We start from the raw sequence: 48,177 nt of genomic DNA, 5'->3' as shown, positions 1-48,177 counted from the left end.
TTTTCATACATTCAGAATGTGGGCTATGGTATGAGGGCTTTCGATGGCCATGAGTTTGAGGCGATTCCTAACTTGGCTATCGGGCCGTTGCCACTGCTGATATACCTGCAAAATGGTTTGCGGCTGCCCGTCATAGGGCTTGATTTCGGTAGCGACAAACGGCAAGATGTCAATGCGCTTGGCTTTCATTTCTTCGCCAAAATACAACTCAAACACACAGCCGTCTATGACCTGCCGCAGGTATTGAGCCACGGCACCATTGCCAATGCTCGGGTGAACCTGAGGGTGTGCCGTATCGGTGAGGTAGATGACGTATTTTACCAAGTGCGCAATGGCTTCTTGGTAGTGCGTACTGACGGCCAAGGGGATGGGAAATGGGTTGAGATAATTGGTTTTAAGTGTTCTTGCATCGCCTTGAAGGGTATCGCCCGTGTTTTTCAAAAACCACCATAGTACAGCACTGTTGGCAATGGCCAAAAGGTATTCGTAACTCGCTGAAATATTTTCTTTTTTGACCCAACTATACACTTTTGTATTATGATAAAAATTACCTTCATTGAACGTCACGTTGGGGTGGGTGGTGCAGATTTCCATGCTGGAAAGCTTAGGCTGCTCAAACTTGACAAGGTTTTTGGGATAAATATACTCGTACCAATGGGACATTTTGGCCGCTTTCCCGCTTTCTCGCGCTTTAAAAATGGCTTCTTGCTCCATGATGTATTGGAACGTATAGGGATAATTGTCCTCAAAGGTTTTGAGGGGTACTACCGCAGCTTTTTTGTTTTGTACCTGATACGGAAAAAAGACGTAATTATCGGTGTGTAAAGGGGCGTAGCGTTGTACATCGCGCCCGCGCAGCATGGGCTTAAAAAACGCCTTTTCTACTTGCCACACTCGGTCACTGAGTTTGTTTTTGCCGTATAAATATCCCTCATCTTCTCGTTCCACCTCAATCAAAAATAGATTGTCGTTGCTGGTGGCAATTCCTTGAAATATATCTTCAAATACTTCCTCTATTTTACTCGAATGTTGATATATCTTTTCAAAGATTTGGTATTCTTCGGCGGTTCTGAAAAATATCCACTGGTTGCCTCCGTAGGCTTTGGCGGCGCGGTCGAGGGTTTCGTAGCTGATAAATTCGTAGCGAGATTCGTCGTTGAGGTGTGGGATAAAATTGGTTCGGTGGGCAAATTTTTGGAGTTTAAAACCTGCATTGGCTTTTTTGGAAAAAAAAGCAATGCAAACGTAGGTATCGGCATCGTTAAAGACCCGATTGGCTCCAAAATGGGCAATTTTGTCAATGTACATGCCTTTCCGTAAAAAACTACGGAAGGGAGCAGAACTATCAGAATTGAAGAATTTGTGGGGAAAAATAAAGCAATTGCTGCCGTTTTCTTTGGACAGTTTCTTGACGGTCATCACAAAAAACAGGTTGGCAAATTCATACGCCCCCGTCGTAATCTCGCGGTAATCTTTTTCGGTTTCGATGTATTTTTTCTCGTCGGTCAAGTTGGCCTGTATGCCCTGCACCCGCATATAAGGCGGATTGGCAATGACAATATCGAAGCCTTTTTCGTCGGTCACTTGTTCGTTGAGGATTTCGGCAAAGGTGAGTTTCCAATCAAAGAATCGCAAAGGCATTTCTGGGTTTTGCTTCAATGCTCGCAATTTAACAATCAACTCTTCATAGCCTGCGGTACGTTGGCGGAGGTCTTCTTCGGCTTTTTGCTCGGCTTTCGATTTGGGCAAAGCAAATAATCCCCCTTGCGATACATTGGTAGCACTGGCCTCTAATTGGCTCAATGCCAGTTGATTAATCAGCAAATCAATCTTTATGTCTCTAATCTCTTGTTGCAGCGCTTCTTTGGTGGGGTGCGGCTGGGTGTCGTCGTCGTTGAGGCTAAAAAACGCACGCTGTTTCTCTACCACTTTTCTGAGTGAGTCCCGAATGCCCTCCAAGAGAAATTGATTACTGGTGGTATGTGATTTGTTCCATTCAATTTCTACAATCTGGTTTTCAAACTTGGGCACAAGCGAGTCGCCTTCTACGATTTTGTAGTCGAGGTTGGGCAAGGCGCGGGGTTTTTCTTCGTCCACAATCAACGACAACCAAAAGCGCAAGCGGGCAATGTCCACGGCACCTGCGTCCAAATCCACGCCATAAATAGATTTCTGGATGATATTTTCTTTGACCTTGGCCGACGAGTAGCTTTTGAAGCCTCGGGCAAAATAAATAATTTCTTTGATGGCAAAAATCTCCTGCAGCAGTCCCATCGGAAATGCGCCCGAGCCAATGGCAGGGTCGCAGATTTTGATTTTTTCGAGCCTATTGTCAATGTCAATTAGTAAATCTTCTGGAATATTGTTGATATTTTTCTGCACCACTACTTGCCTGATTTGGCTTTCAATGGTAGGGTTGTTCTTGGGATTGAGGTGTACATTTAGGTAATGAATCAGGCTTTGCTGACACATGAAATGTACGTTGTCTTTTGGGGTGTAAATCGCACCTTTTTCACGGTTTTCTTCGAGCAAGTTTTCAAAGATGTGTCCGAGCATTTCAGGGTCAACGGCCACAGTCTGGTCTTCGGGACTGTCTTCATAAATCGTAAAGTTGAAGCTATTCATAAAGTCGAAAAGCCCTCTTTCGTTGGGTTTATCGGCTTTTTTATCATCATTTTGATGGAAAAAGTGGGCAGGAAACGAGATGAGGGACGCCTCAGGCTCTTTTTTACCATAAAAAAGCCCCCCGTTGAGATACGGCACTTTCACTTGCTTGCCCGTTGGCATCCTGAATAAATCCCCTTCTCGTTTGGTATTGAGCGTCTCAAAAAACAGCTTTGAAAGCCAATGCGAATAAAACGCGGATGTTTGGTCTTGTGCCTGTACTTCCTTGAAAAGCGAGAGCAAAAAATTGGTATCGCCCTCCCAGTGGTCTTGGCCAACGGTAGCCCCCAACCAGCGTTTTTTCTGAACAAAATACAGGAACACAATACGCCCAAGCAAGCGTTTGCAAAAGTCTCTCACGGCTTTGTCGTTGCCCTCGAAAACGGTGTTTTTGAGCGGCATAAGGTGAGCCAAAAACTTTTTTTCGTAGTTGTACTTGTATTCGGCAAAAAAGTCATTGGAGAGTTTCTCAACCGAGAATGCCTCAATGACATCTTTCAATGCCGCCCGATTGTTGTCGCCTAAGTATTTGGTGAGTCGTTGGGCAGCGGTGGTACAGGACTCATTTTGGCCTAAAATATAGGTATAACGCTTTGGGTAGGTTTGTTTGGTTACAAACTCACCCTCCTCATTAAACGAGCTACTTTTGGCAATGAAAGTGAGTCGGTAATCTTGTTGGGTGGTATCAGCAGAATGAAATAAAGCCAAAATGCCCTGAAACTTGCCTCCATCTACATACTTGGCGATAAGTTCACGAAGCTGAACCCTATTTTTTGAGATGACTTTGTTGCTGCTTAGTTTGACATCAATCAGGGCTAATTGTCGGTCGTCGTGCAGTGATACTGTACCAAACTGAAAAGCTTTTTGCACATACTCCACATTTTCAAACAATGGCAAAGCCGCCTCGGTGGTAAAGAGGGTTGGGTTTTTGAATATATGACGAACGATCTCCTGCCAAGTGTGGAGGCGATATGGCTCGTGAAGTTTTTCTTTGAGTTCTTTTTCGGTCATGGGTATTTCTGTCAATTCGTTAATCGTTGTCTTGTAATTGTGCAACAGGCTGTTGCATAATTAGATTTTCTCTGAAAGTAGCGGTTGTGCGGGTATTGTCAAGCAAGCTCGTGTTATATCCATGCGTCAAAACTTTCAGAGATGGTTATTTTAGACTATTTTCTTTTCATTTTTTTATGTTACAAAAAAGAAATAAAAATAATTAACTATTTAAAAATCAACTATTTGAATCTTTTTCTTTTTCATTTATTTTTTATTTCTTTTTTTTTTTGCCAGTTCGTATTTACGATACGTTTTACCTCCTGAATATTCTAATTCGCCCTCTTCTACTAATTTATACACGGCTTTTTGAATATCCTTGCGGTCAATTTCTTCAAAGCGTTGATGAATATCTTCGATGCTGCTTTGGGGCCTGAGGCGTAATTCTTCAATGATCAGGGCTTTGAGGCGGTGCGGTTCTATGACTTTCAGGCTGGCTTTGACATTGAGTCGGGCATTGGCCACCAATTGTGGGTTGATGAGGTATTCAGTACCTTTTTTAAGGCCACGGCTGATGAGCAAACCTTGTTCGGTTAAGCGACTTACGTAACTTCTAAGGCGTTCTTCTTCTGGCAATTGTAGCTGCTTGTAGAGTTGAGTAGTCAAGACTTTTTGCCATCTCGACACGATACCCAATGCGATAAACTCACGTTGCGATAGTTGATAGTGATTCGATACGTATTCGAGTAGCGCAATGCTTGATTCGTCCAGGATTTTAGATTCCTGCACCACGTTGACACTGTCAAAGTCGGCTTCAACGATAGGAAAGGGTTTGGCATTACGGCTGCTGATTTCATACAGTAAATCAAAGCCTGAGCCTTCTCCTTCCATCAGGTTGAGGTCGTGAAAGATTTTGATGAGATGAGGATTCCGTCGGGCGGTTTTGTGCAGAATGTTATCTTTGGAAATACCCATCAATAGCCCGCCTGGGTTTTTAATTTCCAGTCTATCCACATAAACACTGATAAAAATATCGCCTGATATGGTGTAGCTTTTGTGCGCAAAGGCATTGATGAGTAGCTCTCTGATGACCCGTTCGTCATAAAATCGAATGGGTTTGCGCTGGAAAAGTCCGTCTTGGAACTCATGGTAATAGGTAAGTTCGATGGCTTCTTTTTCGATTTCTTGTAATAGTTCTTTGGGGTTGAGGGCGTAATCGTGCCAATCTAATTTACGGACTTTCTCCTCTAAGTCATTGTAAACCAAATACTGTATCGTGAGTGGATACGCCAATCGGCTGCGTTGGGAAGCATTGCCAAGCCACAAAATGCCCAAGTTTGTTAGTTGCTCGCTGTTGATGAGGTTATAATGCTCGGCAATTTCGACATCACTTCTTTGTTTTATGCTCTCCTTTACCCTTGGCGACTGTCTAATCTCGTTGGCAAATTTTGTCAGATGTTGGGCAGGAATGTCATTTAACCAAACGTTTCGCAATTGCAATTCCCACTGAAAAGCATCTTTTTCGGCGGCTATCCTTACGAGGTCTTCGCTACGGGCCGCGTGGCATTGGTCACCTACTCGCAGGTAAATTTTGCCATCGTTGGTGGTGGCAATGGTTTTAGAAGACGGTAAAATAGTAAGTTCAAAATACTGCCCTCCGTTGGGATGTGTCAACACATCGCTGGCGGTTAAACCCACATTAAAAGAAAGAGAGCGAATTCGGGTAAGGGTTTTGTTGATGTCTTCTACGTTGATGGTTTGTTCACTCGGTGGCATCTTATTCACATCTTCAATGCCAATAACGAGTTTGCCGCCTTGCGCATTGGCAAAACAAACAGCCGCTTGTGCCAAGTCTTTGAAACCGCTCTCGCCTTTCTGTATGATACGAATGCTTTTGTAATCAATATGTTGTGATTCGGGGGTCATGCGTTGAAACTTTCAGAAATGATGATTTTGGGGATAAGGTCTTTGGGGGTGGCTTTGGTTTTGGCTACGGGGTTTTGGCGGGTCTGTAAGTTATAACTATTCAAGATTTTGAGCAACTCGTCCAGCAAAACCGACAGTTTCAATTTGGCTGTTTTCTGGTTTTTTTGCAATTTATTGATGTCGCGTTGTAGGTTTTGGTACCAGCCTTTTTGCAGGGCTTCTTTGGCCAAAAGGAGCAAGGTTTTTTCGTCTGGGCCCAAGTGCGGGACGTTCAAAAAGCCGTTGAGGTAGTCTTGGGCCTTCTTTTCGTTGGGGCCAGGGGTAATGTCTATTTTGTGTTCGGGGCTTGCTTCCCGCTCAATATCCGCCTGAAACTGCCCGATGGCAGTTTGTACCTGTTCGTGGTGGGTGGGGTGCAATGGGATAGCTTTTTCAGACTCGGTGGCTTGAAATTTCTTGACGGCTTCCAAAAAAGAGAGGGGTAGCACTTCTCCGTTGGTCTTCACATAAAAAAAGGCATCGCGCTTGTGGTTTCTGATGAAGCTGATGGTTTCATTGCGTTGGGTTTTGTCTTTGCGGCCTACCCTTGCCCGCAGCGGCATTTGTTGAATCTTACGGAAATAGTCGGGGTCTTTTTCTTTCAATTCTCTGATTTTCATCAAGTATTCCAACTTCTCATCTTTTTCTTCGTCGGGGTCTTTGTCAAAAAGCCCGAAAGTTTCGGGGGTTTCGTCGGGGCTGTAAATTTGACTATCTTCACCCAAGGCTGCGTGGAAGGCTTGCAATTTCATCAGGGCTTTTTTCTGTAGCTCAATGTCGTTGTCCACCTGCGCCGTTGGGAAAAAGTTAAAGACGTGTACTTCTTTGGCCACCGACCCAATGCGATTGACCCGCCCGATGCGCTGCATGAGTCGGGTGGAATTCCAGGGCGTATCATAATTGACGATGACGTTGGCACGGTGTAGGTTTACCCCCTCTGCCAGTACTTCGGTAGATATAACCATCTGGTAATCATTGCGTTTGATACCCGAGAAATTGGCGTCGAAATTTTCCCGAATAATGGGCATACGGTCTTTGCGGGTGTGGCTGTCCACGGTCAAGATTTTTTCTTCAATAAATTGGGGCAATTTCTTGGCCAAATAGTCGGTGGTCTCTTTGCTTTCAGAGAATACGACCAACTTTTTTTCGTGGTTGATGTCGGTAAACAAGCGATTTTTGAGGTACTCAACAAAGGTGTCGAGCTTGGGGTCTTTGTCGCCAATTCCCTCCCAAAGCATGACCAATTGGGTTAATATTTCTTGGTCTTGTTGGAGGCCGCTTTCAAAACCTACTTCAAAATCATCGGGGGCGCAAATTTCGATGGTGGGGTCGTCGAGTTGCCGTTCCAATACCAAATCTAATAGTTCGTCTTCTTTGCCGTCGTTGATGTACTCGCTCACGGGGAGGTTGGGGGCAATAAAAATACGGCCTTGCTCAAACATGGTAATCATGGCTTGATTGGCCTGCAAAAACCGTCCCAATGACGCCTTGAAAGCATGAAAGCTACTGTCAATGCGTTTGACGAGCATGGTTTTCATGATTTTGGCCAACTGCGTGGCAATCATGTCGGCCTTTTTATACTTCTGCTTTTTGGCTGGTTTTAGAAAACCAATGGCCCGATAGCGGTTGTAGGTAAGTCCCAAAGTGGGGTGAGTCAACAGCCAAATGGTTTTGTCGTAGAGGCTTTCAAGCTGCGGGTCTAACTGATAAAAAATCTTCTCTGGCCCTTTGACATCAGGGAAGCGAATGCCTTGTGCTGCTAAATCTAATGAATACTGGTCGTGAATCTGCAAGTCGGTACGCGTCCGTCGAACGGTCAGGGGTTCGATGACTTTGTTACGGATTTCGGTATAAATGCGTTTTACTTCGGCCAGCGTTTTGGTCAAATCAGTCTCGTTTTTAGCCTTGCGATAAGCGTCAATTTGTTGGCGGAAGAAGTGCTGCAAGTTTCCCACTTCGAGGGTAGAATCTTTGCTATCTTGAAACAAATACACCAAACTCGCTACGTCTTCTGGGCGATTGTTGAGTGGCGTAGCTGAAACGAGCATTACTTTCTTTTGGGTTTTTGAGCCATCAGGCAATACCCTGCGGGCAGGCGATTTACAAATCTTTTGCAGGTCGTTGTAGGCCGTAGAAGCATCCGACCGAAACTTGTGGGCCTCGTCCACAATCACCAAATCATATTTTTCGGGATTGCGTACTTTGTGCAGGCTGCCGTTGGTTACGATTTCGTAACTTTCAAAACCAAATTTTTCGAGGGTTTCTTCCCAGTTGCCTTTGAGGGCGGGTGGTACCACAATCAACGTACGAGAGCGGTGGTCGGGGAAGCCATTTTTGAAGTAAAACTTTTTGGCAATGAGGGTAGCGACGACCGTTTTACCTAATCCGACCACATCCGAAAGGAAAAAACCTCCGTGTTTATCCATTTTATTGAAGCCATCGTTGACCGCATCAATCTGGTAAGAAAGGCGCTTAAAGCCCTTGGGCAAATCGCTGATGGAATTGGGGTCAAAGTCAATGCTTTTGCCGAAATATTCAATCAAAAATTTCAGGTAAACCTCGTAAGGGGTGAAGGTATCGTTGAGGTAGGTTTGTTGTTTGAGTTTATCCACAAACGCTTCGCTGACGGGTACACCTTCAACCCAGAGTTTTTCAAAGGTGTCGGTGGCAAAGGCAATATCAGTATCGTCGCGTAGTTCGACATTAAATTCAAAGTTGCGTTGGAGGCCTGAATCGGTAAGGTTGCTCGACCCCGTAATGACTGACCCGTAGCCGTGGCTGTGCTTGGTTTGTTCTCTGAAAATGTAGATTTTGGCGTGGATATTTTGCTTGGGGTGTACCCTAATTTGCAGTTTACCCGTGGCCAAATCGCTGATAAACTGCAGCATTCCCTCCTCAATGGTTTTGGAGTAGGTGGCCTGTTGGATGTTTTCTTTTAAAGACTCAAAAAACTGTTCTTGCGACAGGTGGGCGTCTGCCTCAAAAATGACTCCGTTTTTCTGGGCTTCGAGCACCAAAACATCAATATTGATACCTACTAAAATGCGGATTTCTTGGGCTTTCTCAATGAAAGGGCGTATTCTGAAATAGCCCGAAGCCCGAAAGTAACCTACGAGGGCATCAAAAAAGTGAACGTTTTTGTATTGAAAAACCCCTTCAATTTTTTGCAGGAGGGTATTATCGGTTTCGTTGGTAAAAAATTTGGTGGACATAACCGTACTTTAGAATGTCCACAAATTAAGATAAAAAAATAGGGTAGTTGGTAACAAAGCCCTAAAATTGTCTGAACCTGTTAGCAAGTGAGCAAACAGGTTGTAATTGTAGGAAATGGGGTACTTAGATTGGTAGTACCTGAGCGTCTCCTAACACTATTTTGGGAGAGTCTACCTTAGCCGTGATTAGATAGGCATCTACCGGGCTGCCGTCGGCGTCGAAGTACTCGACTGTCCAAGTCTGTGCGGAACGCCGCCCGGTAGCATGCCCAAGGCGACAAAAAAAGTGCCGGACATGGTCGCCCGACACTTTCAAACACTGGAAACCTGTTGTTATTTTAACTGAAATTTGACACCAAAACGGCAACCAAATCCGTCAACAAACGTTCGGAGGGGCAAATTTTGAACCATGCTGGTAATTCCAGCTTGATAGTAAGGCTCTCCAAACACCTGCCAATGCCGGCCATAACGTATTTCTGCGCCTACCCCTGCGTTGAATCCAAAATACGGTTTTGTGTTTTGAAAATGGGTGAGAGTGCTGTAAAAATCGTGACCGTCGGGCTCGTAAATCTCTGCTTTCATTTGCTGTTTGGTGGGGATAGCCCAATAGCCGCCCACAAGGGTGTAGAGTTTTAAACCCATGTTTTTTTGTTGGAGCCGCCATGGCAGTTTTCGGCTGTAAAAATCATACTGAAGCGCCATGGGAATTCGCAAATGCTGCACGAAATTATCTTCGTCTCCTTCAATAACAACACGGCTGCCTACCATCGGATTGGACGTGTAAAAATCTCCAGGGATTTGCGCCATACCAAACACCGTTTTTTTTAAGAATGTGGGTTTACCGTTTACGTCTTGCGCAATCAGGGTTTCCTTACTGAGTCCCGCATGTTCAAAGCGGATTGTTTGGTATTCCATACCCGTTAACAAACTCAGTTTGCCCGATAGTTTTATCCCAACCCGAAAACCCGCCACTTGGGTCTCTGTAATTTTTTCATGACCATACTCAAAGGCGTCAATTTCATCCCGTCTAAGACGCAGGCTATTTAACTCGGGAGAAAAATACACAGACACTGAAAGTCTCTTGCTGAAAGGCTGATGAGTTTTTTTAAGTTTTGCAGCTGACTGATTTTTAAGTATACCGTGAATCTTTGGAATGTTCAGATGCGGCACAATTGAGTAATTCAACGGCTCTAAAAAAGCAAGATTCAGTAAGTTATTTTCTGCGCCCATCAACGCCTCGGGCGTATGTTTTAGGTCGGCTGTCGGTGGCACGATGTTTTCAGCCAGAGCTTGGTTTTTAGCCATATTTTGACTGTTGGATTCAACATTACCGGTCTGTTTTCGGCGATTTGAATTTTGACCGAAGGATTGATTAGTGGTAATGCTGCGCTTACGGTTGCCGGACCGATTATTTTCAACAATATCTTTTGAATCGTATGGAGTATTTTTAGAAATTCCGCTTTTGGGGTTTGCGGTACTTCGATAACTTTCACTTAAAGTAATTGTTTCTTCATTCGGGGAGGTTTTATTGTTTTTAGATTGACTATCAATGGCTTTCGTATTGTCCTGAGCAAAATCAGACCCGTCGTTGATGGATTCAGGAATAGGTACTCGAATATAAACCCGCTCCGTTCGGGTAATATAAACGGTGTCGGTTTCTTTGACTTTTATGATCTGCTGAGCTACCGATTCCTGCCGTGGGGGGGCCTCCCCTTTCAGCAATACATACCCGCTACCTCCCAACAGTAGCATGGCTATGCCCAGAGCCGCTTTAAGCCAGCCATTTTCTGCTCGCAGTCTACCAAGGTGTAATTGGAGCGCATTGGCTCTCATTCCATCCAAATTGGCCGGGGGTGGCTCGAACGACATCCGTTCAATCATCGAACGAAAAGTCTCGTCTATTTTGTGTGGTTTTTGCTCGCTCATATCGAACGGGTTTTAGCTTCTTTGTTCATGATCAATATCTTCTTTTGTAGTAGCCGACGCGCATCCTGTAGGTTGGACTTGGAAGTCCCTTCGCCAATACCCAGCTGCTTAGCGATTTCGTGGTGTTTGAATCCTTCAAAAACATACAGGTTGAACACCATGCGATATGCTGGTGGTAGGGTTTGTACTAAAAGTAACAATTCCTCTGCTGAAAGGTGGCTTTCGATATCTTGGTCAGCAATGGGTTGAAAATGGTCGGTCAGCAGCGAAATGTCGTCCAACTGATGGCCAGGTTTGACAACTTTTTTGTAATGCTCTAATGACACATTGACCATGATTCGTCGTACCCAACCCTCAAACGAACCTTCATTGCGAAAGCGGTGCAGCTCCTGAAAAACTTTCATAAACCCTTCCTGTAAAAGGTCTTTGGCATCTTCATAATCATTCACATACCGCTTACATACCACCATCATTTTGGGGGCATATTGTTGATAAAGGCGTTCATACGCTAACGCTTCTCCTCGCAAACAGGCTTTTATGAGCTGACTTTCCGGCAAAATACTGTGAGGTTTAGTGGTAAATCATGGTAGCATATCATCTATTTGGAGCGTCTTTTTTTTAGTGTAAACATTAGGGTTTTGGAATTAATATGGTTCATAATCCTTCCATCCAGTACAAGATGAAAAAAGCCCCAAAAGGGTGGGGTGATCAATAAAATTTAGTTGGAGTTTGCTCAATTAGGCGTAAACCCCAACTAAATGATGACGGATTCCACTACTCCTCCGACTTGTTTTTAAGACTCATCAACAACGCATACGCCCCTTTTACCACAAAGTTTTGAGTGGTCTTGTCAGGATTAAGAATTTCAGTAAAACCGTTTTCGGTGTTGCCAATTTGCACTTCTTTCATCTCAAATTCATTGGCGGCTTTCTTGATAAAAGCATAGTGTTTGCCTTCGTAGCGCACAATGGCGTCTTCGGGCAATACATACGCGCTGCTGTTTTTGACTTCTACTTCGGCGTTCATGTACGTGCCTGGAATAAGGGCTTTGTCGTAATTTTTGAAATGGCACTGCACTTCGCTCACACGGTCGGCAGTGAGGTCTTTGCCAATCATAATCACTTCCGAAACATATTTCTTATCGGGACGATTATTGGTAAAAGTCAATATCTTTTGCCCGATAAACAGCTTATCCACGTCTTTTTCAAACACCTTTAACGCCAGGTGAATATCGGTCGGATTGATGAGTTCAAACATCACTTCGGTGGGTGAGACGTACTTGCCGATGTTGCTGTTGATTTTGGACACGTAACCGCTGATGGGTGAATAAATACTAACAGTGCGAGAAATATTGTCTTCGGTCAATTTCGTTGGATTGATGCCTGCCAATTTTAGTTTTTCGGCCAACGCACTCAACAATACCCGCTGCCCTCTAAATTCCGCTTCTGATTGTTGATAGACCTTGTCGCTACTGGCTTTGCTTTGGTTGAGGTCTTTTTGGCGCAGGTACTCGTTTTCTAAGAAATTGATTTTTGATTTGGCCGTCAAATAATCCTGCTGCAACTGAATGTACTGCTGGTCTTCAATCACGGCCAACAATTGCCCTTTACGTACGTTCATGCCTACCAACAAGCCCGTATTTTTCAAATAACCGCCCATCGGCACACTGATGGAAACCACGTTTTGGGGTGGTACTTCTATTTTCCCATTGACTTTCAGCACCGACGAGATTTGTTTTTGCTCTAAACTTCCCGTCACGATTCCCGCGTTTTTGATTTGAATTTCGGTGAGTTTTACAGCGTTTTTGTTGGATGGCGCAGTCGCCGTTTGTTCTTCGGTCGTTTTGCTTCCGCAGGCGGTCAATAGTCCAAGAATTGTGATGAATATGAATGTATTTTTCATGGTGATTGTCTATTTATTGTTGAAATAATTGAGTTGAATAACGGCCTCATTCAGGTTCCGAACGGCTTCTACGTAGTCGTTTCTCACAGTGGTGGCTTGGTTTACCAATTGCACCCATTCGAGGTAATTGATATTTCCCGCAAACAACTGTTGGTTGGCCGTGGTCGTAATCAAACGGGCGTTGGCCAGGGCCGTATTTTCAAAATAAGCGACCGTTTGGGCGAATTTATCGTACTGATTTTGAGCCGTTTTATACTCAATATCCAATGATTGTAAACCCACCGAATAATTGCTTTCGGCCACGAGTTGAAGCACTTTGGCGCTGTTGATTTGGGCTTTTTGAGCGGCCGTAAAAATAGGAATCCCAACGCCCAACTGCACCGACTGGAATCGGTGGGTTCCCGAATAGGTTTTATTGTCCGCACCCACGCCCCGAATACTGCCGTTGTTGTACATCACAGAAAGATTGGGAAGCAATCGTGCTTTTTCAACCTCAACAGAGGCCGCCGCAATGAACTGCTGTTGTTTTAGCAATTGCATAAACGGGTGCTCGTTTAACGACATCTCAGTGGCCGTTCTTGCGAGTTTGAAGTTGTTGGCAGAAGGGCTAAAGGTGGTGGACGAATTGAGCAACAACTGAAACTGCAACTGCATCATGTCAATATCCTGCAAAAGCTGATTCAATTGCGTCGTAATTTGTCCCAACTGGGTTTCGGCAGTGGCTTTTTCCAGCACATTGCTTTCACCTTTCGACAAACGCAATTCGGCCCTTTTGAAAAAATCGGTGTAAAGCGTGTCGGCAAATTGCAGTAATTGCCGCTTTTGTTGTAGATATAGCAAGCCGTAAAAAACCTGCGTTACTTGTTTTTTCAATAAAACTTCCCGTACGTTCACCGCCAAAAGGCTTCGTTTCCATTCTTCGTTCAACAGATTTTTTTGGGTGCTATAAACTTTCGGAAAACTGAACGCCTGCCCAATACCGATTTTTGAGTCCACGTACGCGCTGTTGATTTGCCCAATCTCGGCGGTGGCATTGGCCTGCGGCAAATTCTTTGCCGTTTTTATCAACTCCTGTTGGTAAGTCGAAATCAGTTTTTCATTTTTCACCAACAGGTTGTTTTTCAGGGCTGTATCAATGGCGGCCTGCAAGGTAATGGGCATTTGGGCTTGGGCATGATTGCCCCAAAAACCTAAAAGTAAAACAATACTTGCGGCTGTTTTTTTAATAGGTTTAATGCTTACTTTTTCAAAAACCATGTACAAAACGGGCAGTACAAACAAGGTCAGAAAAGTAGCAATTAACAGCCCGCCAATGACGACCGTGGCTAACGGACGCTGCACTTCGGCCCCTGCGCCGTTGCTGATGGCCATGGGTAAAAAGCCGAGGGATGCTACAAAAGCCGTCATCAAAACGGGGCGAAGGCGTACTTTGGTACCGTTCAGAACAATGCTTTTTGTATCATCTAATCCGCTTGCTTTGAGACGGTTAAACTCTGCAATCAGTACAATACCGTTCAGCACCGCTACGCCAAACAACGCAATAAATCCCACCCCTGCGCTGATGCTGAACGGCATTCCGCGCATCGCCAAAAACAAAATGCCGCCAATGGCCGACAGCGGAATGGCCGAGTAAATCAGCAAGCCCTGTTTGACCGAATTGAAGGCAAAAAAGAGCAATAAAAATATCAATATCAACGACACAGGTACGGCAATCATCAGGCGTTCTTTGGCGGCGTTGAGGTTTTCAAATGCCCCGCCGTAGGTCACGTAATAGCCCGCAGGAAAGCGAATTTGCTTATCTACTTTGGCTTGTAGTTCGGTGACAATGGTTTGCACATCGCGGCCACGAACGTTGAAACCCACCACAATTCGGCGTTTGGCATCTTCGCGCTGAATTTGATTGGGGCCTTCCTTGATTTGAACGTCGGCCAATTGATACAGCGGAATTTGCGTGCCTTGTGGCGTAGGAATCAGCAGGTTTTGAACGGCGGTCACGTCCTTTTTTTGCTCACCGCCGAGGCGCACCACCAAATCAAAGCGTTTTTCACCTTCAAAAACCATTCCGCTGCTTTGTCCGGCAAAAGCCGTATTGACTACCCGATTGATGTCGGCGATGTTGAGATTGTATTGGGCAATGGTATTTCTGTTGTACTTAATAATGATTTGCGGCATTCCCGATACCGCCTCTACGTACAGGTTTTTTGCCCCTTCCACGGTGTTGATGAGTCCGCCCAGTTTATGGGCGTAAGCCGCCAAGGTGTCTAAATCTTCCCCAAAAATCTTACAAACTACGTCTTGTCGTGCGCCCGTCATCAGTTCGTTGAAACGCATCTGAACGGGATACTGAAAACCAGCCGTTACGCCAGGGATTTCGGCCAAGGCCGTTCCCATTTTTTCGGCCAATTCGTTAAAGGTTTTTGCCGAAGTCCATTCGCTTTTGTCCTTCAAAATCACCATCATATCGCTGGCTTCCATGGGCATGGGGTCGGTCGGAACTTCGCCGCTGCCTATTTTGGTCACCACTTTTTCTACTTCGGGAAAACGACTTTTAAGAATATGAGCCGCTTTTTGGGTATTGGCAATGGTAGTCGTTAAGTTACTGCCCGTCAGCACTCGCGTGTCCACTGCAAAATCGCCTTCTTCGAGGGCAGGAATGAACTCACCGCCCAAAGTTGAAAACACAAAAATCGCAAAAACAAAAAGGGAAATGGTAGCGATTAAGACCGTTTTGGGAAAACCAACGACTTTATTCAGCGCAATTTGATAGGCATTTTCTACCTTGGCCATGAGTCGGTCCGAGAAGTTGAGGTCATGTTTGATTTTCTTGCTCAAAAACACCGCACTCATCATTGGAATGTAGGTCAGCGACAGGATAAACGCCCCCAACAACGCAAACGCCACCGTCTGCGCCATGGGCTTAAACATTTTTCCTTCAATACCTTGCAGGGTAAAAATGGGCAGATACACCACTAAAATGATGATTTGACCAAACACAGCGCTATTCATCATCTTGCCCGCTGATTGATTTACCTCGGCATCCATCTGCGGCTGACTGAGCTGCGCAATGCCGCTAAATTTCTTATTGTGAGAGAGTTGGTGCATGACGGCTTCGACAATAATTACGGCCCCATCCACAATCAACCCAAAATCCAGCGCCCCCAAGCTCATCAAATTGCCGCTGACGCCGAAGAGGTTCATCATAATAATGGCAAACAACATCGCCAACGGAATCACCGACGCCACCAGAAGTCCTGCTCGGAAATTTCCCAGAAACAGCACCAACACAAAAATGACAATCAACGCCCCTTCCAAGAGGTTTTTTTCTACGGTGCCAATGGCGTTGTTCACCATTTTGGTTCTGTCCAAAAACGGTTCGATGATTACGCCTTCGGGCAGGGTTTTCTGAATTTGGGCGATGCGCTCTTTCACTACTTTAATCACCTCGCTGCTGTTGGCGCCTTTCAACATCATCACCACCGCACCCGCTACTTCGCCTTGGTCGTTGTAGGTCATGGCCCCAAAACGAGTGGCAAAACCGATTTTTACGTCGGCTACATCGCCAATAAACAGGGGCGTGCCACCGCTGAAGCTTTTGATGGAAATGTTTTTGATATCGTCCATGCCACCCACCAAGCCTTCGCTTCTAATGTACAAAACGGTGGAAGCTTTTTCGATGTACGAGCCACCCGTGTTTTGGTTGTTGTTTTCGAGGGCTTTGAAAACGTCGTTGATGGTGATGTTATTGGCCTGCAATTTTGCGGGGTCCACTTCGATGGAATACTGTTTGAGTTTCCCACCAAAACTGCTGACTTCGGCCACGCCCTTTACGCCCAACAATTGCCGACGTACAATCCAATCCTGAATGGTACGAAGGTCGGTTTCGTTGTATTTGCCTTCGTAGCCGTTTTTGGGGCGTACCACGTATTGGTAAATTTCGCCCAAACCCGTCGTAACGGGGCCCAATTCAGGTACACCAACCCCTTGAGGAATAACGGATTGTACTTTTTGCAAACGCTCGGCTACTTGTTGGCGTGCCCAGTAAATATCAGTTGCGTCGTCAAAAACGATGGTAACGAGCGACAACCCAAATCTGGAAAAACTACGGATTTCGTGCATTCCCGATATGTTGCTGTTGGCCTGCTCAATGGGAAACGTAATGAGACGTTCAATATCGGTAGCCCCAAAAGACGGAGCAATGGTTATAACCTGAACCTGATTGTTGGTAATGTCGGGAACGGCGTCAATGGGGAGTTTGGTAACTTCGTAAGTACCGTAGCCGAGGAGGGCAATGACAAATAGCCCAATGATGAGTTTATTCCTGACGGAAAACTCAATGATTGAATTTAACATGAAAATGGTATTTAATGAAACAATAGAACACCCTCATCGAAACCGATGAAGGATACAATGCGGATAGCCCGCTCAAAAAAGTTCCATTAAAGGGTTCGGGGGGGCTGCCAAACAGCCGAAAGATGAGCCGCAAGAATATTAGCGTCAGAATAACACGAAGGTTTTTCTTCGGGGAGAAGGGTGACGCTTAGTGATAAAGGCGTAAAACTCAGAAAGAAGTAAAAAGGAAATTGAAACGAACTGCAATTGTCGTGCGAACGAAAAGGAAGTTGACTGTCTCTTTCGGTATCGCCGTCGTCTGCGTGATTGATGGCGTAGTGATGATGGAGGAATTGAAAAAACGAAAGGGAAGGGTTCTTTTGCTGATGTTCCTGAAAATGAATAACAAGTACCGGCAGCTTCAACAACTGACTGAACTCAGTGGCTGAAAACAGGTAAATAATCAACAAAAGTCTTGAAACAAACATTTTCACGGGGCAAAAGTAATCTTTTTTAAAGATATTTTTTTGATAGGACTTTATAAATGATTTCTATCATATCTGCATCGGGAGAATTGAGACCTACTTTTTGCCGACCGATATAGATTCCGGGTGACTCAATTACTGCTTTTAATTCTTGCGCTAAGAAAACTGAACAAAACAATTGCGCAAACAACCTGTTCATCAAACATAGTATCATTTTATACTATCAACAAAACTAAAAAACCAAAAAATGAAATTCATCAAAAACACCATTTTCGCTTTTGCAGTAAGCTTAGTTGCCGTAAGTGCCATGGCGCAGGACAAAAAAGACGTGGTTGACATTGCCATCGGTTCAGCTGACCATACCACGTTGGTAGCCGCCGTAAAAGCCGCTGATTTGGTAACAACTCTAAAAGGAACAGGCCCCTTTACCGTATTTGCACCTACCAACGCAGCATTTGCGAAATTGCCCGCTGGTACGGTAGAAACGTTGCTGAAGCCTGAAAATAAGGCAAAACTGGCGGGTATTCTTACTTACCACGTAGTAGCCGGAAATTTGGATGCCACCAAAGTGTTAGCCGCCATCAAAGGAGGCATGGGGAAAGTTGTATTGACAACCGTAGCGGGCGGTAAATTAACTGCTTCGATTGAAGGTGGAAAAGTGATTTTGACCGACGAAAAAGGTGCAAAGGCAATCGTGACAGCTACTGATTTGAAAGGCAGCAACGGCGTTATTCACGTGATTGATTCGGTGTTATTGCCAAAGTAATCAGGGACTAATCAAACAAACCGACACAAACGGGCGACAGGAATGGGAACTTTACCCATGAACGTCGCCCGTTTTTTTGTTATTTTAGGGTGGTTTTGGGGTTGACGTACCTAATTTCGCCTTATTTTTCTATTTTTACTGCCGACTCTTTCATCAACCAATTCCTTACCTCCTTATGCTTCTCAACAAACGTCAATTTCTCCAATCACTGACCGGACTGGCCACGATACCAAACATAAACTTAGATTCGCTGCTTCCTTCCATCACCTCACAAACACCCGAGGAAGTAGCTCAAAACGAGGCATTTTGGTCAGAATTACGCAAAGGATTTACGGTAACGAAGGATTTTATTCATCTCGAAAACGGCTATTATGTATTGGCATCCAATGAGGTGTTGGAATCCTTTATTCAGCACATTCGTGACATTAATCCCATTTCGTCATACTACATGCGAACGCGGCAGTTTGATGATAAATTGGAGGTACGGAAACAATTGGCGGAATTGGTCGGAGCGTCGCACGAAGAAGTGGTCATTACCCGAAATACCACCGAGTCATTGGATACCATCATTTCGGGAATGGACTGGAAAGCGGGTGATGAAGCCATCATGGCCATGCAGGATTACGGTGCCATGGTGGATATGTTCAAACAGCAGGCGCGTCGCTACGGAATTGTCAATAAAATCATTTCCATCCCCAATCATCCCACATCGGACGAGGAAATTGTGGAACTGTACGCGCAAGCCATTACGCCCAAAACACGACTGTTGATGGTGTGTCATATCATCAACGTGACGGGGCATATTTTGCCAGTGCAAAAAATCGCCGACATGGCTCATGCCAAAGGAGTGGAAGTTATGGTAGATGGTGCCCACGCCGTAGGTCATTTTGATTTTAAGATTCCTGACCTGCACTGCGATTATTACGGAAGCAGCTTGCACAAATGGTTGGGGTGTCCGTTGGGTGCGGGTTTGTTGTACGTCAAAAAAGACAAAACCAAGCAAATTTGGCCATTAATAGGTGAAACAGGCCATCCTGACGATGATATTCGCAAGTTGAACCATACGGGCACACACCCCGTTCACACGGACTTAGCGTTGGCGGATGCCATCAAGTTCCACCAAAAAATCGGCATTCAACGCAAAGAAGCGCGTCTTCGCTATCTGCAAAGCTACTGGACGGCACAGGTCAGAAACCATCCGGGCATTGTGGTCAATACACCTGCCGACCCCAAACGCCACGGAGCCATCGCCAACGTGGGTGTCACCAAACTCAAACCCGCCGACCTTGCCAAAACCCTCATGGACAAGTACAAAATCTGGACCGTCGCTATTGACTACGCCAACGTCCACGGCGTACGCGTGACCCCGCATTTATTTACCACTACCGAGGAATTGGATACGTTTGTGAAGGCGTTGAAGGAATTGGCGTAATGTTATTAAAATACGTATAACAAACTAAAGTTAGACCGAAGGGCTCCGTTTAAATTGGCACCCCATGTTTTTGATTCCGCCGTATGCGTCAAATTAAGTTCAGCAAGTTGAGCTTCCACCAAAAAATGATTGCTGATGATATAAGCTAATCCAAGACTCGGTCCTAAGCTATAGTTATTGCTCTGTGAAAAACCCGTGTTTGAATTGTTGACGATTTGTTTGGACTCGGCTCTGCCATAATTCAACTGAAACCCGATATAAGGAGTAAAGCGAGCCGGCACAAGGTACTTTCTCGAATAAAGACCTATAGTGTAATTAGTGAAGTAATTTTCATTTTTCTGACCATTGTTATACGTGTTGATACCCTTACGGGTGGAATAACCTAAATACACCCCTACCCTTGTTCTGTCTTTTACAAATTTTCCGATTTGAACATTAACTGACCCTTCATTTTCAGTATCCTGTGCAGTATTTGAATAATTCGGATTCGTATTTTTAAATAAAGACCCATTTATATCAAAACCTCCCCCAAGCACCCAACCTCCTTTTTTTAAAGCCGTTAGCTCTTTGGGCTCTATTTCAAAAGAAGTAGGTTTAATCCAATAGATTAAACCTGCATAAAACGAAGCAGTATTGATGGGAAATGAATTAGTAATCGTCGATACTTCTAACGCCAGATGTTTATTGAAAAAATACAGAGCACCCACTTCAAAAAGAGGCTTTATTGTAAAATTTGACCGTTTTTGGGTATAATCATACGGAAAAGAACTCTCCGTTCTCGTATTTTTTGTTTTGTTAAAATTCCCATTGAAATTTATTCCTCCGCCTACAAAACCCCTCCAGCGGTCTTTTCCAAAATAATAGAGCCCTACCGAACTGAGTGAAACGGTTGTGGGGAGTATGGTTGCAGTTACCTGCGAACCATCGTTTGTCTGATTAAAAATACGATCAAACCCTCCGTATAAAGAGTTACGCCAAACAATGTTATCTTTTACAAACTTTCCATACGAAACTCCTGTCGAAAATGAGAAGTAATTGGATTTCGTTAATGCTGCTTTTGGGTAGGCATTAACAGAATATCCCGTTGAAATATTCCCTGAAATAAATGAATTACCTTTTTCTGTTTGACTGAAGGAGCTGATAGCAAATACAAAGAAGACGAATGTAAAAGTGTGTTTCATGGCGTTGAAAGTGGATAAGTTTACACTAACAACGCCTTTTTGAAGAAAATATTGATTTTTAAATTCTAAAAAATGTTAAAAAAGTACAAGGTTCAAAAACCTTATTTCACTTCAAAAAAATCACCCTTTTTCCAAGTGGGACGTTGGGGATTTTGAGCAATTAAATAGCCAATTAAAAAATTGAGTTGCGCATATTTTCGACCGGCCGACCAATAAAAAGTGCCTCCGCTGAAGTTATCCGCAGGCTTATGGTAGGTGGCTTCACGCCATTTTTTGACCGATTCCAACAAATTGAAATTGGGCAACGAGGTTTTACTGCCGTATTTGATATGCAACGCCGGAATGCCCGCCCGAACAAAACTGTATTGATCGCTTCTCACAAAACGTCCTTCTTTGGGCTCTAAGTCGGGCTCCACGTCCAATTTCAAGGCTTTGGTTGCCTGATTCACCACTTCCTGAAGACTGCTGTGCTCGGCTCCCAATGGCGAAACCGACTCCAACGGAGCGATAATTGTGGGCATATCGGTATTGACATCCGCAACCAACGCTGACTTGGGAACCGTGGGATTCGCGGCAAAATAAGCCGATCCCAAAAGCCCCATTTCTTCGGCCGTTACGATGACAAACAATACCGAGCGCTTCGGCTTTCTCTCCAAACGGGTGTACATTCGAGCCATTTCCAAGGCACACGCTACCCCCGACGCATTGTCGTGGGCACCATTATAAATTGAATCCCCTTCCACTGCTTTCCCGATTCCCAAATGGTCTAAATGAGCCGTATGAACCACGTATTCATTTTTCAATTCGGCATCGCTTCCTTCAATTTTTCCTATCAAATTGTAACTTATAATATCTTCATGCTGAGTACCATAGCTTGCTTGAAGAGTGGAAGAAAGGTAGGCACTCACGTTTTCTCCCTTATCCATTTTATCCCCAATTTTTTCAAAATCCAGTCCTTCGGCCTTCATCAAGTCACTCAGCATTTTGATGGAGATGGAACCGGAAATTTGCAGAGGCAATCCTCGGTGCGTTATCGACCCAACCACTTTTCCATGGTCGTCCATCGAAGCATTTTGTCCGGTAGAAGTCATGGTGTTGGCCTGAGCCTTAAACTGCGTCGTGGTCGTCATATAATTGCAGGTCAAAATTCCAATCGCTCCGTGTTTTATGGCGTATTCCTGCGTCGTAGCGGCATAATTGAGGTGCAGTTTTACATTGGCGGCGAGACTGTCCGGTACTTTTTTCATCACCACCACGATTTTACCTTTTACATCCACGTTGGCATAATCGTTGAAGCCCATTTCGGGACGGTCAAACCCGGCACCTACAAACACCATCGGCGCTGAAATATCAACCGAAGTCTTTTCGGGATGCGGAAAAATCAAATACTCAGAGCCATATTCCAAGGTTTTCGTCTCTCCGTTTTTCAAATTCATGCGAAGAGACAAGGCGTCTTTTTTCAGAATGGATTTTCTCAAAATCACTTTCTGCGTATATCCGCCTCCTTCGTCTGCGGGAATCAACCCCATGGATTTGAATTGACCGCTCACATAATCCACCGCCATTTGATACCCTTCCTGTCCCGGCAACCGTCCTTTCAACTTATCATCTGCTAAAAATTGAACGTGTGCTCTGATTTGGTTGGAATCTATTTTATTCAACGATTTCAGCAACTTTCGGTTGATAACTTTCTGGGAATGAACAAAGAAAGGCAGGAGTAAAAGCAGTAGCAGTTTTTTCACTTGGGAAGTTTTGAGCGTAGGTATCCAACTGCAAAAGTAGAGGATTTGAAGAAAAAATAACTATACAAATGAGGAGGGGGGCAACGGCCCCATGATTTTATTGCGGTGAATGGTCTTCCCTCTGTTTGAAAAATTGCTTTCCCCAAATCGGGCCAGGGAGGCAGTACTAAATTTCCTTTAAAAAAGCCTTGAGTGACTATTTCCCTGTCTCATCCAAATAGTTGATTACGCTTGTTGCGATATGAAAGGCAAAGGGGACAGGCACGCTGTTACCTACCTGTCTTGATTGCTCGCTTTTAGGCCCATAAAAAATATAATCATCAGGATAGCCCTGTATTCTTGCCATTTCGCGTATTGTTACTCTTCGGTGTTCGGTTGGGTGATAGTAATGGTCATTGTTATTGTGGACAATCGTTGGACTTACCTCATTGAGATGTAATCTTCTCATTGCTCTTTTTAAATCCGAGTTATTTTGTAATTCCACTGGGCAGTCTTTCATAGAACCGCCTTGAGGTATGTATTTTATCCTATTCTCATTGAGAGTAGAAAGTTTTGCAATGTCATGATTATAGTTATTGCCATTTATGGGTTTATTCAACAGCACGTCACCTACCGTTTTATATCGTCCAAACAAAGGCGGATTGACCACCGGCGGCGGATAGTCATAGGTAGAAGTTACGTTTTTTTTTGTTCCAACAATGATCGTTCTTCTTCTGCTTTGGGCTGTTTCGTAATCCTTCGCATTCAATATCTTGTATTGTACCTTATATCCCTGATGTTCAAGTTCTTGCAAAATCATTGTAAGGACAGCCCCCTTTTCCAGAGTAACCATCCCTGATACATTTTCCATAACGAAAATAGTGGGATTGGATTCCGATAAAATGCGGGCATACTCTTTAAAAAGCCAGTTTCGCGGATCATCAAACGACCTGTTGGGATTGGCAGTGGAAAAGCCCTGGCAAGGCGGTCCTCCTATTACTATATCTGCCTGGGGCATATTTTTTAGTTCTCTTATATCCTGACAAAGAATATGATTTCCAATATTTTTAGCATACGATTCACAGGCGTATTTATTGATGTCATTTGCCAACACTATTTCTGCACGGTTGGTTGCCAAAAAACCCAAATCTAACCCTCCGCTTCCGGAAAACATGGAAACTACACGGTACTTCTTCTCTTTACCCATTATCTATTGTTACATCCAATATGAACGTCTTTCCGCATTTAATTGCCTCAAAATTACTGAAAATACTATACGAGCAGTGTTCTATTCCCTTTAGTACCCTATCCTGCTAATTTTACAGGTCACTACATTGTCCAGTTGAAAAATTGCTCTTCCAAATCGGGCTATAAATTCAGTGCTAAAATTCCCTTAAAACGAATGCTGCTCTACTGCCCAATGCCTTGAAAAATAGGTTGCAAGTGATATTTTTGATTTTTCGAAAGGCAGGCCTGAATGTTTCTGAATTCGATTATTCTTTACTATTTGTTTTTATAATTAATACTGAACCGACTTTAATTTTTGAGCGCCGTATTTCTTGCTTAATGGCAAATTGAAACTCTTCATCTATACCCGATGGGTTATAAAATTCTCCTTTATCATTTATAAAATACATTGCTTTTTCAATTCCAGAATTAGATTCTAATAAGTCCATCACTGTTTGGCTATCCATTTCCAATTGATTATCAATAAAAAACAGTTGTAACCCTGTTGCTAAATTTACTTGGTTCATATTTGGCGCGAAGACCCATTGAGAATTGTTAGAATTATTGCTAAAAGAGTTAATTGAGGTCTTATGAACGACAGGATAATCACCCATATCATTTATAGAAAATTTCATCTTAGGTATGGAATCGATTTTAGGCGCATTTTTTTGGCAAAGAGCCAAATGGCAAAAAGAAACGAAGAAAGTGAGGATTATATATTTCATAGCCTATTTGCTTTTTAAACAAGAAACATTGATATAAAACTACAGTCCAGCACTGAAATAAAATTTCAGTGAGGCAATTATTTTTTATCTTTTTTAAAGAGAAAAATACTTTTGATACCGCCGCTCCCACAATAGCCAATAGTACTATCCCATACAGCACCATACGTAGACCTTACCCTTACCTGAAGTAGATAGAGCGGGGCCGCTGCTGCGGTTAGTGGTGTTTTCTAAAAAAGTATCGGGTCGGACCGTTGCTACGGAGGATTTGAGGCATTGATTTGTTTTTTTAGAATTATGCGTTAATTTTGTTTTATACATCTAATTATTTTAAACGATGTCTTCGCCACTTACTACTCCGCAATTGGAGCTCTTACAGATGTTTTCGCGACCCGTTGATGAGGCCGATTGGATAGCTATCAAGCAACTCATTACCAATTATTTTGGACAAAAAGCCATTCAAGAAGCTAACAAAATATGGGACGAACAACAATGGAACAGTGATACAGTAGAAACCCTGCTATCAGCCAATCTCCGTACTCCTTACAAGAAATGACCCATGTTGTTTTAGACACCAATGTTTTGTTGGTTTGTGTATCCGACCGCTCACCTTATCATCTTATTTTTAAGGCGTTTTTGGAAAACAAATATACACTTTGCGTTACCACCGACATTCTTGATGAATACGCCGAAATTTTGACACGCTTCTCCGGTCTTGCATTGAGTAATCTTGTACTTGAAACCATTGAAAATGCCCCCAATACGCGCCTTATCACACGATATTTTGCCTTTGATTTGATAAAAATCGACCCGGACGACAACAAGTTTGTAGACTGTGCCATTGCTTCCAACGCCGATTTTATTGTTACGCACGACAATCATTTTAATGTCCTCAAAACTACCCTTTTTCCAAAAGTTACTATTTGTAACGCCAACCAATTTTTAGAAATCTTACGTGTGTAGTGGGCGGCACCATGCTATACAGCAGCATAGAGAGCGCCTTTATCTGTGGTAGGTAGAGGCGGGCCGCCGCTGCGGTGAGTGGTGTTTTCTAAAAAAGTATCGGGTCGGACCGTTGCTACGGAGAAAAAAACCAGATCTAACCCTCCGCTCCCGGAAAACATGGAAACTATACTGTACTTCTTTTCTTTACCCATTCTGTGTATCGTTACATCCAACCTTTGCCTCAAAATTACTGAAAATACAAAACAGGCCGTGTTCCTTTCTCTCTAATACCATAATCACCATTACCCATTTTCAGTTTCTTTATTGCCCAATCCCATTTCACCTCACCTTTCATATTTATACCTCCCTTCCTCCCGGTATTTTTACCCCCCTCTGCGCTTTTATGGTTTGTTAGTTCAAACGTGTTAAAAGAATGAAAAAGCGTCTTTTGCTGAGTTGGTTATGGATAGGAATCGTTGGGACAATTGCCGTGGCGCAGGTGCCGGGTGCGGTGGTGGCGTACAGTCCGGCTTCGTCGGGATTGTACATTGGTTCGCCGAGTCTCTGCATTTTACAAAATGGTGATTACCTGGCCTCACATGATTTGTTTGGCCCTAAATCCAGTGAATTTGAACACCCCGTTTCGCGCATTTATCGCTCTTCCGATAAGGGCAAAACGTGGGTTCAAATTTCTGAAATCAACGGGCAATTTTGGTCTAAACTCTTTGTGCATCGGAATGGACTGTATTTTCTCGGCACAAGCAAACACCACGGCAACACCATCATCCGAAAATCTGCGGACAACGGCGTTACCTGGACCGAACCCACCAACGGCGAAACTGGATTGCTTTTGGCGGGTGAATACCACTGCGCCCCCGTGCCGCTCATCGAACACAACGGGCGATTGTGGCGAGCCATGGAAGATGCCATGGGGCCCATCAAAAAATGGGGCAAGCGCTACGGCGCTTTTATGATGTCTATCCCGTTGGAAGCCGACCTGATGAAAGCTGCCAACTGGACCCACAGCAATGTGTTGCCGTTTGATTCTACGTTGTTGGGCGGGAATTTCGGCGCGTGGATTGAAGGAAACGCCGTGGTCACTCCCGAAGGGCAATTAGTCGATATTTTGCGGGTGGACGACAAATCGACGTTGGAAGAAAAGGCCGCTTTTGTACACATCAGTCCCGATGGAAAATCCGCCACTTTCGACCCTGCCACGGGATTTGTGCCTTTTCCAGGAGGGAGCAAAAAATTCACGATTCGCTATGACCCCAAATCCAAACTGTACTGGACCCTTTCTAACTATATTCCGCAGGAGGTCAAAGCAGCCAATGCGGGTAAAAATCCCGCGAGTTTGCGAAATACGCAGGCACTTTTCAGTTCCAAAAACCTGCTGAAATGGGACCTGCGACGCATTGTATTGCAACATCCCGAACCCATCAAACACGGTTTTCAGTACGTGGATTGGCTGTTTGAAGGGAAAAATATTGTTTTTCTCTCCCGCACCGCTTACGACGACGGCGTGGGTGGCGCTCACAACAACCACGACGCCAATTACCTGACGTTTCACCGAATCAGGAAATTCAGGAAAATACCGATTTTGGAGTAAAAAGTAGTAACATGTAAACCCCGTACTTGAAATAGCAATAGACCTAAACTTAGTATTAACAGTATTTTTAGGAATACAGAACGGTCCGCCGTTGCGGTATCACAGAGTGCTTCACAGAGTTACACAGAGAGCATAAAACTCAGTGAAACTCCGTAATTTTTTAAACTCTGCGTAACTCTGTGTTATAAAAAAACAAAGACGATATCACTTAAAATTTCTTATTAATTACAACCTAAAAAATGAAAACCACTTTTCAATCAGGCGCCTCTCAAGGTCGCTTGGCTTCGCTCGATGCACTTCGCGGTTTTGATATGCTCATGATTTCGGGCGGCGGCGCTTTCCTTTCCGTGATGGGAGGCAAAACCAACATCGCCTTTATTGATGCCGTGGCGGCGCAGTTTCATCATCCCGATTGGAACGGCTTTACTTTCTACGATTTTATCTTCCCTTTGTTTCTGTTTATGGCCGGCACTTCGCTGTCTTTTAGCTTGCGAAGCGGCTTGGCCAAAGGTATTTCTAAAGCAGATTTGGCTAAAAAGGTGTTTAAGCGGATGCTGATTCTTTTCTTTTTTGGCATTTTAGACAAAAACGCTCCGCTCGATATTTTTGACCCGGCCCACATTCGTTACGGAACCGTACTGGGACGAATCGGCATTGCCACATTTATTGCCGCTTTGCTTTATATGAATTTTTCGTGGAAACAAATGCTGTTCATCGCGGCGGGAATTCTTATTTTGTACTTTGCCGCGTTGATGCTCATCCCTGCTCCCGGCTTCAGCGCCGGCGACCTTACCTTTGAAGGGAATTTGGTAGGCTGGCTCGACCGCAATTTTATGCCCGGGCGTTTGAAGCAAACCACTTACGACGAACTGGCCATGACGACTCAGCTTTCGGCCACGTGTTTAACTATTTTTGGCTGTTTGGCGGGAGATTTGTTACAGAAAAGACTGCCGGTCAACAAAAAACTATCGCAATTGGCATTAATGGGAATCGTTGGAATCGTGGTGGGTTTGCTTTGGTCGCTTGGGTTTCCGCTCAATAAACACCTGTGGTCCAGCTCGTTTATATTGGTTACTGCCGGAATGTCCTGCCTGTTGGTGGTGCTTTTCTATTGGGTCATTGACGTGAAAAAATATACCCGTTGGGCTTTTTTCTTTAAGGTCATCGGCATGAATTCCTTGGTCATTTATCTGCTTTGCCGTTTTGTAGATTTTGGTAAGTCTTCCCAACTGCTCTTTGCGGGACTGTATAATCATTTACCCGAAAAATGGCACGAAGTATTTAATGCCTTAGGAGGTTTAGCGCTCGTTTGGTTGGTTTTATACGTGATGTATCGCCACAAGATTTTTGTAAAATTTTGAACCAAACCTATGAGGTCCGAAAATCATCGTTTATCAGACCTCATAGGTTTATCGAAACAAATCCTCATAATGCGCCGAAGGCTCCAAAATCCCGGCACTTTGGGCATAAAACGTGGCGTCCGTAGGATACACTCCCTTTTGTGTTTTGGTCCACGTTGCTCCTTCTTTGGGGTGGTAGGACATGAGTCTGTCCCAATTCTTATAGTACTGATGCCCGTTGGTTTCCTGTAATCCAATCGACATATTGGGAAAAGGAGACAAGCGAGCTGCCACCGATTTATTCCAATCAACCAAAATTGGGTTGACCGTCAGGTCCGCGCAAAAGCAGGGGACTTTCTTTTCATAGGCATACTGAACGATTTTCATCGTCATACTCAGGGTTTTAGCAATGGCTTTCACGGCAATGGCCGAATATCCCTGCTCTATCCGTCGGGCGGCGTCTTCTACAGTATGGGCGCTTTCGTCGGCGGCCACTCGTACGCCCATATCCCCCACGTAAACCTCGTTGCTTTCTTGAAACGGCTCTTCAATCACCGCTATTTGTTCAAAAGCGCCGATTTTTTTGGCATGGTCTAAAAAGCGCAGCATTGTATCTTTTTGTTCATAACGGCCGTTGGCGTCAAAGTAATAGGGAATTTTTCCGCTCTTGGTGTAGGGCGTTTCGTAATGCCCGATGGTCTTGTGCAAAGTTGTCAAAAAGGCAATGTCTTTTTCGAGCATTTCTTTCTGCGTCCCTGCCGCGCCCGTTTTGAGTTTCATGATAAAATATCCTTCATCGGCGGCGGTTTTGATGCGTTCGGCAGTCGTTCCTACGCTAAACGATGGAATACTCGCTACCTTCTCGTGGCGGTACGACAATCCAGGACGGTAGGCGGCAGGAATCATTTCATCAAACGTATTCATTTTGTTTTCGTGGGCATAAAGCAGCCAAGCCGCGTTGTCTACGCACACCAACGAATTGAGGGCAAAGGTTTTACGCAAATCAGTAATCCCCGTAATCTTTCTTCCGTAATTCAGGACTTCGGGCAAAACAGCATCCAACAGTTGGACCGGATTCGTAAATGAATTTCCCTTTATCAGTTGCAACCCTCGTTCGCTCATGGCGTACATGAGGGCATTACCTGCGCTTTCGGAATGCCCTGCGGCCACTCTCGCATCCGACCAAAGCACGCCCTGCGTTCCCAATCCTACCTTTCTTACGCCTGATTCGGATTCCAGCATAGCTACCGCTTGCCAACTGTCGGTAATGGCACCACCTTTGAAACGATACGCGTTAAGGGGCTCGCGTTCAAAATTGGCATCCACGTTTTTGATGCGAATGGGATTCTCTTTTTTTTCCATAAAGGATAATTCGGTCATGCCCAGCGCCATTGCTGAACCCGTATATTGGACAAATTCTCTTCGATTCATGACTAATTTTTGATAAAGAGGTAGATTAATTGGGAATTGCATTCAACGTATACCAAGTTTCCGACGACCACAGCGACTGGCCTCTGTTGCTTTTGAGATTATCCGGCAAACGGAAATAAACGACGTGTTTCTCTTTCAGGTTCGGGATTTCCAGATACACCTTTGTTCGGTCTTTGGACACTTGTATTTGAGTGATTTCCATTTGCTCCAAATCCATTTTAGGGCCGCCGTAGTTTTTCGTAGCATTATACCACCATTGCTGCACCAAAAAATCAGAAGGCTGAAGGCTTTTTCCTATTTTCAGCGGTTCAGTAAATTCTATCTCAAAACCGTGAGGTTGAGCACGTACCGCCAACATTTCAAACGTCGATTTTCCGTTGTATTTCAACCGTTGCAGGCCGCTGAGGCGTTCTTTCCAACTCCATCCACCGCCTTCCATTCCGACTTCACCCAAGTACAATGCCCCGTCAGTTCCCCAGCGCATCCGATTGATTCCTGCCTCAAATCCCTGCGAAAACCGAAAAACCGCGCCTTGGTATTCGCCGTTGATTTTTTCCAAAAAATCGCGCTGAATTCCGCCGTGGGTCACGTCTCCGTGCAACATTTGGCCTTTGTAAGGACCTTCGTGCACCAACACCGGCTCAGAAGGGGAGTTTCCAATTTCGTCTTCGGGTAACCAAATAGCGGGTAGTGCCATCGGAGGGGCTGCTTCGTCACTGAGCCATCCCCAAGCCATGCCGTGGTAGTCGCCTTTTTTAACGTGAATGAATTTATTCCCCGGCAGCCATTGCCCCTGATTGTCAGTCACAAATAGTTCATTATCCACACCCAATCCAATACCGTTTGGTGTACGCAATCCATAATTAACGGATTCAAAACTGCCGTCTTTGCTGATTTTCAGAGTTCGACCACGGTCAGGCAGTTGTTTTTCATCGGGTTTGAGGCGCATCGCCATCGAAAGAGTGACGTAAAAATGATTGTCTTTGTGGACCAACCCAAAAGCAAACTCGTGAAAATCAGCCGTTACGCCCCAACTATTGCACACCACTTGGTATTCATCAATGAGTTCATCTCCGTCTACATCAACGAGTTTGGTGAGTTCCTGCTTTTGTAACACATAAATTTCACCGTTTACCACTTCGATGCCGAGCGGCTCGGCCAAACCCGATGCAATGCGTTTTATCTTGATTTTACTGCTATCGCCCGTGGTTACGCCATCCAACACATAGACACCGCCCACTTTGTCCCAAGTCGTGACCAACAAGCGCCCATCGGGCAAAAAAGCCATGGCCGCTACGCGCGGTTTGAAATTTTTGGAATGCAATGTACTCAGGTCATAACTCGGATGAACGCCTTGAAGCGCCATTCCAAAACCGGGCTTATTCACTCGCGGAACAGCCTGTGTTTTTTTAGTGGAAACGGCAGGGGTAGCTACGATGGTTGCTTTGGGTTTGAGGGTAAAAATATAACCGACGATGGTTCTTAACGCACTGTCCGGCAGTAAGGCGTGCGAATTCATTACGCCCGTCCCCCACACACCCGTTCCTCCATCCCTGATTTTGGTGACCAAATATTCTACCGATTTTTTATCATTGGGGTAGCGTTGAGCAATCCGCTGAAACGCGGGCCCCACTTCATTTTCTTCTATCTTGTGACAGGTAAAACAATCGCTTTTTTCCATCGACGCCCTGCCGGCATGAACAAATTTTACGGTGGGTTTAGGTGGAAATTGCTCGGGAAGCGGTTCAAAGTAAGTTGTATTATTGGTCGTTGTATTGGCGTTCAATGAAAGGATTGTACCTGCTGATTTTAAGAAAATGGATACGCCATTCGGTACGTTTGACGTTTTAAAAAGGCGCTCTAATCCCGGCTTGCCCGTTTTATCTTGCACAAACTCGGGTCGTTCTTCAATGAAAATTGTGTCTTTTGTAGTTAAAAAAAGCGCATATTTCAGGTAAATTTGATTGTTTTTGAAGGTATATCCCCGATGCATGATGCGAGAAAAAACTTCCTGACCGTTCAGTTGCGCACTCCATTGGAAGGATTGAAGGCTATCCGAAAAATAGGCTGTCCCCCAGGAAGTAGGTTGAATTTCTTTTTTGTCGGTGTAGGCCGCGCCTTCCATAGACACGCCGCCTTTCCACACTTTGTAGAGTTTGCAATGAGCTAAATCGTAAGCCGCGTAAAAGTCAGAATTTAAGGCCAACGTGAGCATTCGAGGCTTTTTGTCCAACACCGAGCGGAATGCCCACACATCAAGCGGACGTTGCTTTGCTTCTTCTTTGGGAAGGTGGCTTGCGGTAAAAAAGGCAACCACAGCCACCGATATAATCACATTGAATAAACCGACTTTCATAGAATGCAAACGTTCTGAATGGCATTGATTTAGACACAATGCCATTTTGTAAGGAAGTCATTTTTTGCGCCTATATACTTGTTTAAGAACAAGGCAACAAGACCTTAATCAATTTGTTAAACCTACCAAACCTCGAAAAAGATGTGTAAATTTGCCAATAACATACATAGGAGGCATTTGAAATGAAGGCAAAATACATAAACCCTTTTACAGACTTTGGATTCAAAAAAATCTTTGGAGAAGAAGCAAGTAAGCCCCTATTGATTGACTTTTTAAATGCCCTGTTGCCTCAATCTAACAAAATCATTGATTTAACTTTTAAGAATTTAGAACAACTTGGGCAAACGGATACTGACAGAAAAGCTATTTATGAGATTTATTATGAGAATGAAATTGGCGAGAAATTCATAGTTGAACTTCAGAAAGCTAAGCAAAATTATTTTAAAGAAAGAACCATCTACTATTCAACTTTTCCAATAAGAGAACAGGCCGAAAAAGGGGAATGGAAGGGTCCGACCCCTCGGTATAATCTAAAGGCCGTTTATTGTATCGGTATTTTGGATTTCACTTTTGAAGATTACAAAAATGAGCCTGAACAGAGTGGAGTAGTACATACCATTAAACTCAAAAACCACAATGGCAAGGTTTTTTATGACAAATTAACGTACATTTATCTTGAAATGCTCAATTTCAAGCAGACAGAAAATGAATTAAATACGAGATTGGACAAGTGGTTATTTTTCATTAAATATTTGGAAGATTTCCAAACAATACCATCCATTTTTACAGACGAAATTTTCACAAAAGCCTTTGAAAAAGCAGAACTTGCAAAATTTGGACAAGCTGAATTAGACAGTTACGAAAACAGTTTAAAAACTTACCGAGACCTCAAAGGCGTCATTGAAACCGCTTTCGACGAAGGCATTATATCGGTGGCTAAAAAATTAAAACAGAAAGGAATGGAAATTGAGTTTATAATTGAAATGACAGGTTTGCCCAAAGAAAAAATTGAATTGCTTTAGTAAAGTTACTCATTTAATTTACCGCTTTTAAACTTCTGATTTTCCCAATTTCTGCACACTAAGAACTCGCTATTTCTTCCTTGATTTCCGAATAGGCTTTCCGTACTTTTTCATCATTTCTTCGGCGTGATTGCGCCGAACATTGACTTTTTGATTCTTTTCAGATTTTACGTGAAACGCTCCGCCGAAGGTCTCACTTTTGATGATTTTTACTTCGGGAATTTTCAGGTAGCTTCTCGGAATTTCTTCGCTGATGAGTTCATCCGAAATTTCTAGATGTTTGGGCAAAGGCCGTACTGGAATGGGTTGTTGCATCAGGTTTTCAATCGCTTCCTGTTGCTCTTTTTCATTTTCTGTAATAAAACTGATGGCAATTCCTTTTTTATCCACGCGTCCTGTTCTTCCAATGCGGTGAATATAAGTTTCGGGATGTTCGGGCATATCGAAATTGATAACGTGCGACACCTCTACCACATCCAATCCCCGGGCAATAATATCGGTGGCAATCAGAACCCGACATTCCCCGCTTTCAAATCGGTTGACGGCTTCAAAACGCTGCGTTTGGGCTTTATTAGAGTGAATAACACCCAATTGTTCGCCAAACTCACGGCCCAATTGTTCATACACTAAATCAGCTAAGTGCTTGGTAGCGACAAAAACCAGTACTTTGACCATGTCGGGGTCGTGTCCCAGCAAAAGCTCTAATAAGTTTACTTTTGTATTAAAATTAGGAACGTCATAGGCCATTTGGTAAATATTTTCCAACGGAGTACCTGCGGGCGTGGCTTCTACTTTTACGGGGTGGTTAAAGTAGGTTTGCATTAACTCCTCCACTTCATCGGTAATGGTAGCCGAGAATAGCAGGTTCTGCCGTTTAACGGGCAACGTATCCAAAATGAGTTTCAGCTGCGCCCGAAAACCCAGATTCAGCATTTCATCCGCTTCGTCAATAACGAATTTTTTTATGGCTTTGGGCTTTACCACTCCACTCGCCAACAAATCAACCAAACGTCCCGGCGTAGCCACCAAAATATCTACCCCATTTGACACTTCGGCCACCTGCGGTTTTAGGTTGACACCTCCATACACCCCAACAACCAGTAAATTCATGTACTTGGTCAGTTTTTTAGCCGATTCTACGACCTGAACCACCAATTCACGCGTGGGTACAATGATAACCAATTGAGGAATCTTCTCTTTTGAGAATTGAAATTGGCGCAAACAGGGCAAAAGATAAGCGAGGGTTTTTCCCGTACCCGTTTGGGCGATTCCGTAGACGTCTTTGCCAGACATCACCACCGAAAACACCTTTTGCTGAATGGTGGTGGGGGTGGTGTAGCCTAAGTCGTCTAAGGCATTTAAAAGTGATTTATTCAGATTTAATTCGTCAAAAGTCATACTGGAAAGTGTAAAATATAGGGGTGCAGTATTTAATGTGGACTGCCAACTGTGGACTGTAAACTGTGGACTACTTACTTATTTCTCAGGCAAATGGACTTCGGCCATCATGCAGCGTGCCGAGCCGCCGCCGTTGCCTTCAATAATCGACAAATCGAAGTGTACCAATGCTGCGTAGTCGTCGATTTCGTCGCGCTGTTTATGGGTAAGTGATTCAAACGCCTGCGTGGACATAACCAATAGTTTTTCACCGCGTTTGTTATTGACCAACAGCATATTACCCGCAAAACTATTCATTTGTTCCAACGTGATTTCAATGACTTGCTTGCCCGTTTTTTCGAGTTCGTCACGCACCATCAATCGCTCGTCGAGGTCATTGATGGATTGCAAACACACCACGGCAAAAGAGTCTCCCATGCACATCACCACATTGGTGTGATACACGTCTTTTCCGGCGGCATCAGTCGCATTAAACTTCACTACTTTATAACCCGTAGCTTCAACAAAAGCGTCCAATACCTCGGCATTGGTACGAGGCGACAAACAGGCATAAGCAATTTTATAACGACGGTCGAGCACCATACTGCCTGTGCCTTCCAAGTAGTTTCCTTCCTTTTCAAAGTGTGTCAAATCAATGATTTGCTCCACCTGAAAATTACTCTTGAGATCTTCAATAATATCCATCCGACGCTCCAACCGGCGATTGACTGCCTGCATCGGATACAAAACAATCTTACCGCTTTGGTGAAAAGAAATCCAATTATTCGGAAATATAGAATCCGGCGTGTGAGGCTCTTCCGTATCTTCATAGACCATCACATCCACACCGGCAGCTTTGAGATGCGCTACCATGTTGTCAAATTGTTCCAAAGCGTCTTCTTGAGCCACGTCTTTGGTCTTAGCAGCTATTTCCGCATCCTGAAAGGCATTGCTTTCTGCTGTTTCTTCATTGAAACCAAATCGCACCGGACGAATCATCAAAATATGCGACGTAGCCTGCGGCTGCATTTTATGCGTTATTTCCACTTTTTTACTGATTTATTAGGAAAACATATTAGAAACTTCAAACTGATTTTACCCTAAAGTTAATGATAAAACTAAGGAATTAAAACTAAAAACTGTCACGGAAAATAGGCAGACTCATGCAGTGAGAACCTCCTCGTGCCCGTGAAAGCTCAGCCGAAGGCAACATAATAAACGTATTCGTAAGCGTATCGGGTGATGAAATTCCTGCCTCAAATTCATCCAACAAATCTTTGGCGCGAATTGTCCGAAAACCTGCCGTACGGAACGCTTCTAAGGTTTTATCATTGCGGTCATAACCTATTACCACTCCATCTTTCAGCGCCAATAAGTTGCAGGAATCCGTCCATTGCTCGCGGGCACCAAACGGAAATTCATTGTTTCCCGAATAAATAAACTGCACCGGGTCACTGCAACCCAAGTCGTTTTTGCTGATGTCGGTCAGCAAGTCTTCCAAGTTCTCGATTTCGGTAGGTTTGTTTTCCCAACCTTTATTAAACTGCATGATTTGCAGGCGGTCGGGGTCTTCTTTGGGGGCAAAAAAATGCAGCACATCACGTTTTTTTGCTTCGTCACCCTGCCTTGCAATGGAACCCAACAGTACCCACATATTGCGTTTTACCTGCGTAAAAACCGTATCAATGTGCATATAATCGCGCTTTTTGGGAATTTTCACCACCGTAATGGTATCCACTACATTTCGCTCAAACAACACTTTCATTACCTGTTGTGCGGCGTAAAGCGTGGTGCGCTCGCTGCACCCAATCAACAAGTGGCGCGGCGCCACCATCATCACATCTCCGCCTTCGAGCGTAGAGCGGTGATAATCACTTTTCAGTTCATCGTCCGTCAACAAAAAATGGTGTTCGTTGTCGGGAATTTCGATGATGTTGTTGCGCTGTTGTTCAAATTTTGGGTGGTAAAAGAAAATGTATTGGGTCAAAAGCGACTCACGGGTACGCGCTGTTTTGGCAGGCTTATTGAGCAAAACATAGTCATTGATGACAATTCCAATGTCTCGCGTAAAGATAAAATTAGGCAACGGCGCAAAAATCATGTGTTTATCAGGCAACGAGCCCGAAATCAGGATTTTGGCTAATTCTACCGAATGATATTCTTTCAATTTTTGCTGAATTTTGAACGAACATCTTTCTACCGCACAAATAGACGCAATCAATTTGGTACGTACCGAATCATCTTCCAAAATCTCCGCCAAAAGCTTTTGAATATCAATCACTTTATCAGAGTTGAAATACGTAGGGCTGTCGGGTTTATAAAAAGCACGGGACGTATCCGCATCAATGTCTTTTAGTTTTCCTTTAATTTTCTCAGGGTCAAGAAAATACAGTAAAATCTTAACGTAATAATCGTATTCCTCGCGGCGCATGGTATCCAAATGCACAATGTCTTCAAACAGCCAGTCCTGCGCTTTGGAAGGAACTACTTTCCCCAATCCTCGGTCAGGACTGTGAATGAGGAGTTTGCGAAGTGTACCAACTTCTGAAGAGACTTTAAACTGATTTTCAGGATTCATAAAAAAATCGGTAGTTAATATCTGTCAATCGCTATTCAAAACGCTGAGTGGAAAGCAATGGATACAGATAATGATGAAGGTTTATTTTTGTTTTTCGCAAAATACAATTTTGACTCAAAATAAATAATCAATGAATCAAAACAACTTTAAATGCTCTTTTTTAGAAAAAAATTTCCCTAAAAAAGAGCATTTAAAAATCATTTCAACAGTTGACAATTTACTGAACGGACACCGCCTGACTTGCGTAATATACTTGCTTCGAAACACGGTCAAAGGTAAAATCTAAACGTCCGAGACTTGCTCCGCCCCAACCGGCCTGATTGACCAGAATCTGCTTTCCAGCTTGATTTTTCAATACCGTAGGGGTGTCCAAAAACGTATGAGTGTGTCCTCCGATGATCAAATCAATGTCTTTGGTCTGAGGTGCCATGATCAAATCTGAGACTTCGTCGCCGGTCATTTTGTAGCCCAAGTGAGAAAGGCAGACGACTAAGGTGCATTTTTTCTCATTGCGCAGAAAAGCAGCCGTTTCGTTGGCTACTTTAATCGGATCAAGGTATTTGATTCCGCCAAACAGCTTTTCGGGGATGAGTCCCTGTGGGTTAATGCCCAATCCAAATACACCAATTTTCACGCCGTGTATGTTAAAAATCTTGTACGGCTGCCCCAATCCCTGCATGGCGGTATTGGTAAAGTCATAGTTGGCCACTAACACCGGAAATTTAGCATAGTCTTTGATTTGTTTTACGTACAAATCAATCCCCCCGTCGAAATCGTGGTTTCCCATCGTAACGGCATCGTAGCCCATTTGGGTCATCAATTCAATTTCAGGACGGCCTTTGTAGAAATTAAAATAGGGAGTTCCCTGAAAAATATCACCCGCGTCAAAAAGCAGGATATTGGGCTCTTCCGACCTGATTTTAGTTAAAATTCGTGCTCTATTCACCACGCCGCCGCGCCCTGCCAATCGGTCCGTTTTTGGAAACGGCTCCAAACGGCTGTGTTGATCGTTGGTATGGAGAATGGTGATTTTTAGGCTCGTAGCATTGGTCTCTGCCCAGCTTTCCAGCGGCCATTGTCCCAGTGCTACTGCGCCGCTTACACCCATTATATTTTTGAGAAATAGTCTTCTTTGCATCTTAGTTTGTCACCCTGAAAGGGTCTGCTTGTGTTCGATAGTATTGAATTATAAGGCGGCTATGCGTTACGCCAAAACCGGGTTTAAAATCCTGTAAAAGTTTCTTAGTGTACGACAGTCCGACCGTCTTTTTTAGGAGCAATTTCCTGATTTTGTTGCCCTTTGCGACGCAGGTAATCAGCAATGGAATCGCGCATCAGGTAACGAAGGATTTGGAAGCCTTTATTGTCTTTTACAATGGCTGCCATGTCACTGCTTATGGCCATGTAATCGCTGGTAATGAGCGTATACGTGCCTTGCAAATCCAACGGCTTTCCGCCAATGAGTACTTCGGTTGGTTTGTTCGAAGCTTTGTCAATTACCAGTTTCAAACCCGATTGCGGCTCTTTGCGCTGCGCCAAATAATCGATGACTTTTTTCATAGTTTCTCCCGAAAGGGTAATGGCTACCAGCTCATTATCAAAAGGCATCACTTCAAATACGTTGCCCATTGTGATATTCCCGGCAGGAAAATCTGTCCGAATTCCGCCGTTATTAGTAATCGCTACGTCCACGGGTTTACCGTAACGTTCCTGACCCATTTCCCGCATAATATCCGCCATCAAATTCCCTAATTCCGACTCGGGTATTCCTTTGCTTAACCTACGCGGCGACTTTACCAGCACAGTATTCATCTGAGCATCCAGGCTGTCACGATACGGTTTGAGATAGGAAGCAATCTGTTGGGAAAGGGCACTTACGGGTGCAGAAACGGTATCACTTACCGTTACGAGTCGCAAGGTGCCGGGTTTACTGATAAAATAATGGGTACAGGAAGAAAGGGAAAGGGCAATCAGCGCTATCGAATATAAAATTTTTCTCATCGTTTTCAGTTTGTTTTTAACTCTTTATCCTACCACTTTCAGCTCTCTTTCCAAAGATTCCTGACTTTCGGCGACAACGCGTTCGTAAAAAGACTCGTACTGCGGTAAAATATTGGCTAAATCAAATTCCTTCGCTCTTGCCAATGCGTTTTCTTTGAAACGCGACAGATTTTCATCCTGAAGAATATATACGGCATTTTTTACCATGTCATCAATATCACCTACATTACTCATAAAACCGGTAACGCCTTGAATATTCAATTCAGGCAAACCGCCGGCGTTGGAGGTAATCAGCGGAACTTCGCAGGCCATCGCTTCCAAAGCCGCCAATCCAAAACTTTCGGTCTCGGAAGGCATGACAAACAAATCTGCTACCGACAATACTTCTTCAATCGCGTCCAAGTTACCCAAAAAACGAACACACTGCATCAAATCCAAATCGCGGCACATATTTTCGATTTCGTTGCGCTCCGGGCCATCTCCTACCAACAAAAGTTTGCTCGGAATGAGATTTTTGACTTTGTTGAACATCAAAACAATATCTTGAATACGTTTTACTTTACGGAAATTGGAAGTATGAACGAGTAATTTTTCTCCATTGGGACAAATCGCCAGTTTGAAATGGTCTTTCTTTTGTTTCTTGAAACGGCTTAAATCTATGAAATTCGGAATCACCTCAATTTCTTTCGCTATTGGGAAATAATCATATGTCGCTTTTTTCAGAAACTCCGATACGGAAGTTACACCGTCCGACTGATTGATACTGAAAGTAATGACCGGTTCGTACGAACGGTCTTTGCCAACCAACGTAATATCTGTACCGTGAAGAGTAGTTATAATCGGAATATGAATTCCCTGCGATTGTAAAATTTGTTTGGCCAGATAAGCGGCTGACGCGTGCGGAATGGCGTAATGGACATGAAGTAAGTCTAATTTTTCATTTTTAACCACATTGACCATCGAACTCGACAGGGCCGATTCGTAAGGGGCATATTGAAATAGTGGATAATTAGGAATATGAACTTCGTGGTAATAAATATTATCGCTGAAAAAATCCAAACGAGTGGGCTGAGAGTAAGTGATAAAGTGTACTTTATGGCCAACGGCGGCGAGGGCTTTGCCCAATTCAGTAGCGACAACGCCACTACCACCAAACGTAGGATAACAAACAATACCTATTTTCATTCGCAAATGGAGAGTTAAATGGACAGATTTTCAATGACAACAAAAAAAATCCTACTTTTTCTCCGTATTGTGTGTAAAGATTTTGTGAACTCCCGAAACGCAACCAAAATATCCTTTGCTTTGCATATAACTTAGGTCTATCCCAAACAAACTCATTGTATTGAAACGACGCCTTACCATACCAGACATTGTCTTAGGATTTTTGCGACTCATCCGCTGGCCTAACCTGCTCATGATTGCCTTAACGCAATATATGACACGGATTTTTTTGATAGGCCCTGTCAGCGAATGGAAGTTAATTTTAGGAGAAAACACCCTTTTTTTAATTACCCTCTCTACCGTACTTATCGCGGCGGCGGGATATGTTATCAATGATTACTTTGATGTAAAAATTGACCTCATTAACAAACCTGACCGCGTCATTATCGGCAGGTATCTCAAGCGCCGTGTCGCCATGACCACCCACCAAGTTTTTAATGTTTTGGGCTGTGTCATTGGGCTTTATGTGAGCAAATGGGTATTTCTGGTGAGCGTTTTATCGGTTACTTTACTGTGGCTGTATGCTTCATTTTTCAAAAAAAGGCCTTTTGTTGGTAATGTTATCGTTTCGCTACTGACAGCATTATCACTTATTATTTTAGCCGTTTATTTTCCTCAAAATCGTGAATTGGTAAGTTTATATGCCTTGTTTGCTTTTGGCATTTCGCTCATTCGAGAAATCATCAAAGACATGGAAGATGTACGCGGCGACGCCTCTCACGGTTGTCGTACATTACCCATTGTGTGGGGAATTCCCCGTACTAAATTATTTTTGTACGCATTGATTATGCTGTTTATTCCAGCTTTATTTTTAGCAGCTCACTGGCTACAAAACCCTCAATTGGCTTGGCTTTTTTTCGCACTATTAGGGTTGATTAGTTGGTTGGTATATCGTTTAGTTTATGCTGATACCAAACGGGAATTTGGAGCGTTAAGTAGTTTATGTAAAATTATCATGCTGGTCGGGATGATGAGCATGATTTTACTCGTATATTAATTGTTGATTTTTTTCGCTTACTCTAAATTTTACTCTTCTATGAAACGGTTTATTTCCTTTTTATTCGTACTCTCACTTTTGAGTACCTACATCCAAGCTCAAAAGTGTATGGGTGTCAACGTCAAATCAGGAATGGGCTTTGAAATGACCAATTACAACGCCAAAGACAAACCAACTGGTAAGATTTTATATACCATCAAAGAAGTAACCAACGACAACGGAGCCACCGTTATGAAAATGGAACTACAATCCTTTGATGCAAAAGACAAACCTCAAATGACCAATAGCTACCAATGCCGCTGCAAAGGCAACGAACTGATGATAGATATGACGGCAATGATGGCAAGCCAGGAAAATCCTATGCTCAAAGATGCCCAAATGACGTTTACTTCCAATGACCTCATTTACAGCGATATTTATACGGTGGGTTCCACGCTCAAAGATGCATCCCTGAATGGTCAGGGCACCATGGGCGGCGGCATGAACATATCCTATGGAATGACGCTAAAAAGCCGCAAAGTAGTGGGGCAGGAAAGTCTGACCGTACCCGCAGGCACCTTTAATGTCTACAAAGTGACGTCTGATATGACCATCAGCAATAAGACTGTCATCAACCTTTCTTTTGATTTTCAGACGGTTAGCTACCGTGTGCCCGAAGTACTTTGGGATATTAAAACAGAGACTTACCGCAAAGACAAACTCATGGGTTACAGCTTGCTGACGAAGCTATTTTAACACATTTTTTAACCTTAGTTAAAACGTTAACCGAGGCTTATTTCTTCCATTTCAGAGTATTTAGCATGTGCATTACATCCTTTCTGAGGTAATTGATGGCAGGCTGAAGTGAGTCCTGCTTATCGGCTACTGTAAAATAAAGTGCTCCCCGCAGATAATGGGTAGTAGTATCGGTCGTAAAAAACTGAATATAACTGGGAACATCGCCCGCTAACTCAAATAATACCACCGTCCGTCCAGACTTGGTTTTAATTACCTGTTCACGAATCCCCGTGGCCCGAACCTGATGTTTTCCCGCTAATTTGTAGGCATCATTAATAAACCCCGAAAGGCGTTGTGGATTATTCTGTACAGGCTTATAAGTCAATTGAATACTGGCTTTTAAGGAAGGATACGCCACAAAAATCCAATGGGGTTCCGATTTGCTGAACGTATCAGGCAAAAGCACGGCACTTTTTGAATATTCAAATGAATATGGATGCACATCTTTCATAGTTTGGTATTCCTGAGGTGGCAAATCCATACGCGGATACCCTTTGGGTTTGGGGAAATAATCGGGTTCAGTTGAAGAGCAGGCTGTAAACAGGAGACAGGAGAAAGTAAACAGGAGAAAGTAAACAGTTTGTGGTTTACGGTTTACTGTTAGCTGTTTATAGTAGGCAGCGACCCATCGCACGGCAGGCAGTAGAATCTGACTCCCGACTTCATACCTCCGACTTCTTACCTCTAAGTCCCAACTTTTCACTACTGATTTCTGACTTCTGACTTCTAATTCAAAATCCATAACTAATTTCCTTAAAATCAAAATATTCTAAACGATTTTCAATTTGTACTGCCAAAAGTCCCGCTTCTGATACTCCTATAATCATTCCCTCAAAAGGTACATCGTTGCGGGCAAAAACATATTTTTCCTGATAACGAAAAAGATTTTGTAAATAACGGGTTTTAAGCAGTCCATAATGTCCGTTACGAAGCAAAAGATAATTTTTTTCGAGCAAAGCCAATAAGTCTGGCAACAGTTCTTCCAATGAAAAAGTCTTTGACATTAGCCTCCTCAATGAAGTAGCTCGCGGATGCTCAAACTCCATCTGATTGATATTCAAACCCATTCCGATTACTGAACTCTCTATTCGACCTCGTTGAATGGTATTTTCAATCAAAACACCTCCCAATTTTTGGTCACCGAAAAAAAGATCATTCGGCCATTTTATTTTCAGGTGTTCATTCAAAAATGAGGCAAAAAATTCGTATATTCCAACGGAAACAGCTATATTGAGATGGAATTGTTGGACAGCTGTAAGAAAATTCGGACGCAGAATAAGCGACAGAGTAAAGTTTTCGCCTGCCTGTGCCAACCATTGATTGCCTCGTTGTCCTCGTCCTGCGGACTGATAGTCAGTTATGACAACTGTGCCTTCCAGGCCTTTGCCAAGACGCAACAAATCAGCCGCTTCGTCGTTAGTGGACTGACAAGTTGGCAGATAAATCAGTTTTTTCCCAATAAAAAGGGTTCCGGACTTACTTTTGTACAATATTTCTTAATTTTAAGGATGCAATTTAAAACTTACGCATGAAACAACGCAAATCAATCGCTATATCTTCAGAACAACTGTGCCAATTAGTAGTAAAAGGAATGCAGGAAAAAAAGGCAATGGATGTGGTAGTAATGGACCTGCGCGAAATAAAAAACGCAATTACCGATTTCTTCGTCATCTGTACAGGTAACTCCGATACCCAAATCGACGCCATTGCCGACTCCGTGGAGGCCGAAGTGTACAAGCTTATCTCCGAACACCCATGGCAACGCGAAGGGAAAGAAGCCAAAGAATGGATTTTAATTGACTATGTAGACGTTGTAGTCCACGTTTTCAAGAAAGACCGCCGCGAATACTACGGACTCGAACAACTCTGGGGAGATGCCAAATTGACTTATGTCGAGGAAGAATTTGCCTGATTGAACATTACCCAAAAAAATAGTGTTGGTTCTGTTATCGGCCCGGGTATTAATTGGTTTTGTTTTTCAATAAACAGATGCTGATACAACCACCCAAGCATTGGATACAGATTTTAACCGATGACCACAGAATCCAATAATTAAATTGAAAAATAATCATGTCCGAAAACAATGGAAATCCGCTTAATTCCAACAACCGAAATCCACGCCGTACCGGCTACCAAGGGTGGATCATCGCGGCGTTGGTATTAGCAATTTTGGGAATCACTTTTTTTAGTCGTAATACGGCAGTACGACCCATTACCCAAAAGAAATTTGAGAAAATGGTGCAGGCACATGAGGTGCAAAATATAGTTATCGTCAACAATGAATTTGTAGAGGTTACGCTAACCGCAAAAGCATTGGAAGACCCTAAGTACCGCGCACTGTTTGCTGACAAGCCTTATTTTGGCAACGCCGGAGCCCAATTTCAGTTTGAGATTACTTCTGCCGATAAGTTTTTAGATGATTTCCAGAAACTTAAACCTGACAGCGATTCGATAGATTATGATTTTGATCGCCGTAGTGACTGGACAGGCTTCCTGAGTACGTGGGGCTTTTTAATCATTATGATTTTAGCTATGTACTTCCTGTTGGGCAGGATGACCGGTGGTGGTGGCCCCGGAGGTCAAATCTTCAACATAGGTCGCTCAAAGGCTACGCTGTTTGATGCCGAAAATAAAGTCAAAATTACTTTTAGCGATGTAGCCGGTTTGGAAGAGGCCAAAGAGGAAATCATGGAAATCGTTGATTATCTCAAAAGCCCGACCAAATTCACCAAATTAGGCGCAAAAATTCCGAAAGGCGCTCTATTGGTAGGCCCTCCAGGTACGGGCAAAACTCTTATTGCCAAAGCGGTAGCAGGTGAAGCGGGTGTGCCGTTTTTCTCCCTTTCTGGTTCAGACTTTGTTGAAATGTTTGTAGGGGTAGGTGCTGCTCGGGTACGTGATTTATTTAAGCAAGCCAAAGAAAAAGCACCTTGTATTATATTCATTGACGAAATTGACGCCGTTGGTCGTTCACGTGGACGCAGCGGAATGCCCGGAGCTAACGACGAGCGAGAAAATACGCTGAACTCCTTGCTGGTAGAAATGGACGGTTTTGCTACTGATTCAGGAATTATCATCATGGCAGCTACCAACCGCCCCGATGTATTGGATTCAGCCTTACTCCGCCCGGGTCGTTTTGACCGTCAGATTTCAGTGGACAAACCGGATATTATAGGCCGTGAAGCCATTTTTAAAGTGCACTTGAAACCTATTAAATTAGGTACTGACGTTGACCCGAAAAAGCTCGCCGCTCAGACCCCCGGTTTTGCCGGTGCTGAAATTGCCAACGTTTGTAATGAAGCAGCTCTTATTGCTGCTCGCCGTGACCGTGAGGAAGTAACCATGCAGGACTTCCAAGATGCAATGGACCGTGTAATTGGTGGTTTGGAAAAGAAAAATAAGATTATTTCTCCGGATGAGAAGAAAATTGTAGCCTACCACGAGGCAGGTCACGCAGTAGCCGGTTGGTTTTTGGAACACGCCGATCCATTGGTAAAAGTTACAATTGTACCGCGTGGAATGACCGCTTTAGGCTATGCCCAGTATCTCCCCCGTGAGCAGTATCTGTACCGTTCTGAGCAGCTCTTGGACGAAATGTGCATGACTTTAGGAGGACGTGCGGCAGAAGACGTTGTTTTTGGTAAAGTCTCTACTGGTGCCTTGAGTGATTTGGAACGAGTGACCAAATTGGCCCACAGTATGGTAACCGTGTACGGTATGAACGATAAGATTGGAAACATGTCGTACTACGACTCCAAACAATCGGAATATTCTTTCAATAAGCCTTACTCGGAAGAAACGGCTCGAATGATTGACGAAGAAGTACGGAAAATCATTGAGCTGGCCTACGTTCGTTGTGTAGAATTGCTTTCTAAACATAAAGAAGCTCTGGAAGTAATCGCAAAAGAGTTGTTGTTGAAAGAAATTCTATTCCAAAGTGATTTGGAACGCTTGATTGGCAAAAGACCTTTTGAAAGAGAAACGGCTTATCAGGAGTTTATGAACAACACCAACGGTGCATCCAAAGAAGAGGCAAAACCAGCCAAGGTAGAAGTGAAAGAAGAAGCTTCTGAAGAGGCAAAATAAAGAATAGCATTCCATAAGTAAAGGTTAGAAAGTAACGGGTAAAACCTTATTTTCTAACCTTTTTTATTTGAACTACGTAGCTTGTCCGTGAAGACAAGGGCATTAAAAAAGCAAGCGGTTCAATTTTCGCTTCTTACCTTTACACTTTCATTTACTTTAACCTTTACACTTCAATTTATGTTATTTGTGATTCATGCTTACGATTATACCGACGCTGATGCGTTGGAGCGTAGAATGTCGGTTCGTGCCAACCATTTGGAGGGTGCCAAAGTACTGAAAGCCAACGGTAACTTTGTAATGGGTGGCGCACTGTTAAGTCCCGAAGGAAAGATGATTGGCTCCATGATGGTCGTTGATTTCGAAGAAGAAGACCAAATGAATCAATGGCTTCAAAACGACCCTTATGTCACGGGCAAGGTATGGGAAAAGATAGATGCAAAGCCCTTTCGACAGGCCGCTGTTTAGAAGCAGAAAAAGGCACTGCAACGAATTGCAGTGCCTTAAAATATATCTTGAAAGGGAAGTCGTCTTAAATTACGTCGTTCTCGCGCATCTTCTGTACGTAAGATGCATGAATCACTTGTTGACGACGTTTCACTGATTTTTTCTCAAAAGCCGAACGCGAACGCAATTCTTTTAAAACTCCGGTTTTTTCAAATTTTTTCTTGAAACGCTTTAGCGCCTTGTCAATTGATTCGTTTTCTTTAATCTGGATGAGCAGCATATTTTTTTAGTGTTTTTATCTTTTTTACAAAACGGACTGCAAAAATAACGGTCTGCTTTTAAAAAATCAACTTTATTTGCACTTTTCTTTCAGCTTATTCATTTCCGCCTTTCATGCAAAAGCCAATAAACAGTAGATACGCCATTATTGACCTCGGGAGCAATACATTTCATTTGTTAATTATTGAAAAACAAAGCGATACAATTCGCACGTTGGTGAAAGAACAAATCCCTGCCAAAATCGCTATGGCAGGGATTAATCAGGGAATTATTACGGAAGAAGCCATTGAACGCGCCTTAAAAGTCCTTCACTTCTTTCGTCAGCAAATAGATGAACAAAGGGTTCCTTTGGAAAATAGTATAGCACTCGGTACCAGTGCTATAAGAAATGCCAAAAACGGAACGGAGTTTTGCAAAACGATTGAAAAGGAGATGGGAATTGTAATAGAAATTATTTCAGGAGACCGCGAAGCCGAACTGATTTATGAAGGAGTGCGTCGGGCCTTGAATTTGGGGACGGTCCCTTCGCTTATCATGGATATTGGCGGCGGAAGCGTTGAATTTATCATTTGCCACGCTACCCGTATTTTTTGGAAGCAAAGTTTTGAAATCGGCGGGCAGCGATTACTGGAAAAATTTCTTCATACCGACCCTATTTCTTCTTCGGCTATTCAACGAATGAATAATTACTTTCAGGAACAGTTACTGCCACTTGTCAATGCGGCTCACCAATACGCACCGCAAACCCTCGTCGGTTCATCGGGTTCATTTGATACGTTGGTAGATATGGATTATATGCACCGACTCGGTCATTTACCCGACCCTGAGAAAACCGATTTTAACTATCCTTTGGAAGAATTTTATCGTGCCTACGAACTTTTCACTTCTCTCAATCACGACGAACGGATGACGATTCCCGGTATGATTGAACTTCGGGTAGATATGATTGTGCCTGCCGCTGTACTAATTGCTCATGTACTGAAAAGTCTGAATATTAGACAAATTCGCTGCTCAACGTTTGCGCTGAAAGAAGGGATTATGGCTTGGGTACTAAAAGAAGCGTCAACCGGTTATACTGAACTAAATTAGGTTTGCAATAAAGTGGGAGTATGATTTCGTTAGTATGGTATGGAATTAATCTTAGAAAAAGAACAATTAATGTTGTTAAAGGAGCTACAACAGAACACCT

36 protein-coding genes are annotated in these 48,177 nt (G+C 43.6%); 13 read left to right on the top strand and 23 right to left on the bottom strand.

What is annotated here, in order from left to right; all coding sequences use genetic code 11:
• Positions 1 to 3: 3 nt before the first annotated feature.
• The 8 genes from Q0081_RS04520 to Q0081_RS04485 form a co-directional block, all read right to left on the bottom strand.
• A complete protein-coding gene (locus Q0081_RS04520; RefSeq protein ID WP_298349821.1) occupies positions 4 to 3,675 on the bottom strand; it encodes an Eco57I restriction-modification methylase domain-containing protein in 3,672 nt (1,223 codons plus the stop codon).
• A gap of 246 nt (positions 3,676 to 3,921) precedes the next feature.
• Positions 3,922 to 5,580, bottom strand: coding sequence for an ATP-binding protein (locus Q0081_RS04515; RefSeq protein ID WP_298349819.1), 1,659 nt, complete (start codon positions 5,578 to 5,580; stop codon positions 3,922 to 3,924).
• Positions 5,577 to 8,831 carry a helicase-related protein gene (locus Q0081_RS04510; RefSeq protein WP_298349817.1) on the bottom strand — a complete coding sequence of 1,085 codons (3,255 nt, stop codon included), beginning with the start codon at positions 8,829 to 8,831 and terminating at the stop codon, positions 5,577 to 5,579. The genes Q0081_RS04515 and Q0081_RS04510 overlap by 4 nt, the downstream gene beginning before the upstream one ends.
• A 333-nt stretch (positions 8,832 to 9,164) precedes the next feature.
• On the bottom strand, positions 9,165 to 10,757 hold the full coding sequence (locus tag Q0081_RS04505; protein ID WP_298349815.1) for a hypothetical protein: 1,593 nt from the start codon (positions 10,755 to 10,757) through the stop codon (positions 9,165 to 9,167).
• Entirely contained in the window at positions 10,754 to 11,314 is a 561-nt protein-coding gene (locus tag Q0081_RS04500) for an RNA polymerase sigma factor (protein ID WP_298349813.1), read from the bottom strand. Before Q0081_RS04500 ends, Q0081_RS04505 begins: the two co-directional genes overlap by 4 nt.
• Before the next feature lie 217 nt (positions 11,315 to 11,531).
• Complete coding sequence (locus Q0081_RS04495; protein WP_298349812.1) at positions 11,532 to 12,659, bottom strand: efflux RND transporter periplasmic adaptor subunit; 1,128 nt, start codon at positions 12,657 to 12,659, stop codon at positions 11,532 to 11,534.
• Positions 12,660 to 12,668: 9 nt separating this feature from the next.
• Positions 12,669 to 17,009: a CusA/CzcA family heavy metal efflux RND transporter gene (locus tag Q0081_RS04490; protein WP_298349810.1), complete on the bottom strand. Its 4,341-nt coding sequence runs from the start codon at positions 17,007 to 17,009 to the stop codon at positions 12,669 to 12,671.
• A gap of 86 nt (positions 17,010 to 17,095) precedes the next feature.
• Entirely contained in the window at positions 17,096 to 17,476 is a 381-nt protein-coding gene (locus tag Q0081_RS04485) for a hypothetical protein (RefSeq protein WP_298349808.1), read from the bottom strand.
• Positions 17,477 to 17,720: 244 nt separating this feature from the next.
• Here Q0081_RS04485 and Q0081_RS04480 point away from each other — a divergent pair, with 244 nt between their 5' ends.
• Entirely contained in the window at positions 17,721 to 18,239 is a 519-nt protein-coding gene (locus Q0081_RS04480) for a fasciclin domain-containing protein (RefSeq protein ID WP_298349806.1), read from the top strand.
• 175 nt (positions 18,240 to 18,414) lie between these two features.
• The gene (locus Q0081_RS04475; protein ID WP_298349804.1) at positions 18,415 to 19,671 is read left to right on the top strand and encodes an aminotransferase class V-fold PLP-dependent enzyme; all 1,257 of its coding nucleotides are present in this window, start codon (positions 18,415 to 18,417) and stop codon (positions 19,669 to 19,671) included.
• 5 nt (positions 19,672 to 19,676) lie between these two features.
• Here the strand turns inward: Q0081_RS04475 and Q0081_RS04470 are convergent, their stop codons facing one another.
• The 4 genes from Q0081_RS04470 to Q0081_RS04455 all read right to left on the bottom strand — a co-directional run bounded on the left by Q0081_RS04470 (position 19,677) and on the right by Q0081_RS04455 (position 24,525).
• Complete coding sequence (locus Q0081_RS04470) at positions 19,677 to 20,852, bottom strand: hypothetical protein (RefSeq protein ID WP_298349802.1); 1,176 nt, start codon at positions 20,850 to 20,852, stop codon at positions 19,677 to 19,679.
• A gap of 101 nt (positions 20,853 to 20,953) precedes the next feature.
• A complete protein-coding gene (locus tag Q0081_RS04465) occupies positions 20,954 to 22,594 on the bottom strand; it encodes a M20/M25/M40 family metallo-hydrolase (RefSeq protein WP_298349800.1) in 1,641 nt (546 codons plus the stop codon).
• 196 nt (positions 22,595 to 22,790) lie between these two features.
• Entirely contained in the window at positions 22,791 to 23,780 is a 990-nt protein-coding gene (locus Q0081_RS04460) for a DNA cytosine methyltransferase (RefSeq protein WP_298349798.1), read from the bottom strand.
• A gap of 286 nt (positions 23,781 to 24,066) precedes the next feature.
• Positions 24,067 to 24,525 carry a hypothetical protein gene (locus tag Q0081_RS04455; protein ID WP_298349796.1) on the bottom strand — a complete coding sequence of 153 codons (459 nt, stop codon included), beginning with the start codon at positions 24,523 to 24,525 and terminating at the stop codon, positions 24,067 to 24,069.
• Positions 24,526 to 24,859: 334 nt separating this feature from the next.
• Here Q0081_RS04455 and Q0081_RS04450 point away from each other — a divergent pair, with 334 nt between their 5' ends.
• The 4 genes from Q0081_RS04450 to Q0081_RS04435 all read left to right on the top strand — a co-directional run bounded on the left by Q0081_RS04450 (position 24,860) and on the right by Q0081_RS04435 (position 28,437).
• The gene (locus tag Q0081_RS04450) at positions 24,860 to 25,078 is read left to right on the top strand and encodes a hypothetical protein (RefSeq protein WP_298349795.1); all 219 of its coding nucleotides are present in this window, start codon (positions 24,860 to 24,862) and stop codon (positions 25,076 to 25,078) included.
• On the top strand, positions 25,075 to 25,485 hold the full coding sequence (locus Q0081_RS04445; protein WP_298349793.1) for a putative toxin-antitoxin system toxin component, PIN family: 411 nt from the start codon (positions 25,075 to 25,077) through the stop codon (positions 25,483 to 25,485). Before Q0081_RS04450 ends, Q0081_RS04445 begins: the two co-directional genes overlap by 4 nt.
• A gap of 415 nt (positions 25,486 to 25,900) precedes the next feature.
• Positions 25,901 to 27,076 carry a sialidase family protein gene (locus tag Q0081_RS04440; protein WP_298349792.1) on the top strand — a complete coding sequence of 392 codons (1,176 nt, stop codon included), beginning with the start codon at positions 25,901 to 25,903 and terminating at the stop codon, positions 27,074 to 27,076.
• A gap of 239 nt (positions 27,077 to 27,315) precedes the next feature.
• Positions 27,316 to 28,437, top strand: coding sequence for an acyltransferase family protein (locus tag Q0081_RS04435; RefSeq protein ID WP_298349791.1), 1,122 nt, complete (start codon positions 27,316 to 27,318; stop codon positions 28,435 to 28,437).
• Positions 28,438 to 28,485: 48 nt separating this feature from the next.
• Here the strand turns inward: Q0081_RS04435 and Q0081_RS04430 are convergent, their stop codons facing one another.
• Both Q0081_RS04430 and Q0081_RS04425 read right to left on the bottom strand, forming a co-directional pair.
• A complete protein-coding gene (locus Q0081_RS04430; RefSeq protein ID WP_409034044.1) occupies positions 28,486 to 29,796 on the bottom strand; it encodes an enolase C-terminal domain-like protein in 1,311 nt (436 codons plus the stop codon).
• Between the two features lie 76 nt (positions 29,797 to 29,872).
• Entirely contained in the window at positions 29,873 to 32,203 is a 2,331-nt protein-coding gene (locus Q0081_RS04425; protein ID WP_298349788.1) for a c-type cytochrome, read from the bottom strand.
• A gap of 182 nt (positions 32,204 to 32,385) precedes the next feature.
• Between Q0081_RS04425 and Q0081_RS04420 the strand changes: the two genes are divergently transcribed.
• On the top strand, positions 32,386 to 33,225 hold the full coding sequence (locus Q0081_RS04420; protein WP_298349787.1) for an Rpn family recombination-promoting nuclease/putative transposase: 840 nt from the start codon (positions 32,386 to 32,388) through the stop codon (positions 33,223 to 33,225).
• A 69-nt stretch (positions 33,226 to 33,294) separates the two neighbouring features.
• Here Q0081_RS04420 and Q0081_RS04415 read toward each other — a convergent pair whose 3' ends face one another.
• The 6 genes from Q0081_RS04415 to bshA all read right to left on the bottom strand — a co-directional run bounded on the left by Q0081_RS04415 (position 33,295) and on the right by bshA (position 40,366).
• Complete coding sequence (locus Q0081_RS04415) at positions 33,295 to 34,623, bottom strand: DEAD/DEAH box helicase (RefSeq protein WP_298349786.1); 1,329 nt, start codon at positions 34,621 to 34,623, stop codon at positions 33,295 to 33,297.
• Between the two features lie 78 nt (positions 34,624 to 34,701).
• Complete coding sequence (gene ctlX, locus Q0081_RS04410) at positions 34,702 to 35,631, bottom strand: citrulline utilization hydrolase CtlX (RefSeq protein ID WP_298349823.1); 930 nt, start codon at positions 35,629 to 35,631, stop codon at positions 34,702 to 34,704.
• Between the two features lie 103 nt (positions 35,632 to 35,734).
• The gene (locus tag Q0081_RS04405; RefSeq protein ID WP_298349785.1) at positions 35,735 to 37,180 is read right to left on the bottom strand and encodes an arginine deiminase family protein; all 1,446 of its coding nucleotides are present in this window, start codon (positions 37,178 to 37,180) and stop codon (positions 35,735 to 35,737) included.
• 217 nt (positions 37,181 to 37,397) lie between these two features.
• On the bottom strand, positions 37,398 to 38,318 hold the full coding sequence (locus Q0081_RS04400; RefSeq protein ID WP_298349784.1) for a bifunctional UDP-sugar hydrolase/5'-nucleotidase: 921 nt from the start codon (positions 38,316 to 38,318) through the stop codon (positions 37,398 to 37,400).
• 104 nt (positions 38,319 to 38,422) lie between these two features.
• Positions 38,423 to 39,181 carry a 5'-nucleotidase C-terminal domain-containing protein gene (locus Q0081_RS04395; protein WP_298349782.1) on the bottom strand — a complete coding sequence of 253 codons (759 nt, stop codon included), beginning with the start codon at positions 39,179 to 39,181 and terminating at the stop codon, positions 38,423 to 38,425.
• 24 nt (positions 39,182 to 39,205) lie between these two features.
• Entirely contained in the window at positions 39,206 to 40,366 is a 1,161-nt protein-coding gene (bshA, locus tag Q0081_RS04390; RefSeq protein ID WP_298349780.1) for an N-acetyl-alpha-D-glucosaminyl L-malate synthase BshA, read from the bottom strand.
• Positions 40,367 to 40,526: 160 nt separating this feature from the next.
• Here bshA and Q0081_RS04385 point away from each other — a divergent pair, with 160 nt between their 5' ends.
• Together Q0081_RS04385 and Q0081_RS04380 are read left to right on the top strand one after the other, a co-directional pair.
• Positions 40,527 to 41,402, top strand: coding sequence for a geranylgeranylglycerol-phosphate geranylgeranyltransferase (locus Q0081_RS04385; protein ID WP_298349778.1), 876 nt, complete (start codon positions 40,527 to 40,529; stop codon positions 41,400 to 41,402).
• A 39-nt stretch (positions 41,403 to 41,441) separates the two neighbouring features.
• On the top strand, positions 41,442 to 42,137 hold the full coding sequence (locus Q0081_RS04380; protein ID WP_298349776.1) for a hypothetical protein: 696 nt from the start codon (positions 41,442 to 41,444) through the stop codon (positions 42,135 to 42,137).
• 37 nt (positions 42,138 to 42,174) lie between these two features.
• On the opposite strand, the gene gldD is transcribed toward Q0081_RS04380, so the two are convergent.
• Both gldD and Q0081_RS04370 read right to left on the bottom strand, forming a co-directional pair.
• On the bottom strand, positions 42,175 to 42,921 hold the full coding sequence (gene gldD, locus Q0081_RS04375; RefSeq protein ID WP_298349774.1) for a gliding motility lipoprotein GldD: 747 nt from the start codon (positions 42,919 to 42,921) through the stop codon (positions 42,175 to 42,177).
• Positions 42,911 to 43,669: a biotin--[acetyl-CoA-carboxylase] ligase gene (locus tag Q0081_RS04370; protein ID WP_298349772.1), complete on the bottom strand. Its 759-nt coding sequence runs from the start codon at positions 43,667 to 43,669 to the stop codon at positions 42,911 to 42,913. The genes gldD and Q0081_RS04370 overlap by 11 nt, the downstream gene beginning before the upstream one ends.
• A 38-nt stretch (positions 43,670 to 43,707) precedes the next feature.
• Between Q0081_RS04370 and rsfS the strand changes: the two genes are divergently transcribed.
• The 3 genes from rsfS (at position 43,708) to Q0081_RS04355 (ending at position 46,730) form a co-directional block, all read left to right on the top strand.
• Positions 43,708 to 44,091, top strand: a complete 384-nt coding sequence (rsfS, locus tag Q0081_RS04365; RefSeq protein WP_298349770.1) for a ribosome silencing factor — start codon at positions 43,708 to 43,710, stop codon at positions 44,089 to 44,091.
• A gap of 158 nt (positions 44,092 to 44,249) precedes the next feature.
• On the top strand, positions 44,250 to 46,265 hold the full coding sequence (gene ftsH, locus Q0081_RS04360; protein ID WP_298349768.1) for an ATP-dependent zinc metalloprotease FtsH: 2,016 nt from the start codon (positions 44,250 to 44,252) through the stop codon (positions 46,263 to 46,265).
• Between the two features lie 177 nt (positions 46,266 to 46,442).
• The gene (locus Q0081_RS04355) at positions 46,443 to 46,730 is read left to right on the top strand and encodes a YciI family protein (protein ID WP_298349767.1); all 288 of its coding nucleotides are present in this window, start codon (positions 46,443 to 46,445) and stop codon (positions 46,728 to 46,730) included.
• A gap of 64 nt (positions 46,731 to 46,794) precedes the next feature.
• On the opposite strand, the gene rpsU is transcribed toward Q0081_RS04355, so the two are convergent.
• Positions 46,795 to 46,989: a 30S ribosomal protein S21 gene (gene rpsU, locus Q0081_RS04350; protein ID WP_298349765.1), complete on the bottom strand. Its 195-nt coding sequence runs from the start codon at positions 46,987 to 46,989 to the stop codon at positions 46,795 to 46,797.
• A 113-nt stretch (positions 46,990 to 47,102) separates the two neighbouring features.
• Between rpsU and Q0081_RS04345 the strand changes: the two genes are divergently transcribed.
• Positions 47,103 to 48,077, top strand: a complete 975-nt coding sequence (locus tag Q0081_RS04345; protein WP_298349763.1) for a phosphatase — start codon at positions 47,103 to 47,105, stop codon at positions 48,075 to 48,077.
• Positions 48,078 to 48,177 lie beyond the last annotated feature (100 nt).

Source organism: Runella sp. (assembly GCF_027484545.1).
Classification (GTDB): domain Bacteria; phylum Bacteroidota; class Bacteroidia; order Cytophagales; family Spirosomataceae; genus Runella.
Note: the sequence above shows the minus strand (reverse complement) of the source record. Positions and strands in the feature narration are given on the sequence as shown.

Coding starts and splice junctions, on each gene's coding strand:
- Q0081_RS04520 (WP_298349821.1), bottom strand. CDS start 3,675: ATGACCGAAAAAGAACTCAAAGAAAAACTTCACGAGCCATATCGCCTC.
- Q0081_RS04515 (WP_298349819.1), bottom strand. CDS start 5,580: ATGACCCCCGAATCACAACATATTGATTACAAAAGCATTCGTATCATA.
- Q0081_RS04510 (WP_298349817.1), bottom strand. CDS start 8,831: ATGTCCACCAAATTTTTTACCAACGAAACCGATAATACCCTCCTGCAA.
- Q0081_RS04505 (WP_298349815.1), bottom strand. CDS start 10,757: ATGAGCGAGCAAAAACCACACAAAATAGACGAGACTTTTCGTTCGATG.
- Q0081_RS04495 (WP_298349812.1), bottom strand. CDS start 12,659: ATGAAAAATACATTCATATTCATCACAATTCTTGGACTATTGACCGCC.
- Q0081_RS04490 (WP_298349810.1), bottom strand. CDS start 17,009: ATGTTAAATTCAATCATTGAGTTTTCCGTCAGGAATAAACTCATCATT.
- Q0081_RS04485 (WP_298349808.1), bottom strand. CDS start 17,476: ATGTTTGTTTCAAGACTTTTGTTGATTATTTACCTGTTTTCAGCCACT.
- Q0081_RS04480 (WP_298349806.1), top strand. CDS start 17,721: ATGAAATTCATCAAAAACACCATTTTCGCTTTTGCAGTAAGCTTAGTT.
- Q0081_RS04475 (WP_298349804.1), top strand. CDS start 18,415: ATGCTTCTCAACAAACGTCAATTTCTCCAATCACTGACCGGACTGGCC.
- Q0081_RS04470 (WP_298349802.1), bottom strand. CDS start 20,852: ATGAAACACACTTTTACATTCGTCTTCTTTGTATTTGCTATCAGCTCC.
- Q0081_RS04460 (WP_298349798.1), bottom strand. CDS start 23,780: ATGGGTAAAGAGAAGAAGTACCGTGTAGTTTCCATGTTTTCCGGAAGC.
- Q0081_RS04455 (WP_298349796.1), bottom strand. CDS start 24,525: ATGAAATATATAATCCTCACTTTCTTCGTTTCTTTTTGCCATTTGGCT.
- Q0081_RS04450 (WP_298349795.1), top strand. CDS start 24,860: ATGTCTTCGCCACTTACTACTCCGCAATTGGAGCTCTTACAGATGTTT.
- Q0081_RS04445 (WP_298349793.1), top strand. CDS start 25,075: ATGACCCATGTTGTTTTAGACACCAATGTTTTGTTGGTTTGTGTATCC.
- Q0081_RS04440 (WP_298349792.1), top strand. CDS start 25,901: ATGAAAAAGCGTCTTTTGCTGAGTTGGTTATGGATAGGAATCGTTGGG.
- Q0081_RS04435 (WP_298349791.1), top strand. CDS start 27,316: ATGAAAACCACTTTTCAATCAGGCGCCTCTCAAGGTCGCTTGGCTTCG.
- Q0081_RS04430 (WP_409034044.1), bottom strand. CDS start 29,796: ATGACCGAATTATCCTTTATGGAAAAAAAAGAGAATCCCATTCGCATC.
- Q0081_RS04425 (WP_298349788.1), bottom strand. CDS start 32,203: ATGAAAGTCGGTTTATTCAATGTGATTATATCGGTGGCTGTGGTTGCC.
- Q0081_RS04420 (WP_298349787.1), top strand. CDS start 32,386: ATGAAGGCAAAATACATAAACCCTTTTACAGACTTTGGATTCAAAAAA.
- Q0081_RS04415 (WP_298349786.1), bottom strand. CDS start 34,623: ATGACTTTTGACGAATTAAATCTGAATAAATCACTTTTAAATGCCTTA.
- ctlX (WP_298349823.1), bottom strand. CDS start 35,631: ATGCAGCCGCAGGCTACGTCGCATATTTTGATGATTCGTCCGGTGCGA.
- Q0081_RS04405 (WP_298349785.1), bottom strand. CDS start 37,180: ATGAATCCTGAAAATCAGTTTAAAGTCTCTTCAGAAGTTGGTACACTT.
- Q0081_RS04400 (WP_298349784.1), bottom strand. CDS start 38,318: ATGCAAAGAAGACTATTTCTCAAAAATATAATGGGTGTAAGCGGCGCA.
- Q0081_RS04395 (WP_298349782.1), bottom strand. CDS start 39,181: ATGAGAAAAATTTTATATTCGATAGCGCTGATTGCCCTTTCCCTTTCT.
- bshA (WP_298349780.1), bottom strand. CDS start 40,366: ATGAAAATAGGTATTGTTTGTTATCCTACGTTTGGTGGTAGTGGCGTT.
- Q0081_RS04380 (WP_298349776.1), top strand. CDS start 41,442: ATGAAACGGTTTATTTCCTTTTTATTCGTACTCTCACTTTTGAGTACC.
- gldD (WP_298349774.1), bottom strand. CDS start 42,921: ATGGATTTTGAATTAGAAGTCAGAAGTCAGAAATCAGTAGTGAAAAGT.
- rsfS (WP_298349770.1), top strand. CDS start 43,708: ATGAAACAACGCAAATCAATCGCTATATCTTCAGAACAACTGTGCCAA.
- ftsH (WP_298349768.1), top strand. CDS start 44,250: ATGTCCGAAAACAATGGAAATCCGCTTAATTCCAACAACCGAAATCCA.
- Q0081_RS04355 (WP_298349767.1), top strand. CDS start 46,443: ATGTTATTTGTGATTCATGCTTACGATTATACCGACGCTGATGCGTTG.
- rpsU (WP_298349765.1), bottom strand. CDS start 46,989: ATGCTGCTCATCCAGATTAAAGAAAACGAATCAATTGACAAGGCGCTA.
- Q0081_RS04345 (WP_298349763.1), top strand. CDS start 47,103: ATGCAAAAGCCAATAAACAGTAGATACGCCATTATTGACCTCGGGAGC.